The 57671-nt window shown below is 60.3% G+C and carries 49 protein-coding genes and 1 tRNA gene (2 of these 50 only partly in view); 22 read left to right on the forward strand and 28 right to left on the reverse strand.

What is annotated here, in order from left to right:
• From pqqB to rpsU, 12 genes are all read right to left on the reverse strand, one after another.
• On the reverse strand, positions 1 to 491 hold the 5' portion of the coding sequence (pqqB, locus tag ACU680_RS16805; protein WP_448180026.1) for a pyrroloquinoline quinone biosynthesis protein PqqB. It extends 421 nt beyond the left edge of the window; the window shows 491 of its 912 coding nt (coding positions 1-491); it begins with the start codon at positions 489 to 491; the stop codon falls past the left edge of the window.
• Between the two features lie 81 nt (positions 492 to 572).
• On the reverse strand, positions 573 to 647 hold the full coding sequence (gene pqqA / locus ACU680_RS16810; RefSeq protein ID WP_003422658.1) for a pyrroloquinoline quinone precursor peptide PqqA: 75 nt from the start codon (positions 645 to 647) through the stop codon (positions 573 to 575).
• A 158-nt stretch (positions 648 to 805) separates the two neighbouring features.
• The gene (gene pqqF, locus ACU680_RS16815) at positions 806 to 3223 is read right to left on the reverse strand and encodes a pyrroloquinoline quinone biosynthesis protein PqqF (RefSeq protein WP_448180027.1); all 2418 of its coding nucleotides are present in this window, start codon (positions 3221 to 3223) and stop codon (positions 806 to 808) included.
• Positions 3224 to 3271: 48 nt separating this feature from the next.
• Positions 3272 to 4066, reverse strand: coding sequence for a carbon-nitrogen hydrolase family protein (locus ACU680_RS16820; RefSeq protein ID WP_448180028.1), 795 nt, complete (start codon positions 4064 to 4066; stop codon positions 3272 to 3274).
• Positions 4067 to 4078: 12 nt separating this feature from the next.
• Entirely contained in the window at positions 4079 to 5761 is a 1683-nt protein-coding gene (locus ACU680_RS16825) for a flavin monoamine oxidase family protein (RefSeq protein WP_448180029.1), read from the reverse strand.
• Positions 5762 to 5967: 206 nt separating this feature from the next.
• The gene (locus tag ACU680_RS16830; RefSeq protein WP_187680847.1) at positions 5968 to 6429 is read right to left on the reverse strand and encodes an Lrp/AsnC family transcriptional regulator; all 462 of its coding nucleotides are present in this window, start codon (positions 6427 to 6429) and stop codon (positions 5968 to 5970) included.
• 296 nt (positions 6430 to 6725) lie between these two features.
• On the reverse strand, positions 6726 to 7178 hold the full coding sequence (locus ACU680_RS16835; RefSeq protein ID WP_448180030.1) for a PBECR2 nuclease fold domain-containing protein: 453 nt from the start codon (positions 7176 to 7178) through the stop codon (positions 6726 to 6728).
• Between the two features lie 3 nt (positions 7179 to 7181).
• Positions 7182 to 7258: transfer RNA gene (locus ACU680_RS16840), tRNA-Ile, on the reverse strand.
• 15 nt (positions 7259 to 7273) lie between these two features.
• Positions 7274 to 11020 (reverse strand): bifunctional diguanylate cyclase/phosphodiesterase, encoded by a 3747-nt coding sequence (locus ACU680_RS16845; RefSeq protein WP_448180031.1) that lies wholly within the window; start codon positions 11018 to 11020, stop codon positions 7274 to 7276.
• Positions 11021 to 11146: 126 nt separating this feature from the next.
• Positions 11147 to 12994, reverse strand: coding sequence for an RNA polymerase sigma factor RpoD (gene rpoD, locus ACU680_RS16850; protein ID WP_007966497.1), 1848 nt, complete (start codon positions 12992 to 12994; stop codon positions 11147 to 11149).
• Between the two features lie 67 nt (positions 12995 to 13061).
• Positions 13062 to 15026 (reverse strand): DNA primase, encoded by a 1965-nt coding sequence (gene dnaG / locus ACU680_RS16855; protein WP_448180032.1) that lies wholly within the window; start codon positions 15024 to 15026, stop codon positions 13062 to 13064.
• A 481-nt stretch (positions 15027 to 15507) separates the two neighbouring features.
• Positions 15508 to 15723, reverse strand: coding sequence for a 30S ribosomal protein S21 (gene rpsU, locus ACU680_RS16860; RefSeq protein WP_002551877.1), 216 nt, complete (start codon positions 15721 to 15723; stop codon positions 15508 to 15510).
• Positions 15724 to 15922: 199 nt separating this feature from the next.
• Between rpsU and tsaD the strand changes: the two genes are divergently transcribed.
• The gene (tsaD, locus tag ACU680_RS16865; protein ID WP_367085954.1) at positions 15923 to 16948 is read left to right on the forward strand and encodes a tRNA (adenosine(37)-N6)-threonylcarbamoyltransferase complex transferase subunit TsaD; all 1026 of its coding nucleotides are present in this window, start codon (positions 15923 to 15925) and stop codon (positions 16946 to 16948) included.
• 23 nt (positions 16949 to 16971) lie between these two features.
• Here the strand turns inward: tsaD and plsY are convergent, their stop codons facing one another.
• Positions 16972 to 17541, reverse strand: a complete 570-nt coding sequence (gene plsY / locus ACU680_RS16870) for a glycerol-3-phosphate 1-O-acyltransferase PlsY (protein ID WP_367085953.1) — start codon at positions 17539 to 17541, stop codon at positions 16972 to 16974.
• Positions 17542 to 17615: 74 nt separating this feature from the next.
• On the opposite strand from plsY, the gene folB reads away from it, so the two are divergent.
• The gene (gene folB / locus ACU680_RS16875; RefSeq protein WP_003228857.1) at positions 17616 to 17972 is read left to right on the forward strand and encodes a dihydroneopterin aldolase; all 357 of its coding nucleotides are present in this window, start codon (positions 17616 to 17618) and stop codon (positions 17970 to 17972) included.
• A complete protein-coding gene (folK, locus tag ACU680_RS16880) occupies positions 17963 to 18478 on the forward strand; it encodes a 2-amino-4-hydroxy-6-hydroxymethyldihydropteridine diphosphokinase (RefSeq protein WP_367085949.1) in 516 nt (171 codons plus the stop codon). Before folB ends, folK begins: the two co-directional genes overlap by 10 nt.
• 88 nt (positions 18479 to 18566) lie before the next feature.
• Here folK and ACU680_RS16885 read toward each other — a convergent pair whose 3' ends face one another.
• The 11 genes from ACU680_RS16885 to ACU680_RS16935 all read right to left on the reverse strand — a co-directional run bounded on the left by ACU680_RS16885 (position 18567) and on the right by ACU680_RS16935 (position 32664).
• Positions 18567 to 19790: a multifunctional CCA addition/repair protein gene (locus tag ACU680_RS16885; RefSeq protein ID WP_448180033.1), complete on the reverse strand. Its 1224-nt coding sequence runs from the start codon at positions 19788 to 19790 to the stop codon at positions 18567 to 18569.
• Between the two features lie 63 nt (positions 19791 to 19853).
• Positions 19854 to 21416, reverse strand: a complete 1563-nt coding sequence (locus tag ACU680_RS16890) for a SpoVR family protein (RefSeq protein WP_007966482.1) — start codon at positions 21414 to 21416, stop codon at positions 19854 to 19856.
• Positions 21413 to 22684 (reverse strand): YeaH/YhbH family protein, encoded by a 1272-nt coding sequence (locus ACU680_RS16895; protein ID WP_003228849.1) that lies wholly within the window; start codon positions 22682 to 22684, stop codon positions 21413 to 21415. Before ACU680_RS16895 ends, ACU680_RS16890 begins: the two co-directional genes overlap by 4 nt.
• Positions 22685 to 22790: 106 nt before the next feature.
• Positions 22791 to 24713 (reverse strand): PrkA family serine protein kinase, encoded by a 1923-nt coding sequence (locus ACU680_RS16900; RefSeq protein WP_003228848.1) that lies wholly within the window; start codon positions 24711 to 24713, stop codon positions 22791 to 22793.
• A 294-nt stretch (positions 24714 to 25007) separates the two neighbouring features.
• Complete coding sequence (gene glpE, locus ACU680_RS16905; RefSeq protein WP_123589042.1) at positions 25008 to 25337, reverse strand: thiosulfate sulfurtransferase GlpE; 330 nt, start codon at positions 25335 to 25337, stop codon at positions 25008 to 25010.
• Between the two features lie 33 nt (positions 25338 to 25370).
• Positions 25371 to 26252 (reverse strand): symmetrical bis(5'-nucleosyl)-tetraphosphatase, encoded by an 882-nt coding sequence (locus ACU680_RS16910; protein ID WP_367085943.1) that lies wholly within the window; start codon positions 26250 to 26252, stop codon positions 25371 to 25373.
• On the reverse strand, positions 26252 to 26632 hold the full coding sequence (apaG, locus tag ACU680_RS16915; protein WP_007966474.1) for a Co2+/Mg2+ efflux protein ApaG: 381 nt from the start codon (positions 26630 to 26632) through the stop codon (positions 26252 to 26254). Before apaG ends, ACU680_RS16910 begins: the two co-directional genes overlap by 1 nt.
• A gap of 114 nt (positions 26633 to 26746) precedes the next feature.
• Positions 26747 to 27565 carry a 16S rRNA (adenine(1518)-N(6)/adenine(1519)-N(6))-dimethyltransferase RsmA gene (rsmA, locus tag ACU680_RS16920; RefSeq protein ID WP_007966472.1) on the reverse strand — a complete coding sequence of 273 codons (819 nt, stop codon included), beginning with the start codon at positions 27563 to 27565 and terminating at the stop codon, positions 26747 to 26749.
• Complete coding sequence (pdxA, locus tag ACU680_RS16925; RefSeq protein WP_448180034.1) at positions 27562 to 28551, reverse strand: 4-hydroxythreonine-4-phosphate dehydrogenase PdxA; 990 nt, start codon at positions 28549 to 28551, stop codon at positions 27562 to 27564. The genes rsmA and pdxA overlap by 4 nt, the downstream gene beginning before the upstream one ends.
• On the reverse strand, positions 28548 to 29864 hold the full coding sequence (locus ACU680_RS16930) for a peptidylprolyl isomerase (RefSeq protein WP_123589047.1): 1317 nt from the start codon (positions 29862 to 29864) through the stop codon (positions 28548 to 28550). Before ACU680_RS16930 ends, pdxA begins: the two co-directional genes overlap by 4 nt.
• The gene (locus ACU680_RS16935) at positions 29845 to 32664 is read right to left on the reverse strand and encodes an LPS-assembly protein LptD (RefSeq protein ID WP_367085941.1); all 2820 of its coding nucleotides are present in this window, start codon (positions 32662 to 32664) and stop codon (positions 29845 to 29847) included. The genes ACU680_RS16930 and ACU680_RS16935 overlap by 20 nt, the downstream gene beginning before the upstream one ends.
• A gap of 130 nt (positions 32665 to 32794) precedes the next feature.
• Here ACU680_RS16935 and ACU680_RS16940 point away from each other — a divergent pair, with 130 nt between their 5' ends.
• The 3 genes from ACU680_RS16940 to ACU680_RS16950 are packed head-to-tail and all read left to right on the forward strand — an operon-like array spanning position 32795 to position 35251.
• A complete protein-coding gene (locus ACU680_RS16940; RefSeq protein WP_448180035.1) occupies positions 32795 to 33814 on the forward strand; it encodes an aminoglycoside phosphotransferase family protein in 1020 nt (339 codons plus the stop codon).
• A complete protein-coding gene (gene murU, locus ACU680_RS16945) occupies positions 33811 to 34482 on the forward strand; it encodes an N-acetylmuramate alpha-1-phosphate uridylyltransferase MurU (RefSeq protein WP_448180036.1) in 672 nt (223 codons plus the stop codon). Before ACU680_RS16940 ends, murU begins: the two co-directional genes overlap by 4 nt.
• Before the next feature lies 1 nt (position 34483).
• Positions 34484 to 35251 carry a TerB family tellurite resistance protein gene (locus ACU680_RS16950; protein WP_367085937.1) on the forward strand — a complete coding sequence of 256 codons (768 nt, stop codon included), beginning with the start codon at positions 34484 to 34486 and terminating at the stop codon, positions 35249 to 35251.
• A 115-nt stretch (positions 35252 to 35366) separates the two neighbouring features.
• On the opposite strand, the gene ACU680_RS16955 is transcribed toward ACU680_RS16950, so the two are convergent.
• Positions 35367 to 36356: an alpha/beta hydrolase family protein gene (locus ACU680_RS16955; protein WP_448180037.1), complete on the reverse strand. Its 990-nt coding sequence runs from the start codon at positions 36354 to 36356 to the stop codon at positions 35367 to 35369.
• A 74-nt stretch (positions 36357 to 36430) separates the two neighbouring features.
• Between ACU680_RS16955 and ACU680_RS16960 the strand changes: the two genes are divergently transcribed.
• The 10 genes from ACU680_RS16960 (at position 36431) to trpE (ending at position 48902) form a co-directional block, all read left to right on the forward strand.
• Positions 36431 to 38824, forward strand: a complete 2394-nt coding sequence (locus tag ACU680_RS16960; protein WP_448180038.1) for a PAS domain-containing sensor histidine kinase — start codon at positions 36431 to 36433, stop codon at positions 38822 to 38824.
• A gap of 74 nt (positions 38825 to 38898) precedes the next feature.
• On the forward strand, positions 38899 to 39528 hold the full coding sequence (locus tag ACU680_RS16965; protein ID WP_003228820.1) for a response regulator: 630 nt from the start codon (positions 38899 to 38901) through the stop codon (positions 39526 to 39528).
• 346 nt (positions 39529 to 39874) lie between these two features.
• Positions 39875 to 40999 carry an ABC transporter ATP-binding protein gene (locus ACU680_RS16970; RefSeq protein WP_108591995.1) on the forward strand — a complete coding sequence of 375 codons (1125 nt, stop codon included), beginning with the start codon at positions 39875 to 39877 and terminating at the stop codon, positions 40997 to 40999.
• A gap of 48 nt (positions 41000 to 41047) precedes the next feature.
• A complete protein-coding gene (locus tag ACU680_RS16975; RefSeq protein ID WP_041070096.1) occupies positions 41048 to 42091 on the forward strand; it encodes an ABC transporter substrate-binding protein in 1044 nt (347 codons plus the stop codon).
• Positions 42092 to 42269: 178 nt separating this feature from the next.
• The gene (locus ACU680_RS16980; RefSeq protein ID WP_448180039.1) at positions 42270 to 43517 is read left to right on the forward strand and encodes an ABC transporter permease; all 1248 of its coding nucleotides are present in this window, start codon (positions 42270 to 42272) and stop codon (positions 43515 to 43517) included.
• A 12-nt stretch (positions 43518 to 43529) separates the two neighbouring features.
• On the forward strand, positions 43530 to 44354 hold the full coding sequence (locus ACU680_RS16985) for an ABC transporter permease (RefSeq protein ID WP_108591992.1): 825 nt from the start codon (positions 43530 to 43532) through the stop codon (positions 44352 to 44354).
• A 276-nt stretch (positions 44355 to 44630) separates the two neighbouring features.
• Entirely contained in the window at positions 44631 to 45779 is a 1149-nt protein-coding gene (locus ACU680_RS16990; protein ID WP_448180040.1) for an iron-containing alcohol dehydrogenase, read from the forward strand.
• An 80-nt stretch (positions 45780 to 45859) separates the two neighbouring features.
• Complete coding sequence (gene rpe / locus ACU680_RS16995) at positions 45860 to 46534, forward strand: ribulose-phosphate 3-epimerase (protein ID WP_448180041.1); 675 nt, start codon at positions 45860 to 45862, stop codon at positions 46532 to 46534.
• Positions 46531 to 47349, forward strand: coding sequence for a phosphoglycolate phosphatase (locus ACU680_RS17000; RefSeq protein WP_367085933.1), 819 nt, complete (start codon positions 46531 to 46533; stop codon positions 47347 to 47349). The genes rpe and ACU680_RS17000 overlap by 4 nt, the downstream gene beginning before the upstream one ends.
• A 71-nt stretch (positions 47350 to 47420) precedes the next feature.
• Positions 47421 to 48902 (forward strand): anthranilate synthase component I, encoded by a 1482-nt coding sequence (gene trpE, locus ACU680_RS17005; protein ID WP_400764440.1) that lies wholly within the window; start codon positions 47421 to 47423, stop codon positions 48900 to 48902.
• A gap of 217 nt (positions 48903 to 49119) precedes the next feature.
• Here trpE and estP read toward each other — a convergent pair whose 3' ends face one another.
• Entirely contained in the window at positions 49120 to 51030 is a 1911-nt protein-coding gene (gene estP, locus ACU680_RS17010) for an esterase EstP (protein WP_448180042.1), read from the reverse strand.
• Between the two features lie 407 nt (positions 51031 to 51437).
• On the opposite strand from estP, the gene ACU680_RS17015 reads away from it, so the two are divergent.
• The 4 genes from ACU680_RS17015 (at position 51438) to ACU680_RS17030 (ending at position 54755) form a co-directional block, all read left to right on the forward strand.
• Complete coding sequence (locus tag ACU680_RS17015; protein WP_007966434.1) at positions 51438 to 52031, forward strand: aminodeoxychorismate/anthranilate synthase component II; 594 nt, start codon at positions 51438 to 51440, stop codon at positions 52029 to 52031.
• An 8-nt stretch (positions 52032 to 52039) separates the two neighbouring features.
• The gene (gene trpD, locus ACU680_RS17020; protein ID WP_003228800.1) at positions 52040 to 53089 is read left to right on the forward strand and encodes an anthranilate phosphoribosyltransferase; all 1050 of its coding nucleotides are present in this window, start codon (positions 52040 to 52042) and stop codon (positions 53087 to 53089) included.
• Positions 53086 to 53922: an indole-3-glycerol phosphate synthase TrpC gene (trpC, locus tag ACU680_RS17025; RefSeq protein ID WP_367085930.1), complete on the forward strand. Its 837-nt coding sequence runs from the start codon at positions 53086 to 53088 to the stop codon at positions 53920 to 53922. Before trpD ends, trpC begins: the two co-directional genes overlap by 4 nt.
• Positions 53923 to 54056: 134 nt before the next feature.
• The gene (locus ACU680_RS17030) at positions 54057 to 54755 is read left to right on the forward strand and encodes a lipoate--protein ligase family protein (RefSeq protein ID WP_367085929.1); all 699 of its coding nucleotides are present in this window, start codon (positions 54057 to 54059) and stop codon (positions 54753 to 54755) included.
• A 10-nt stretch (positions 54756 to 54765) separates the two neighbouring features.
• Here ACU680_RS17030 and crp read toward each other — a convergent pair whose 3' ends face one another.
• Complete coding sequence (gene crp / locus ACU680_RS17035; RefSeq protein WP_007966430.1) at positions 54766 to 55410, reverse strand: cAMP-activated global transcriptional regulator CRP; 645 nt, start codon at positions 55408 to 55410, stop codon at positions 54766 to 54768.
• Between the two features lie 236 nt (positions 55411 to 55646).
• Between crp and ACU680_RS17040 the strand changes: the two genes are divergently transcribed.
• Entirely contained in the window at positions 55647 to 56069 is a 423-nt protein-coding gene (locus tag ACU680_RS17040) for an OsmC family protein (protein WP_003228794.1), read from the forward strand.
• Positions 56070 to 56306: 237 nt separating this feature from the next.
• Positions 56307 to 57101 carry an adenosylmethionine decarboxylase gene (gene speD / locus ACU680_RS17045; RefSeq protein ID WP_003228791.1) on the forward strand — a complete coding sequence of 265 codons (795 nt, stop codon included), beginning with the start codon at positions 56307 to 56309 and terminating at the stop codon, positions 57099 to 57101.
• Between the two features lie 111 nt (positions 57102 to 57212).
• On the opposite strand, the gene coq7 is transcribed toward speD, so the two are convergent.
• On the reverse strand, positions 57213 to 57671 hold the 3' portion of the coding sequence (gene coq7 / locus ACU680_RS17050) for a 2-polyprenyl-3-methyl-6-methoxy-1,4-benzoquinone monooxygenase (protein WP_007966428.1). Its footprint extends 189 nt past the window's final position; 459 of the gene's 648 nt are visible here — the last part of the coding sequence; its start codon lies off the right edge, out of view; it ends in the stop codon at positions 57213 to 57215.

Raw genomic sequence — 57671 nt, forward strand, 5'->3', positions numbered from 1 at the left:
GCGCTGCGCAACGGCAGCGGGGTGAAGCGCAGGTTCGGGCAGGCAGCGACAGTGAAGCTCTGGTCGAGCTCGATGCGGTTCCAGTTCAGTCCGCCGTTCCAGTGGGTCAGCATCTTGAACAGCGGGAAACCGGTGCTCAAATCTTCGTGAACCATGTCCGTGCACCAGACCTGATGCGGGCAGCCTTCGCGCAGGCTGAGCAGGCCGGTGGTGTGGTCGATCTGGCTGTCCATCAGGATGATCGCGCTGATGCCGGTGTCGCGCAGGGCTCGGCCCGGTTGCATCGGGGCGAAGCTCTGCAGTTGCGCGCGGATGTCCGGCGAAGCGTTGCACAGCACCCAGTTCACACCGTCATCGGAAATCGCGATGGACGATTGGGTGCGGGCCTTGGCATTCAGGCTGCCGTCGCGAAAGCCTGCGCAATTGACGCAGTTGCAGTTCCACTGCGGAAATCCGCCACCGGCGGCCGAACCCAGAATCTGGACGAACATGAACGCTCCCATCTTTCAACGCTGAAAATAAAACGCCCCGGCGAGCCGAGGCGTTGCACTGCAAGTCTGCGTAGGCAGAACTCAGCGGCTGGCGAAGTACATGGTGACTTCGAAGCCGATACGCAGGTCGGTGTAAGCCGGTTTTGTCCAGGACATAAGGTGACTCCTCATTGGGTGGGTGGGATAGCGCTGTCCATAGTTATAGTCCACGGCAGCGCAGGGATGTTCCAAATAGTTAGGCTGCTATGTTACTCAAAATTTCAACGGTATTGCCCGTGAATCTTTGAGAAAGCTCCTTGCAGCCTGGGTAATGATCATTTTGTCGCTTGCCACGGCGCGCCGGGTGACGATTCGCTGGCCAGGCAGCGCCAGCCGCCCTCGGCGTTGAGCAAGCGCTGCGCTGCCGCCAGCAATGTTGAGCGTTCCAATTGGCCGATGGCCGTGTGCAGTTGCGCCAGATAATCCGACGAGTGGCCGGCGATCTTGGCCTGCCACAGCAACTCGGCGGCGTCTTTGCCGGACAGATGACTCTCACCGAACTGATCCGCGAGTGTCTGGCGCTGCTCGTTGAAACGCTCTTCATCGAGGTTTTCGATCAGCGCAGGAATGCTCTCGAGGAACTGCCGGATATGGGCAAGCAGTTCTGCGGGCGCAGTGTCCGGCGACTGCACGCCAAACAGCCATCCACTCTGGCCATGCATCTGCCGCAAGGCGCTGAACACCGCATAACCCAATTGCAATTCGACCCGCAGGCGCTGATAGAACGGGGTCTGGCACAGTTGCGCGAGCAGGCGCCAGGCCGCTTCGTCATCTATTTTGTGGCTGGCGGTCGGGCAGAACAGCAGCAACGCATGCTCGCTGGAGGCGGTGTCGATGTGGCTCCACCGATGTTCCTTGGTGATCGTGGGCGCTGCCGGCAATTGATTGTCCGGGATACCGGAGATGCGGCTCAGGGCCAGGCCCATGGCTGATTGAGTCTGTGCATTGAGGCCCAGGGCCAGTCCGTCCCAGCGTGAAGTTGTCCACAGCCCTTTTGCATCGTCCGACTCGATGGCCGGTGTCAGGCAATGCTCAGGCAATGCCTTGAGCAACTGACGGATCGGAATCAACGGTGCTTTTGGCTCTGTGCGCGGGGAATCGGCGTCAACCTGCGTCAGACATTTCAGCGCATGCTCCAGGACACCGGGCATCGGTTCCTGTAGCCCGGTCAGTCTCAGCAGCCATTGCGTGCCGCTGACATCGAACGACAACTCGACACCGGCCTGCCGCGCATCTTCCCGGGTTTCCCGCAGGCTGCGTTGCAGCTTGCCCTGCAGGTCGGTGCTGGCAACCGCTTCCGTCTGCCAACGCAGGTAAATCGCGCCGTGATCACTGTTATCCGGCAGCGCCTGACTGAATTGAATCGGTGAACGCTCACGTCGCCCCCGCGAGCGATCTTGAGCGAACGTACGCAAACCACGATGGGCACTGGTCTGGCCCCGAATCAGGCCGGCGTTGGCCAGCGGTTCGTTGGAGCGCAGGAAAGGGTTGGTGGCAGGCAGATGCCAATGGTCGCTGAAGTTATCCACAACACCGATGTCGCGCAGGATCTGTTTGAGCGCAACCACGCCGTTTTCCGACAGACCGCTTTCCCGTTGTTCACTGTCGAGCCGCGCCAGTTGCAGGGCGCCGCTGATTTGCTGCTGACGCTCAAGCAGCTTGGTGTATTCCTCGCGCAACGCGGCCCAGTCCTGTTGCGCGGCAAAGAAGCTCAACCAGTCCAGCAGCTGTTCACAAATGGCGCTCAGGGATTCGGCGGGGGCGGTGAATTGCAGATGCAGCAGCGCTTGCCCGGCGAACTGATACAGCGGCACGGCTTTCAAACCGTCCGCGAGGCGTTGTTGCTGCAAATGGGAGAGCAAACCGCCGGGCTTGGTACTGTTCAGCCAATGGCAGAGAAAAACCAGTGCTTCGGCGGACGAGTCGGGCAGCGCTTCGAAAGCGAACAACAGATGGCTGCTGCGCTCGCCGACCTGTTGATAACTTTTTACCGCCAATGGCAGGGGAATTGCCTGCTCGACCTTATCCCCAACCGGCAGCGCGGCGGCAAACTGCTGCGCCAGTGCGCGCAACGCCTCAATGCTTTGGGGCCCGACCAGGCTCAGGGTCATTTGCCCGGTGCGATAAAACTGCCGGTGGAAATCCTTCAGCGCCTGTTGAAACGCTGGTAACTCAACCTTCAGGCTATCGCGATTCCCCGCATGAAACCCGCGTAGTGGATGCGTGGCGGGCAACCCTTCGTACAACGCCAGTTCCTGCTGAGCTGTGGGATCTTCCGACCACGCGACAAACTCTGCGTTCAGCACTTCCCGTTCGCGCAACTGATCGTCCTGATTCATACGCGGCTGGGCGAGCATGTCTGACAGACGCTCAAGCCCGGCACTGAAAGCGGCGGTCGGCAATTCAAAGAAGAAGTCTGTCGTGCGCTCCCGGGTGCTGGCATTCACCTGCCCACCGTGACTCTGCACGTAGGCCATCAGCGCCTGGCTGGCGGGAAAGCGCTCGGTGCCGAGAAACAGCAAATGCTCAAGAAAATGCGCCAGCCCCGGCCACTCGAGTGGCACGTCATGGCTACCGGCAGCCACCCGCAACGCAGCGGCACTGCGCTTCAGGCCGGGCACCTGACGCAGGGTCACGCGCAAGCCGTTTGGCAGGGTTTCAGTGTGGGGGCGGGGGTGAGTCGGCGCAGGCATGGGCACTTCCAGAACAGTGAAGTGCCAATGCTAGCGGATTGCGTGGGGTCAGCGCTTGCTCAACGCGTGGTAAAGCTCGGGACGGCGATCACTGAGGTAGCGATTGGCGGCGCGGGAATCGGCCATCAACTGGCGATCCAGCTCACCGACGATCAACGCTTCATCCAGACCGGCCTGGGCGATACGGCTGCCGTCCGGCGCGGCGATGCTGCTTTGTCCGCAATAGTGAATCTCGCCTTCATGCCCGCAGTAGTTGGCGTACGCCACGTAACACTGGTTTTCGAAGGCGCGGGAACGCACGGTGACGTCAGCGACGAAATCGAACGGAATCATGTTCGCCGTGGGCACCAGAATCAGCTCGGCGCCGGCCAGCGCCAGACGTCGCGTGTTTTCCGGAAACTCCAGGTCGTAGCAGATCAGGAAACCGAGCTTCCAGCCGTTGAGTTCGACGATGGGAAAATCATCATCCCCCGGGCTGAACATCGAGCGATCAAGGTCGCCGAACAGGTGGGTCTTGCGGTAATTGCACAGGCGCTCGCCGTGCGCGTCGATCAACTGCACGGCGTTGTAGATCTGCCCGTCGGCGGTGCGCTCGGGGTATCCATAAGCAATCGCCAGCCCGGCGGCTTTGGCGATTCGACCGATCTGTTGCGCCCATTCACCGTTGTAGACCTCGGCCAGCGTACTGACTGCCTCAGCGCCGATGTTGTAGCCGGTCAGAAACATTTCCGGCAGCACCAGCAGGTCGGCACCCTTGGCCTCCATCGCCAGTTGCTGCAGACGATGCAGGTTGGCGGCGGGTTCCAGGGGCAGCGGTGGACATTGGTAAAGGGCTACACGCATCGGGGATTCCTCTTACTCAGGCAGGGCGACAGGGCCGATGTCTTTGAACACATCACCCGGGCCCGGGTTCTCTTTATGTGTCGATCCGCCGAAGTGCTTCATGATCCCCCACACTGCGTTGAGCGAAGTCTGCACCGCGCCCTCGACCCACGCCGGGGTCCACGATACGTCGTCACCGGCGATGAAAATCCCGCGTTGCTCGGCTGGCATGTCGTCCTGCATGAAGTGCGCGTACATGCGCTGGTTGTAGCGATAGTGGCCCGGCAACGCGCCTTTGAATGCGCCGAGGAAGTACGGGTCGGCTTCCCACGACACGGTGATCGGATCACCGATGATCCGCGCGGCAATATCGACTTTCGGGTAGATCTTCTTCAGCGCGTTCAACGCCAGCTCTACGCGTTTTTCCACCGGGTGCGGCAGCATCTTCAGCGCGTCGCTCATCCACGAGTACGACAGACAGATCACGCCGGGCTTGTCGTCACCGTTGTCGAACAGGTAAGTGCCACGGGTCAGGCGATCGGTGAGGGTCATGCTCATCAGGTCGCGGCCGGTTTCCGGGTCCTTGTCCTTCCAGAACGGGCGGTCGACCATGACGAAGGTCTTCGACGATTGCATGTAGCGGGTGCGGTCCAGCGCCATCCACATCTTCTGCGAGAACAGGGTTTCGTCGCACTCGATCTGCGTGGTCAGCAGCCAGCTCTGGCAAGTGGTCAGCACGGCGGCGTATTCGCGGGTGTCACCGTTGTTGTCGGTGACGGCAAAGCGGCCATCCGGCGCATGGGCGATTTTCTTCACGCCGGAACGCGGTGCGCCACGGTGCAGGGATTTCAGGCTGGTGCCTTGCGGCCAGTGCACGCAGCGTTCCGGTACATGGCGCCAGATGCCTTGCGGCACTTGCTCCACACCGCCAACCACCAGGTGCTGGTGATCGTCGCAGTTGGTCATCACCACGCGGAAGATTTCCAGCATCGAGTTGGGGAAGTCCGAGTCCCAGCCGCCGGTACCGAAACCGACCTGACCGAACACTTCGCGGTGATGGAACGACAGTTTGGCGAAGGCCTTGGACGTGGCAACGAAGTCGTAGAAGGTGCGGTCGTCCCACAGTGGCACGAGTCTGTTCCACAGCTCCTTGAGGCGTGGCACATCGCGGTCGCGGATGGCTTGCTGGATATCGGCGAACTGCGAGCCGGCCTCCAGTGCATCCGCCCAGGCGTCAGCCACTTCCTGAAACAGCGCAGGAAGATCCTTCAGGCTTTGTGCGTAATGGGTTTTGCCTTCCAGATCGATCACGGTGCTGCCGGAGGCCGGTGTCAGCGGGTTCGGGAAAGGCTTGGTCTCAAGGCCAAGTTTGTCCACGTAGTGATAGAACGCCGTGGAGGACACCGGGAAACGCATGCCGCCCAGTTCTGCGACGATGCCGTCGGTGCCGTTGAATGCTTGCGAACGCAGGCGGCCACCCAGTTTCGAGGCCTCGTACACCACCGGTTTCAGGCCGAGCTTCATCAGTTCGTAGGCGGCTACCAGCCCAGCAATACCTGCGCCGACAATCGCCACTTCGGCGCCGTGATTATGTTCAGGAATAGTGCCGAGACCGGCCGGGTGTTCGATCCAGTCGTCAAACGCGAACGGAAAGTCCGGGCCGAAAATGGTGACTGGTTTCTTGCCGTCTGCAGGATGGCGATTGTTCTTGTTCATGGCTGACCTTGCTGGCGACCCGACGCAGGATGCGCGTCTGAGTATAGGAAAAGATGCCAGCCATTCTAGGGAGCGTAGAACACGTTAATAAGACGCAAAGTGTCGTCGTTTTGCCGGTTATCTGATCAATATGACGATTAATGACTGCACTCCGACCAAATGTAGGAGCGAGCCTGCTCGCGAAGAGGCCCTTGCAGCCAACAAATTCAGACCGGCTGCCCCCGATCAATCTTGCTGCTCAAAATGATCGAGGTTGTCGTCTTCTCCACCCCATCCACACTGCCAATCTGGTCCAGCAACTGATCCAGTTGCTCCGGCGAGTCGGTACGCAACCACGCCACATAATCAAACTCACCACTCACTGCACACAACTGCTGCACCTGCGCCATGGCGCTCAACCGACGCAGCACTTCCTTGCCGGAGCGCGGCTGCACCTTGATCCCGACATACGCTTGCAACCCGCCATCGACCACGCGCTGCCCCAGACGCACGCCATAACCGGTGATCACCTTGGCCTTTTCCAGCCGCGCCAGGCGTGAGGTGACGGTGGTACGCGCGATGCCCAGTTGCCGGGCTAGCATGGCCACGCTTTCGCGGGCGTTGATCTGCAGGGCGGCGATCAACTGGCGGTCGATTTCGTCGAGAGCGGGTGGGCGGATGTCTGGCAAGGGTTGGGCTCCGTGACTGTCGAGGGCGGATGAGTTTGCATGTTACAGGCACCATTAGCGACACGCTGCTGGCGATGACTGAGCATGCCACTTATGCGTGGAGGCAATCGTTGCGCCAAAACAAACATCAAATATTTGGTTTGACTTGCCGGGTCTATTTATCAAGAATGCCAACAAGAGCGCGAAATCTGCTGCCTTGCAGGGCTTTAGCGGACGTAGGTACCTCAGCGATGCTGCAACATCGGTGTAAGGTGAGACCTCTTCATCCCATTTCCTGAGGATGCAAATATCAGGATTCAAATATCAAGGGCAGCCAACTGGCTGCCCTTTTCTTTGTCTTCAAGAATGTACCGCTTGTACAAAAGATCGCCTTGGCGGTGCTTGTTCATTGCTCTTGACGGAGCGTGCATGAAATTCCAGAGGACGTGCCCGTTACGCACATCGACTACGACGAGCATGTCGTTTTTTGCTTCATAGGCGTTGATGAATGCCAATCGGAAACCGCCATTATCGTAGAGGACTTTCCATACTTCGAATGGTCCCGTGAGCGTATCGATGGCATGTCGAACATAGCGTTCTCGGGAGTCGGGACGTTTCTCGACGATGTGGGCCAGTTTGTCACGCGTGAGAAAACATAGCTTCGGAACATTCCTGCAGCCTTCGGGGACGTCTTCCGAACATTGCGCTCGCAAAGATTGTCCCCTCAACCGATCGCCCAAGAAAAAGCCGCGCAATTGCGCGGCTTTCAAATGTGGTGGGCCCACACGGACTTGAACCGTGGACCAAAGGATTATGAGTCCTCTGCTCTAACCAACTGAGCTATAGGCCCTCAGTAGGTCGCGGATTATAGCGACGGTTTGGCGGCTGTGCTATCCGAATAATCCGATACGGTTACACGAAGAAACGTTGCGGCGAATTCTTCCGGGGGCAGCGGCAGGCTGACGATGTAGCCCTGAATCTGTTCGCAGCCTTCGGCGGCGAGGAATTGTTGCTGGGCCTGGGTTTCCACACCTTCGGCGATCACTGTGAATTGCATGCTCCGGCCCAGAGCGATGATCGCGCGGACAATCGCCGCGTCGTGCGGGTCATCGGGCAATCCACGGACAAATGACTGGTCGATCTTGAGGATGTCCAGCGGCAGGCGTTTCAGGTAACTGAGCGAGGAATAACCCGTGCCGAAGTCATCGATCGCCAGCTGCACGCCAAGGTGCTTGAGCTGATGCAGCACCGCCAAGGCCTCTTCGGCCTGGCTCATGATGAAGTTTTCGGTAATTTCCAGTTGCAGTAAATCCGGCTGCAGGCGGTTGTCCCTGAGCAGTTGTTCGATGCGCCCGAGCAGATTCGGCTGGCGCAGTTGCGCACCGGCGAGGTTGACCGAGAGCGGTCCGAGGCTGTCGTAGATCTGGCTCCATTCGAACATCTGCCGGCAGGCGGTTTCGAGAACCCAATCGCCGATCTGCAGGATCATGCCGTTCTCTTCGGCCAGCGGGATGAAGTGCTCGGGCGGCACTTCGCCGAAGGTCGGGTGGCGCCAGCGGATCAGCGCTTCGGCCCCGACCAGCCGATGGTCGTCGAGGCTGATTTTCGGTTGGTAGTAGAGGAACAACTCTTCGCGCTCGATGGCCCTGCGCAGTTCGTGCTCCAGCGCTACACGTTCGCTGGCCTGGGCGGTGAGGTCGCGGGTGTAGCTTTCGACGCGGTTGCGGCCTTTGGCCTTGGAGCGGTACATCGCCGCGTCGGCGTTTTTTACCAAGGTGGCGACATCGCAGCCGTCCCGTGGATAGAGGCTGGTGCCGATGCTGGCGCTGATGAAGAATTCGTGCTCACCGGCCTGAAACGGTGCGCCAAAGCAGTTGAGCAGTTTGAATGCGATGTTGTCGGCATCGCTGGCTTGTTGCAGACCCGGCAGCAGAATGATGAATTCATCACCGCCCAGTCGTGCGACGGTGTCGATATCGCGCAGCTGTTCTTTCAAACGCACGGCAATGCCTTTGAGCAGCAGGTCGCCGACCGGGTGGCCGAGGCTGTCGTTGATGTGTTTGAAACGGTCGAGATCGAGGAACAGCACCGCGCCCTGACCGCCGTTTTCCTGCTGACTGTTCAGCGCGGTGAGCAGGCGACTTTCGAACAGGGTGCGATTGGGCAGGCCGGTGAGCGGGTCGTGGTGCGCCTGGTAATCGAGCTTGGCCTGCGCGTGTTTGAGGCTGGAAATGTCGGCAAACACCGCGACGAAGTGGGTGATGAACTTGTCGCGGTTGCGCACGGCGCTGATGGTCAGCCAGCTGGGGTACAACTCGCCGTTCTTGCGCCGGTTGGAAATCTCTCCCTGCCAGTGTCCTTCGGCAGTCAACTGGTGCCACATCGCAGCATAAAAAGCGCTGTCGTGCAGGCCCGAGGCGAGCAGGCGCGGGGTATGGCCGAGGGCTTCGCTTTCGCTGTAGCCGGTGATTTCGCTGAACGCGCGGTTGACCGCGCTGATGTGCTGCTGGGTGTCGGTGATCAGCACGCCTTCGGCGGTGCTCTCGAAAACAGTGGCGGCCTGTTGCAGCTTTTCCTGCATCAGATGACGCTCGGTGATGTCCCGGGCGATGGTCAGCATGCAGTCTTCTTCGCCGATCGGCAGCGGACGGCTGGACACTTCGCACAGACGGATTTGCCCGTCGCTGCGGCGGATATGGCAGGTGAAGTCGCGCACGAAACCATCGCGGTGCAACAGGTCGAGCATCTGCTTGCGTTCGTTGAGGTTGACCCAGATTCCCAGATCCAGCGCTGAGCGATCCACCGACATCGCGCTGTTGAACCCGGTGATGCGGCTGAAACCCTCGTTGACTTCCAGCAGCAGGCCATCGCTCTGACGCGACAGCAGCAAGCCGTCCGGCGAGGCGTGAAAGGCCTTGGCGAACTTCTCTTCGGAGGTTTGCAGTTGCTGCTGGGTTTCCTTGAGTTGAGTGATGTCGCGCACGACCACCACCAGCGCCGGAGTGGTGTCGAGGTCGAAGGGCTCGGCGGAGATCAGACCGGTGAATACCTGGCCGTTGTTGCGGCGAAAGGGCATCTCCAGGTTGCGGATACTGCCGGCCTGCAAGCGCTGTAACAGCCCGGGCCCGACCCCGGGGATGCCCCAGATGTTGAGTTCGGTGGCGGTCTGGCCGACGACGTCCTTGGCCTTGAGGCCGATCTGTTCTTCAAAGGCTTCGTTGACCTCCAGCAGACAGCCGTCAGACAACCGCGCGATCACGAGGATATCCGGGCATTGCTGGAACACCGACGCGAACTTCTGCTCCGACAGCCGCAGCGCCTCCTCAGTGCGCTTGGTTTCGCTGATGTCGATCATCAGCCCGCGCATCACGGGCTCATGGCCATGTTCAATCAGGCTGACAATGTCACGCACCCACAGGCAGCGCCCGTCAGCGGTGATCACTCGATAGTCGAGAGCGTGGTCGCGCCCATCGCGCACCGCTTCATCGCAAATGGCCTGGGCGCGGGTCAGGTCGGCGGGGTGGATGATGTTGCGCCAGAACCCCGGAATCAGCCAGTGCGCCTGTGGATAACCAAGCAGGTCTTCGGCATGGGGCGACACATAGCTGTAGGTGAAGTCGCTCATGCGCGCTTCCCAGGCAATGGCCGAAAGGCTCTCCACCAGTCCGCGGTAGTGGTATTCGCTGCTGCGCAATTCCTGTTCAAGGTCGACGCGGCGGGCGATTTCCGAGCTCAAGCGACGATTGATGCGAATGACCACCGCCAGGATGATCACCAGCAGTAACAGACCCGGCAGACCGTAGATCAGCAGGTCCGACCAGAATGTCCGATGGTCCAGAACATTGCCGACCCAGTGCTCCTGAATGCTGCTGATTTCCTCGGGACTCATGTCCGCCAGGACTTTGTCGAGAATGCCCACCAGCATTTTGTTGTCGCGGGGTACGCCCATGGCCAACTGATAGCGATACGGGGTTTCGCCGCTCACGTATAAACCGTCGAGCTTGAGCTGACGCAGGCTCCAGACGCTGGAGGCGAGATCACCAACCACGGCATCGACCTCATCGGTCGCCAGCGCTTGCAGGGCCGAGCTGACATTGGGCATGGCCACCAGGTTCAGGTCTGGATGCTGAGTGCGCAGCAACTCATGCGGGGCATAGTTCTCCACGACAGCGATCTTCAGGCCATACAGATCGTCCAGCTTGCGCGGTTGCGCGCCGCCGATGTGGGCAAGGATCACGATCGGGAAGTCGAGGTAGGGGCGGGTAAACGACAGATAGTTCTGGCGCTCCGGCGTGGACATGATCCCCGGCAGCAGGTCGATCTTGCCGGTTTTCACCTGGGCCAGCACTTCGGTCCAGCTCGAAGGTTCGATCGGGGTGAGTTTGATCGCCAGGCGCTGGCGAATCACGTCGATGTAATCAGCGGCCAGCCCCTGATAGCGATTCTGTTCATCGCGGAACTCGAACGGCGGCCACGACGCATCGACACCCAGGCGCAAGTCGGGGTGAGCCGCGAGCCAGCTACGTTCTTCATCGGTCAGAGTCAGCGCGTTAGCCGTTGCGGTCCAGATCATCAGTGACAGCAAGAAAAGCACGGGCGCCAGTCTGGGCATAACCGTCTCGTTAGGACACGGGATTCATTGCTTCGAGTGTAGACGGGGTATGCAGGGGAGGGGCTGCGCGAGGAATTTAATCTGCCACATAAACAAAACCCCCGGCCTGGGCCGGGGGTTCTGGTATCACTCGTCGAGGAAGGAGCGCAGATGCTCGCTTCGCGTCGGGTGGCGCAGCTTGCGCAGCGCCTTGGCTTCGATCTGACGGATCCGCTCACGCGTTACGTCAAACTGTTTGCCCACTTCTTCGAGTGTGTGGTCGGTGTTCATGTCGATACCGAAACGCATGCGCAGTACCTTGGCTTCACGGGCAGTGAGGCCGGACAACACTTCGCGAGTCGCTTCTTTCAGGCTCTCAACGGTCGCAACATCGATTGGCGACTGCATGGTCGAGTCTTCGATGAAGTCGCCCAGATGGGAGTCTTCGTCATCACCGATCGGGGTTTCCATGGAGATCGGCTCTTTAGCGATCTTCAATACCTTGCGGATCTTGTCCTCAGGCATTTCCATGCGTTCGCCCAGCTCTTCCGGGGTCGGTTCGCGACCCATTTCCTGCAGCATCTGGCGGGAAATGCGGTTGAGCTTGTTGATCGTCTCGATCATGTGCACCGGAATACGGATGGTGCGGGCCTGGTCGGCGATCGAGCGAGTGATCGCCTGACGGATCCACCAGGTGGCATAAGTCGAGAACTTGTAACCACGACGGTATTCGAACTTGTCCACCGCTTTCATCAGACCGATGTTGCCTTCCTGGATCAGATCGAGGAATTGCAGGCCGCGGTTGGTGTACTTCTTGGCGATCGAGATCACCAGACGCAGGTTGGCTTCAACCATCTCTTTCTTCGCGCGGCGGGCCTTGGCCTCACCGATCGACATGCGACGGTTGATGTCCTTGATTTCAGCGATGGTCAGGCCGGTCTCGGTTTCCAGCGCAATCAGTTTCTGCTGGCAACGGATGATGTCCGGCTGTACGCGACCAATGGCTTCGGCGTATTTGCTCTTGCCTTTGGCCAGGGCGTCGGACCAGCTTTCGTCGACTTCGTTGCCCGGGAACTGACGCAGGAAATCGGCGCGTGGCATACGTGCATCACGTACACACAGTTGCATGATCGCGCGCTCTTGCTGACGCAGACGATCCAGGGCACTGCGAACACGCTCGACCAGGGCTTCGAATTGCTTCGGCACCAGTTTGATCGGCATGAACAGCTCGGCCAGGGCCAGCAACTCGGCAATCGCTGCCTTGTTGTGACGACCGTGCTTTTTCAGGGCCTTGCGGGTGATTTCCATCTGATCGGACACAGCGCCGAAACGCTGGGCAGCGATGACCGGATCCGGACCGCTTTCGGCTTCTTCTTCGTCATCCGAAGCTTCTGCGTCGTCGTCGTCGGTATCGTCGTCAGCCTTGGCGGCTTTCGCGTCGATCGGCGGTGGCACTTCGGCGGCCGGCGGCGCAATGCCGTCGTCCGGATCGATGTAACCGCTCAGAACGTCGGACAGGCGACCACCTTCGGTGGTGACGCGAGTGTACTCGGAGAGAATGTGGTCAACCGTGCCAGGGAAGTGCGCAATAGCGCTCATCACTTCACGGATGCCCTCTTCGATACGTTTGGCGATTTCGATTTCGCCTTCACGAGTCAGAAGCTCGACCGTACCCATTTCACGCATGTACATGCGCACTGGGTCAGTGGTGCGACCGATATCGGTCTCCACCGCTGCCAACGCGGCGGCTGCTTCTTCCGCAGCGGCCTCGTCGGTATCGGCGTCGGCCAACATAAGGGCGTCCGCATCCGGAGCACTCTCGTGTACGGGGATCCCCATGTCGTTAATCATGCGGATGATGTCTTCCACCTGCTCCGGATCTGAAATATCCTCGGGCAGGTGGTCGTTGACCTCGGCGTAAGTCAGATACTTCTGCTCACGACCCAGTTTGATCAACTCAATAATACGAGACTGCTGTTGCGCTTTTCCGGACATAACACCCTATCCACTGAAGGTCTTGGCGGGCAAAAAACAAGCCGAGGATTATACCTGAGCTATGACCTCACGCGCCAGTTGAGGTCGGGTTTGATGCGGAAACATTGCGACTTAAAAGGTCGCGCAGTTGATTTTTCTCTTCGGCGCTCAGTTCGCTTTGACGCGCTTTCCTGAGCAACTGTTCCAGATTTCGCTCGCGTTGGCGGGCTGACAAGCTAGTAATGGTGTCGAAAAACTGTTGTTCAAGGTTTTCTCCGTCAATCAGCCACTCCTTTTCCGCCAGCGCCTTGAGCAGGCGACCCTGTTCAGTGCCGTGCCATCGCGCGATCAACTGAAATGAGTTTAGCTTGGGATTCTTCTGTACGGCTTCGAGCAGTGCCACAAGCAACTGTGCGTTGGTCTGATTTTCATCCGCAATGTGCCCGGCGTCTTCGACGCGCTCGGCCAGTTGCGGGTGATGCAGCAATGTACGCAGGGCAGTCAGGGTCGGCGATTCGACGCCAATCGGCGTGCGCGGGCGTTGTTGATCGCGATCGCCGCCCCGCTTGCCATTCTTGTCCCAGGGTTTCTTGTCCCATTTCTTGCCGCTGGCGCCGGGTTTCTTCGGCGTCCACTCCTGCTGCGGCACATACATGTCCTGTGCCTGCGGCTGATGGTAGTCGCTGTAGTCCGGCATTGCGTCGTAATCGATGCCCGGATCGTACGCGGGCGGCGCTTCCTGCGGCGCGCTTTGAGCCAGCTGGCTGACGGTTTCGCTGCTCAGGCCGGTGATTTCGGTCAGGCGCTGACGCATCAGAATGCGCAGGTTCGCGCCCGGCACTTTGTCGATCAGCGGCGCGGCGAGGGTAGCCATGTGAGCCTTGCCTTCGAGCGAGCGCGGATCGGCTTCTTCGGTCAGTTGCTGGAAAAAATAGTCCGCCAGCGGCTGCGCATGTTGGTTGATTCGGGCCTTGAAGGCGTCAGTGCCTTCGGCGCGAACCAGGGTGTCCGGGTCTTCGCCTTCGGGCAGAAACAGGAAGCGCGCACGGCGCCCGTCCTGCAGGCACGGCAGTGTCGCTTCCAGCGCGCGCCATGCAGCGTTGCGGCCGGCCTGGTCACCGTCGAAGCAGAACAATACGTTTGGCACGACGCGAAACAGGCGCTTGAGGTGTTCTTCGCTGGTCGCTGTGCCCAGGGTCGCGACGGCATTGCGCAAGCCTTGCTGGGCGAGGGCGATGACGTCCATATAACCTTCGACGACGATGATTTCGTCGAGGTTGCGGTTGTTCTTGCGTGCTTCATAGAGGCCGTAGAGTTCCTGGCCTTTATGGAAGACCGGGGTTTCCGGCGAGTTCAGGTATTTCGGCTTGTCGTCACCCAGTACCCGGCCACCGAAAGCGATGATCCGGCCGCGGGTGTCGCGAATCGGGAACATCACGCGATCGCGGAAGCGGTCATAGCGTTTGCCGGTTTCGGCGTTCTCGATCAGCAGTCCGGCGTCGATCATGGCCTTCTGCTGCAAAGTGTCGCTGCTCAAATGCTTGAACAGGTTGTCCCAGCCCGGCGGCGCGAAGCCGAGGCCGAAGTCCCGGGCGATCTCGCCGGTCAGCCCGCGGCCCTTGAGGTAATCCACCGCAGCCTTGCGCGCCGGATGGCTCTTGAGCGCCTGCCGGTAAAAATCGGCGGCGGCGGTGAGCAGCGGATACAGCGGCGAATCGGTCGGCTGCCGCGGTTTGTGCGGGCGGCCGCTTTCTTCACGCGGGATTTCCATGCCGGCGGCTTTGGCCAGATCCTCGACGGCCTGGGGGAAATCCAGGTTGTCGTGGTCCATGAGAAAGCCGAGGGCGTTGCCGCCGGCGCCGCAGCCGAAGCAGTAATAGAACTGCTTGTCCGGGCTGACGCTGAACGATGGGGTTTTCTCTTTATGGAACGGGCAGCAGGCAGTGTAATTCTTGCCGGCCTTTTTCAGTTGCACGCGCGAGCTGACCACATCGACGATGTCGGTGCGGTTCAGGAGGTCGTCAATAAAGCTCTGGGGAATCAGCCCGGCCATGGCGTTCTCGTCTGTGCTGTAATGAGTCCGATGCGAAGGGCGGCCGGACGCAGGTCTTGAGTGAAGCGCACAAAATGGGCGGCTCGACCGGTGTCGTTTGCGTGATCGCTGTCGGGAAGTGTATCTGCCGAAAATCCACTGACGTTAGTACCAATCAGTCTTCGACTATTTGAAAGTGTTGCGCTGAATCCGCTGACGGCCGATAAATGGCCTCGGATAGCTCAATAAAGCGGGCACGCGTGCGGGTGCCTTGGGCTGATCGTCGTGAGAGGAATCAGTGGGTGTGCTCGTCAGTAGCCTTGAAAGGCTCGTCAGAAAAGACGTGCACCGCTGGCAAAAGAGCCAGGTCTGACGCGTGAAGCGGATTTGTCTCAGTCGCGTGTGCGGCTTCGACGGTGAAGCATCAAGCGTTTTACGCAAATGCCATTAGCCCGGCTGAGGGCCGGGCTTAGGCAAGAAGCTTGCTACGATCGTCTGTGTATTAGTACAGACGAACGGCACGGCGCTGTTCGCGCTGAACTTTCTTGGCGTGACGCTTAACAGCGGCTGCTGCTTTGCGCTTACGCTCAGAAGTTGGCTTCTCGTAAAATTCGCGGCTACGAACTTCAGCCAGTACACCGGCTTTTTCGCAGGAGCGCTTGAAACGACGCAGAGCTACGTCGAAGGGTTCGTTCTCTTTAACTTTGACGGCTGGCATCCAGAGCTACCTTCATTCATTACCGGGGTCAACATCCTCGCGGCAAAAGAGCACTTGAAGACGTCGGTTTTTAAGGGTTGCGGATGTTAACCCCTCATCGCTCGGAATGCAAAGCCTCTGATCGAAAACCGCTAGTCGGGGCATCGCGTGGCGACTATTATGCGCGCCTTCGAATTCAGCCTAAACAAGGCGCAAACCCATGCTAGTACTGGGATTAGAAACCTCCTGCGACGAAACCGGCGTCGCATTATACGACAGCGAACGCGGCCTGCTGGCCGACGCGCTGTTCAGCCAGATCGACCTGCACCGCGTCTATGGCGGTGTGGTGCCGGAGCTGGCCTCGCGTGACCACGTCAAACGCATGCTGCCCTTGATTCGTCAGGTGTTGGCCGAGGCTGACTGCGTGCCGACCGAGATCGATGCCATCGCCTACACCGCGGGCCCGGGCCTGGTCGGGGCGCTGCTGGTGGGAGCTTCGTGCGCCCAGGCGCTGGCGTTTGCCTGGGGCATTCCGGCACTTGGTGTGCACCACATGGAGGGCCACTTGCTGGCGCCGATGCTGGAGCCAAAACCGCCGGAATTCCCGTTCGTCGCTTTGTTGGTTTCCGGGGGGCATACGCAGCTGGTTCAGGTCGATGGTATTGGCCAATACGGCCTGCTCGGCGAGACCCTCGACGATGCCGCCGGTGAAGCGTTCGACAAAACCGCAAAAATGATGGGCCTCAATTATCCGGGTGGGCCGGAAATCGCCAAACTGGCGGAGAAGGGCGTTGCAGGACGTTTTACCTTCCCGCGTCCGATGTGCGATCGCCCGGGCCTGGATTTCAGCTTCAGCGGCTTGAAAACCTTCGCCCTCAACACCTGGCAGCAATGCGTCAGCGCCGGGGACGACAGCGAGCAAGCCCGTTGCGACATCGCGCTGGCGTTCCAGCAGGCCGTGGTGGAGACTCTGACCATCAAGTGCAAGCGTGCCCTGAAACAGGCGGGAATGAAGCGTCTGGTGATCGCTGGCGGCGTCAGCGCCAACAAGGCTTTGCGTGTTTCCCTTGAGAAAATGCTCGGTGACATGCAGGGCGACGTGTTCTACGCCCGTCCCGAGTTCTGCACCGACAATGGCGCGATGATCGCGTTTGCCGGTTGTCAGCGTTTGCAGGCCGGTCAACAGGAAAGTCTGGCGATCAGCGTGCAGGCACGCTGGCCGATGGAGCAGTTGTCGGCGCTGTGATTGGCGGTGTGGCTGAGCGGTATTTAAAAATGCCGTTCGCGCCCGGCAAACAGGTCGCGTAGATTGCCGCGGTGGCGCCAGACGATCAGCAGTGTCAGCGCGCTCATCGGCAGCAGCGCTTCCGGTTCTTGCCACGCGAGTAAGGGCAAGGTCAGGGGCGTGGCGATCAGCGCCGCCAGCGAGCTGGTACGGGTCAGGTAGAACGTCAGCAACCAGGCGCATACCGCCAGCAGCGCGGCGGGTGGATACAGGCCCAGCAGCATGCCGGCGGCCGTAGCGACGCCTTTGCCGCCGCGAAAACGGAAATACAGCGGGAACAGGTGACCGATCACGGCGCACACGCCGATCCAGGCCTGATCCTGCAGCGAAAGGCCAGCGGCCGCTGCGATCAGCACCGGCACCAGGCCTTTGCACAGATCACCCAGCAGGGTCAGGATCGCCAGTTTGCGACCGACCAGGCGCAGCATGTTGGTGGCGCCGGCATTACCCGAGCCACTCATTCGCGGATCCGGATTTCCGGTCAGGCGGCTGAGCAAAATGGCGAAGGACAGAGAGCCGAGCAGGTAGGCGAAGATCGCCAGTAACCAAAACATGCTAACCATTCCGGGCGAGGACGCCCTGATTCTAACGGCGCATTGCGCCCTTGTCGTGCAGTGGAGAAAAGTGCTTGGACAGAGTGTTTATCGAGGGCCTGGAAGTCGACACCGTGATCGGTGCCTACGACTGGGAGCGCGGCATCCGACAGTGCCTGCGTCTTGATCTGAGCTTCGCCTGGGACAATCGTCCGGCTGCGGCTGGTGATGACCTGACCCTGGCGCTCGATTACGCCAGCGTTTCCACGCGCATCCAGGCGTTTGCCGAGCAATCCCAATATCAACTGGTCGAGACCTTTGCCGAGCGCCTGGTCGAAGTGCTGATGGCCGAATTCAAGATCACCTGGGTTCGCCTGAAGCTGACCAAGCCGGGCGCCGTGCCGGCCGCCAAGGGTGGCGTGGGTGTGGAGATCGAGCGCGGATGTCGCTGACTCAGGTGTACCTCGGGCTCGGTAGCAATATCGAGCGCGAAACCCATTTGCGCGCCGGGCTCGACGCCTTGGCGACGTTTCTGGTGGATATCCGCTGTTCGGCGGTGTTCGAGAGCCAGCCGGTGGGGATCAAGAGCGGGCCGTTCTTCAATTTCGTGGTCTCGGCGTTTACCGATCTGCCCTTGGTGGAGCTGGATCGGCGCCTGAAATTCATCGAAGCCGACAATGGTCGCTATGCGCCGGATCGCAAGGGTCTACCGCTGGATATCGACGTTTTGTTATACGGCGATCTGACCGGTAATTTCGACGGTTTGATTCTGCCGCGCGCCGAAATCCTGAAAAACGCCTTTGTGCTGTGGCCGCTGTCGCTGATTGCGCCGGATCGGGTGCATCCTGGCGTGGGAAAAAGCTTCGCGACGTTGTGGGCCGAGGCGCAGATTGATCAGGTGTTGGCGCCGGTGGGGTTTGAATGGCGTGGCGAGCAATTGACCCCGCCGAGTCTTTAAAAGCAAAAGATCGCAGCCTGCGGCAGCTCCTGCACGGGGATGCGCGTTTCCATGTAGGAGCTGCCGCAGGCGATCTTTTGATCTTGCTTCAAGCGTTCTCTTTGTACGTCTTCAAAGCCTTCAGTCGTTCTCGCTTCAGCGCTTCACCCAGTTCCGGGCCTTTGAATCCCTTCTCCAGCAGCGGCTGCACCGCCACCCCGCGTGCCACACTGGCCGCCCCACGCAAATAATCCGCCTGTGGATAACTGCGCTGTTCCAGCCCCTTGCGCCCGCGCGCATCCATCTCGCACGCGACGATGAATTCCTCGAAACGCTGCGGTCGGCGATACACGTCAAAACTCTGCAGCAGCTCCAGCAAGGTCGATGCCTTCAGCTCCAGGGCGCGATGGCCGTGGGTGTGGTACTTGCCGACAAGCAAGGCCAACTCCTGACAATCCTTCGGTGCCTTGAAACGTTCGTTGACTGCCTTGATCAGCTTCAACCCGGTGTGCTCATGGGCGATGTGCCGCGGCCACTCCTCTTCCGGGGTCAGGCCTTTGCCCAGGTCGTGCAGCAGGCAGGCCCAGCGCACTGTCAGCGGTTGTTTGTGCCGTGCCGATTGCTCCAGCACGCTGAGGGTGTGCAGCCCGGTATCGATTTCCGGGTGATGCGCCTCCGGCTGCGGCACGCCAAAAAGCGCATCCACTTCCGGCATCAGTACGTTCAGCGCGCCACAGTCGCGAAGTACCTGAATGAACACCTGCGGCTGATCTTCCATCAGCGCGCGGGAGATTTCTTTCCAGCTGCGTTCGGCAGTCAATGCCTGCAGTTCGCCGGATTCGCTGAGTTGCCGCATCAGTGCCAGCGTTTCAGGTGCGACAGTGAACCCCAGTCCGGCATAGCGCGCTGCAAATCGGGCAACTCGCAGTACACGGAGCGGATCTTCTGCAAACGCCGGGGATACGTGGCGCAGAATACGTTCTTCAAGGTCGCGTTGGCCGTGATAGGGATCGGTCAGATTGTGCTGATCATCCTCGGCCATCGCGTTGATCGTCAGATCGCGGCGAATAAGGTCTTCTTCAAGGGTGACGTCGGGGCTGGCGTGAAAAGTGAAGCCGCCATAGCCGCGACCGCTTTTGCGCTCGGTGCGGGCGAGGGCGTATTCCTCGCCGGTCCTGGGATGAAGGAACACCGGAAAATCCGCGCCGACCGGGCGATAGCCCTGGGCGAGCATCTCTTCGGTGGTGGCCCCGACCACCACCCAATCGACATCGGTAACCGGTAGCCCGAGCAAGCGATCACGTACCGCGCCGCCGACCTTGTAAATCTGCATAAAAAACCTCCGTTGGCCCGACAGGATAACCCTTGTGCCAGACTTTCGGAGGTCAGAACCAGATCAAAGATGAATGACGGCCAGATCAAGCCTGCCGTAATCCCCTTCACTGTGTTCACTGCGTGGCGGTACGTGGTGGGTTTTCATGATCTGGTCACCCTGCAGGGTCTCCAGATGAATGTCGAAGCCCCACAAGCGGTGCAGATGTTTCAGTACCTCGTCAGTGGAGTCGCCCAAAGGTTTGCGGTCATGTTGCTGGTGGCGCAGGGTCAGCGAGCGGTCGCCGCGTCGGTCGATGCTGTAGATCTGCACGTTCGGCTCGCGGTTGCCAAGGTTGTACTGCGCGGCCAGGGTTTCACGGATGATCCGGTAGCCGGTTTCGTCATGGATCGCCGGGACCAGCAAATCGTCCTTCTGATCATCATCGAGAATGCTGAACAACTTCAGATCACGGATCACTTTGGGTGACAGGTACTGCAGGATGAAGCTCTCGTCCTTGAAGCTGCTCATCGCGAACTTGATCGTCGACAGCCAGTCCGAGCCAGCGATGTCCGGAAACCAGCGGCGATCCTCCTCGGTAGGTTCTTCACACATGCGGCGGATGTCGCGATACATCGCAAAACCCAGTGCGTAAGGGTTGATCCCGCTGTAATAAGGGCTGTCGAAACCCGGCTGGAACACCACACTGGTGTGCGAGGTGAGGAATTCCATCATGAATCCGTCGGTCACCAGTCCTTCGTCGTACAGATCGTTCATCAGCGTGTAATGCCAGAACGTGGCCCAGCCTTCGTTCATCACCTGGGTCTGGCGCTGTGGATAAAAATACTGGGCGATCTTGCGCACGATCCGCACGATCTCCCGTTGCCACGGCTCCAGCAACGGCGCGTGCTTCTCGATGAAATACAGGATATTTTCCTGCGGCTCGGCCGGGAACCGGGCGTTGTCCTTGTCGCTGTACTTGTCCGCGCCTTTGGGAATGGTGCGCCACAGATCGTTGATCTGCTTTTGCATGTGTTCTTCACGATCCTTCTGCCGACGGCGTTCTTCCTCGGCGGAAATCGGGTACGGACGCTTGTAGCGGTCGACACCGTAGTTCATCAGCGCATGGCAGGAGTCGAGCAGGTCCTCCACCGCATCGATGCCGTGGCGCTCCTCGCATTGCATGATGTACTGCTTGGCAAATACCAGGTAATCGATGATCGAACTGGCATCGGTCCAGGTGCGGAACAGGTAGTTGCCCTTGAAAAAACTGTTGTGGCCGTAGCACGCGTGAGCCACCACCAGTGCCTGCATGCAGATGGTGTTTTCTTCCATCAGATAGGCGATGCACGGATCCGAATTGATCACGATCTCGTAGGCCAGCCCCATCTGGCCGCGGCTGTAGGATTTTTCGGTACTGAGGAAGTGCTTGCCGTAGGACCAGTGGTGATAGCCCAGTGGCATGCCGACCGAGGCATAGGCATCCATCATCTGCTCGGCGGTGATCACTTCGATCTGGTTGGGATAGGTGTCCAGGGCATAGCCGGCCGCGATACGGGCGATCTCGCGGTCGTAGGCCTGAATCAGCTCGAACGTCCATTCGGAGCCGGTGGAAATGGGTTGGCGTTTCTGCTCTTTGGCGGTCATGTCACTAACCTGCGCTGGAAGAGTTCACGGAAGACCGGATAGATATCCCCGGCCGAGACCAGTTGCTGCTGGGCAAACGTGTCGGAAAAGGCTTCGGCGATGCGTTCGTATTCGTACCAGAGGGCCTGGTGTTCGCGCGGGGTGATCTCCACATAAGTGTAGTACTGCACAAACGGCATGATCTGATTGATCAGGATGTCGCGGCAGATCGGCGAGTCATCGTTCCAGTTGTCGCCGTCGGAAGCCTGCGCGGCGTAGATGTTCCATTCGTTGCTCGGGTAGCGCTCGGCCATGATCTCCTGCATCAGCTTCAGGGCGCTGGAGACGATGGTGCCGCCGGTTTCCCGTGAATAGAAAAACTCTTCCTCGTCCACTTCCCGGGCGCTGGTGTGATGGCGGATGAACACGACGTCGATCTTGTCGTAGTTCCGCTTCAAGAACAGATACAACAGGATGAAAAAGCGCTTGGCGATGTCTTTGGTCGCCTGGGTCATGGAGCCAGAAACGTCCATCAGGCAGAACATCACCGCTTTCGAGCTGGGGTTGGGTTGCTTGATCAACAGGTTGTATTTGAGGTCGAACGTATCGAGGAACGGCACGCGGTGGATGCGCGCGCTGAGTTTTTCGATTTCTGCTTCAAGTTCCTGGATATCGCCGAAGTTGTCCGGCTCTTCGCGCTTTAATCGCGCCAGTTCCTCTTTGGCTTCACGTAGTTTGGCGCGGCTGCTGCCGGACAGCGCAATGCGCCGGGCATGGGCCGAGCGCAGGGTGCGGATGATGTTGATCCGCGACGGGTTGCCCTCGTTGCTGATCCCCGCGCGCACGGTCTTGAAGGTGTCGGTGCCGCTCAGGTTGCGTTTGACCAGGTTCGGCAGTTCGAGGTCTTCGAACATGAACTCGAGGAATTCCTCCTGAGTGATCTGGAAGACGAATTCGTCCATGCCCTCGCCAGAGTTGCCGGCCTTGCCCGGCCCGCGCCCGCCGCCACCACCGGGTGGCCTGGCGATATGTTCGCCGGCAGTGAATTCCTTGTTGCCGGGATGAACCACGGTCTGCTTGCCGCCGCGGCCATGGTGAAGCACCGGTTCGTCGATATCGCGACCGGGAATGCTGATCTGTTCGCCGTGCTCCATGTCGGTAATGGAGCGGCGGCTGACCGCCTCTTCGACAGCCTTCTTGATGTGGTCACGGTAACGCCGCAGGAAGCGCTGGCGGTTCACCGTGCTCTTGTTCTTGCCATTGAGACGTCGGTCGATCACATAACTCATACGTGGCCCTCCGGGCAGCTTCAAGTTGTGAGCTGCGAGCCGCAAGTAGAAGCACAGCGTTCACATGCCTTTTCTTGCAGCTCGTAGCTAGAAGCTTGTAGCTGTTTTACTGCGATTTCCGGACCCGTAGGTACCATTCGGACAGAAGTCTTACCTGTTTGTCGGTGTAGCCGCGTTCGACCATTCGAGTAACGAAGTCGTTGTGTTTCTGTTGATCCTCTTTGCTGGCCTTGGCGTTGAAGCTGATGACTGGCAGCAGGTCTTCGGTGTTCGAGAACATTTTCTTCTCGATGACCACCCGCAGTTTCTCGTAGCTGAGCCAGGTCGGGTTCTTGCCGTTGTTGTTGGCCCGGGCACGCAACACGAAGTTGACGATTTCGTTGCGGAAATCCTTCGGATTGCTGATGCCGGCCGGTTTCTCGATTTTCTCCAGCTCTTCGTTCAAAGCGACGCGGTTGAGAATCTCGCCGGTTTCCGGATCGCGGTATTCCTGATCCTGAATCCAGAAGTCCGCATACAGCACGTAGCGGTCGAAGATGTTCTGCCCGTACTCGCTGTAAGACTCGAGATAAGCGGTCTGGATCTCCTTGCCGATGAATTCGATATAACGCGGCGCCAGGTACTCCTTGAGGTAGCGCAGGTAGCGCTCGCGGGTCTCGGCCTGGAACTGTTCCTGCTCGATCTGCTGCTCCAGCACATACAGCAGGTGCACCGGGTTGGCGGCGATTTCATGCGGATCGAAGTTGAACACCTTGGACAGGATCTTGAACGCAAAACGGGTCGACAGACCGTTCATGCCTTCGTCGACGCCGGCCGAGTCGCGATATTCCTGGATCGACTTGGCCTTTGGATCAGTGTCCTTGAGGTTTTCCCCGTCGTAGACACGCATCTTCGAATAGATGTTGGAGTTTTCCGGCTCTTTGAGGCGCGACAGCACGGTGAACTGCGCCAGCATCTTCAGAGTGTCGGGTGCGCAATGGGCCTTGGCCAGCGAACTGTTGAACAGCAATTTGTCGTAGATCTTCACCTCGTCGCTGACCCGCAGGCAGTACGGCACTTTGACGATGTAGATCCGGTCGATGAACGCTTCGTTGTTCTTGTTGTTGCGGAAGGTGTGCCATTCCGATTCGTTGGAGTGCGCGAGCAGGATCCCGGTGAACGGAATCGCCCCCAGACCTTCGGTACTGTTGTAGTTGCCTTCCTGGGTGGCGGTCAGCAATGGATGCAGCACCTTGATCGGTGCCTTGAACATTTCGACGAATTCCATCAGGCCCTGGTTGGCCCGGCACAGCGCACCGGAGTAGCTGTAGGCGTCGGCGTCGTTCTGTGGGTATTCCTCGAGTTTGCGGATGTCGACCTTGCCCACCAGCGCCGAGATGTCCTGGTTGTTCTCGTCGCCCGGTTCGGTCTTGGCCACGGCGATCTGGTTGAGGATCGACGGGTACAGCTTGACCACACGGAACTGACTGATGTCGCCGCCGAACTCGGCCAGGCGTTTGGTCGCCCACGGCGACATAATGGTGTTCAGGTAGCGCCGTGGGATGCCGAAGTCTTCCTCGAGGATCGCGCCATCTTCGGTGGCGTTGAACAGACCCAGAGGCGATTCGAATACCGGCGAGCCCTTGATCGCGTAGAAGGGCACTTTCTCCATTAACTGTTTCAGCTTCTCGGCCAGGGACGATTTACCGCCACCGACGGGGCCGAGCAGATAGAGGATCTGTTTCTTCTCTTCCAGGCCTTGGGCGGCATGGCGGAAATACGAGACGATCTGGTCGATGCATTCTTCCATCCCGTGGAAGTCTTCAAAGGCCGGATAGCGACGTATCACCTTGTTGGAGAATATCCGCGACAGCCGCGAGTTGGTCGACGTGTCGAGCAGCTCGGGTTCGCCAATAGCCATCAATAGACGCTCGGCGGCGGAAACGTAAGCGCTGCGATCCTTTTTGCACAGCTCCAGGTACTCCTGCAGCGAGAGTTCTTCCTGGCGTGTGGACTCGAAGCGTTGTTGGAAGTGGCTAAAGATACTCATGACGTCACCTCGCTCGATACGTGGAGCCGACGCCGGATCACTCAGTCGATGCTGGCAAGCAGCCGCGGTGGCCGCTTGTTTACCCCCCAGAACACTTTCGCGGTCGACAACCTTGAAAGTCACTCCCGATGACCCGTGCGCCGGTGTACCGGCTCTCCCCTGTTTTGGATGGCCTGGGCTTAAGGATAGTTGGGAATTCGAGAGGTAAAGGCGAGATACGTAATTAGTTGTGGCAGACCGTTCGTCTGCCCCGCGCAGGCCCACGGCAGCCGGGGCCTGCACGTGACAAAAAAATTATTCGGCGGTGCCTTGCGCGGTTTCCGACGGATAAGTCGTACGCCACAGTTCGAAGCCGCCGTCCATGCTGTAGACGTCGGAGAAGCCCTGGCTGATCAGGTAGGCGGCCGCGCCCTGGCTGGAATTGCCGTGGTAGCACACGACCACGGTCGGAGCATCGAGGTCGGCACCTTGAATGAAAGCGTGCAGCGAGTGGTTATCCAGATGCTTCGAACCGCTGATATGCAGGGCGGCAAAAGTTGCAGGATCACGGACATCGACGACAACGGCGCCTTGCTCACGCAGGGCCTGGGCCTGTTCCGGGGGGATACGTTTGAATTCGCTCATGGCGGGTTCCTGTAGCTCGGCAGAATGTGCAGTCTAACGCGGTGCGCTGACTGGCGAAGTTTCGGGGATAAGTGGTGCGACTGATGGTGCAAGCCCGCCGTGTTCATCGCATTTGCATGACACGCGCTCGCCGCTGTCGACGTTCATCAGGGTCAGGCTGCCGCCCCAGACACAGCCGGTGTCCAGCGCCGAGATCCCCGGTTCGTGAACATCGCCTTCCAGCGCGGCCCAGTGGCCGAAGATGATCCGCAGACCGCGGGTCTTGCGCTCTTTGTGCTGGAACCATGGCTTGTAGCCAGGCGGTGCGCTGTCGAGGCCTTCCTTGCTCTTGAGATCGAGCTTGCCGTCGGCGGTGCAGAAGCGCATGCGGGTGAAATAGTTGGTGATGACGCGCAGGCGGGTAACGCCTTTGAGATCGTTGTCCCATTTCGCCGGTTCGTTGCCGTACATGCCGTCGAGGAAGGCAGGAAACAGGTTGTCATCGCGCAATGCGGTCTCGACTTCGCCTGCGCACTTCAACGCGCGACGAAGCGACCATTGCGGCGGTATGCCGGCATGGACCATCACGACATCGCGCTGCTCATCGTAGTGCGCAAGCTTTTGCTGACGCAGCCACTCAAGCAGCTCAGGGCCATCGGGTGCTTCAAGGATTTCGCGCAACGTGTCGGATTTTTTCAGGCGCTCGACGTGCCTGCTGACAGCCAGCAAATGCAAGTCGTGGTTGCCCAGCACACAGACCAGTGACTCGCGCATGCCATAAAGGAAACGCAGGGTCTCAAGAGACTGCGGGCCACGGTTGACCAGATCACCGACCAGCCACAGCCGATCGAGCTTCGGGTCGAAAGCCACTTGCTTGAGCAGACATTTGAGCGGTTCGAGGCAACCTTGCAGATCGCCCACGGCGTACGTGGTCATCAGTGCAGGGCTCCGGGCACGGCGAGGCGGAAGGGCTTGATGATCGCGTCGAAATGTTTGCCGTCGGTAGCGACCATTTCGTAGGTGCCCTGCATGGTGCCGACCTTGGTGGTCATCACCGTGCCGCTGCTGTAGGTGTGGCTTTTGCCAACGTCGATCAACGGTTGCTGGCCGACCACGCCGGCGCCGCGAACCTCTTCGACATGCCCGTCACCGTCGGTGATCACCCAATGCCGTGACATCAGCCGGGCGGGCTGCTCGCCATTGTTGTGCACGGTGATGGTGTAGGCGAAGGCGAAGCGGTCATGTTCGGGTTGCGATTGGTCTGCCAGATAGCGAGTGACGACACTGACATCGACCTGATAACGAGGATCGGACATGCAAAAGGGCCTTAAGCAAAGCGGAACGCGAGGCGTAGCTGATGGGGAATCAGTCTAGGCAAGTATCGGGCAGTAAACCAGAGTGGCGTCCTGCCCGATAGCGTTCATCGCCGGTCAGTCGGCGGCTGGGGAGGCCGGGACTTGTATGGCGAGCTGGTCAGCCAGGCGTACGAACGCGGCCAGATCCAGTTGCTCCGGACGCAGGCTGCCATCGACACCGGCGGCTTCTATCTCGGCATTGCTGAGCAGTTGCTTGAGGGTGTTGCGCAGGGTCTTGCGGCGTTGATTGAACGCTTCGCGCACAACACGCTCCAGCAACTTGTGATCCTTGGCCGGGTGCGGAAGCACGGCGTGCGGCACCAGGCGAACGATCGCCGAGTCGACTTTCGGCGGCGGGTTGAACGCGCCCGGGCCAACGTTGAACAGGTGTTCCACGCGGCAATGGTACTGAACCATGATCGACAGACGACCCCAGTCGCCACCACCGGGGCCCGCCGCCAGCCGCTCGACCACTTCCTTTTGCAGCATGAAGTGCATGTCGCGAATGATGCCGGCGTTGTTCAGCAGGTGGAAAATCAGCGGCGTGGAGATGTTGTACGGCAGGTTGCCGACCACGCGCAGGCTGTTCGGCGCGGCGTTGAGGGTGTTGAAGTCGAACTTCAACGCATCGCCCTGATGCAGGTTGAAGTTGCTCTTGCCGGCGAACTGCTGGTTGAGGATCGGGATCAGGTCCTTGTCCAGCTCGACCACGTCGAGTTGCGCACCGGAGTTGAGAATGCCGGCGGTCAGCGCGCCCTGACCCGGTCCGATTTCCAGCATGCGGTCGTCAGGCTTGGCGCTGATGGAGCGCAGGATGCGGTCGATGACGCCGGCATCGTGCAGGAAGTTCTGGCCAAAGCGTTTGCGCGCCTTGTGTTGGTATTGCTCGGTCATAAACGGGTCTCGGCCATCTGGTAGGCGGTTTCCAGGGCGACCTGCAGGCTGCCGGTGTCGATCTTGCCGCTGCCGGCCAGATCCAGGGCAGTGCCGTGGTCAACCGAGGTGCGGATGATCGGCAGGCCGAGGGTCACGTTGACCGCAGCGCCGAAGCCTTTGTACTTCAGCACGGGCAGACCCTGGTCGTGGTACATCGCCAGCACTGCGTCGCAGTGCTCCAGATATTTGGGGGTAAACAGAGTGTCGGCAGGCAGCGGGCCACGAAGGTCCATGCCCTCGCCGCGCAGGCGCTCTAATGTCGGTTCGATGATGTCGATTTCTTCATGGCCCAGGTGTCCGCCTTCGCCGGCGTGCGGGTTGAGTCCGCAGACCAGGATGCGTGGCCGGGCGATGCCGAATTTGTCTTGCAGGTCGGCGTGCAGAATCCGCGTGACCCGTTCCAGCCGCTCCGGCGTAATTGCATCGGCAATCTCGCGCAGGGGCAGGTGAGTGGTGACCAGTGCCACGCGCAGGCCGCGAGTAGCCAGCATCATCACCACTTGGGCGGTATGCGTCAGGTCGGCGAGGAATTCTGTGTGTCCGGAGAAAGCGATGCCCGATTCGTTGATCACACCTTTGTGTACCGGTGCGGTGATCATCCCGGCGAAGTCGCCGTTCAGGCAGCCGTTGCCGGCGCGGGTCAGGGTTTCCAGAACGAAGGCAGCGTTAGCCTTGTCCAGTTGCCCGGCAACCACGGGTGCGCTCAGCGGGGTGTCCCAGACGTACAGGCTGCCGGCGGGTGCCGGCATGTCCGGCCACTGGCCGGGTACCACCTCCAGCAAAGTGACGGCCAGCCCCAGCTGCGCGGCCCGCTCGGTGAGCAGGTCGCGGCTGGTGATGGCAATCAGGGGATGTGGCTGGGCTTGCGAGGCGAGCAGCAGGCACAGGTCGGGACCGATGCCGGCTGGTTCGCCGGGTGTCAGCGCGAAACGCCGGGGTTTCACTGCGCTGCCTGGTCTGCACCAGGGAGTTTGATTTCTACGTAGGCTTCTTCACGAATCTGACGCAGCCAGTTTTGCAGCTCTTCATCGTATTTTTTGTTACGCAGAACGGTCATCGCTTGTTGCTCGCGAGCCTGCTCGGTGCTGTCGGTGGCGCGGCGGCCAAGGACTTCCAGAACGTGCCAGCCGTACTGAGTCTGGAACGGCTTGGACAGTTGACCTTGTGGGGTCTTGGCCATCACTTCGCGGAATTCCGGTACCAGTGCGTTTGGATCGATCCAGTTCAGATCGCCACCGTTGAGCGCCGAACCCGGGTCTTCGGAGTAGTTCTTCGCCAGTTCAGCGAAGTCTTCACCGGCCAGGATGCGCTCGTACAGCGATTGCACCAGGGCCTTGGTCTTGGCTTCGTCACGGATCGGGCTTGGCTTGACCAGGATGTGGCGCACATGCACCTCATCACGCATCTGGGCTTCGCCACCACGTTTGGCCAGCAACTTGAGGATGATGAAACCACCCGGAGTGCGTGCAGGCTGAGTGATGTCACCAACCGCCATGCTGCTCAACTCGCGGTCGAACGGCGGTGGCAGTTGCGCGGCTTTACGCCAGCCCATGTCGCCGCCTTCCAGGGCGTTGTCGCTGCCGGACTTGGCAACGGCCATTTGACCGAAGTCAGCGCCTTGCTTGAGCTTCTGGTAAACGTCCATCGCCTGGCGGTAAGCGCTCTGAATCGCATCAGAGTTGGCGCTTTCCGGCGTCGGGATCAGGATGTTGGCCAGGTGCAGTTCTTCGGACAGCTGCATCTTGCCCATATCGGAGGCGAGGAAGTTCTTCACTTCCTGCTCCGAAACCTGGATGCGCTCTGCCACACGACGCTGACGCACACGGCTGATGATCATCTCGCGCTTGATCTGGTCACGGGCGTCGTCGTAGGACAGGCCATCGTGAGCCAGAGCCGCGCGGAATTGATCCACGGTCATGTTGTTGCGCTGGGCAATAGTGCCAACCGCCTGGTTCAGTTCTTCATCGGTAATGCGGATGCCGGAACGTTCGCCGATCTGCAGTTGCAGGTTTTCGACGATCAAGCGCTCGAGCACTTGCTGATCCAGCACGCCTGGAGGCGGCATGCCGCCGCCACGCTTGGCGATGGTCTGCTGAACTTCGTGGACGCGCTGGTCCAGTTGGCTCTGCATGACCACGTCGTTATCAACGATCGCGACCACTTTATCGATGGACTGTACTGCGGCGTTGGCCGCAGTACCCAGGAACAGCGCGCCCAGCAGCAGCGGGCGCAGAGAATCAGAAAGCTTGGTCTTCACGTTGACGATAACCTTGGATGCCTTTGTCGAGGAAGCTCTCTACCTTGGCGCCAGTCAGGCCGCCGAGTCCCTTCAGAACAATTTGGAGGAAGACGCCGTGGTCGCCTTTTTCGTTTTGCGGAGCTTCCTGACTGAATTCGTCGTAGGAAACCCAGTAACGGTTGATCAGGCGCAGTTTCCAGCAGCAGTTGTCGTATTCGAAACCACCGAAGGCTTCCAGCGTACGGTTGCGGTTGTAGTCGTACTGCCAGCGGCTGATCGCGCTCCATTGTGGAACGATCGGCCAGATGACCGAGAAGTCATGCTGCTGGATCTTGTAGTAGTCCTTCACGTAGCCAGCCTGGCCCGGAGTGCCGTAGTCGCCACCCGTCTGCCATTTACCCGTGGTCTGGTCGTAACGGATCTGGTCGTTACGATAGCGATAACCGACGTTGACCACCTTGTTCGGGTTGTCTTCAGGCTGGTAGTGGAACATCGCGCTGCCGGAACGTGGGCTGCGGCTGTCCGGGTCCCAATTGTAATCGGCCGTGGTACGCCAGTCGCGGTTCCAGCGGTATTCGTATTCCAGCGCGTATGGCGATACGTCGGACTGGGCATCCTTGCGATCCTTGAACGCAATGCCTGGCAGTTGTACCTCGCGGTCCTTGAAGTAGTAAGCCTGACCGACGCTGATGCGTTGACGCTCGAAACCGTCGTCTTCGATCCAGCGGCTGGTCACGCCCAGCGACAGCTTGTTCTCGTCGCCGACACGGTCGGAACCGGAGAAGCGGTTGTCGCGGAACAGCGACGCGTAGTTGAAGGTGTATTCGCTGGTGTCGAATACCGGAATGTCTTCCTGATCAACCTTGGGTACATACAGATAGAACAGGCGCGGTTCCAGGGTCTGGCGATAGTTCTTGCCGAAGTACGACGTGTTGCGGTCGAAGTACAGACCGCTGTCGACGCTGGCGATCGGTACACCGCGGCTCTGGTTGCTGTCGAAGGTGCCGTTGAGTTTGTTCTGCTCAGCGTTTTGCGTGGCAATGTCGCGTTTGCCCTGGCCATCAAGATCCAGCTGGTATTGCGTGTACTGGTACTTTAGCGATGGCTTCAGGAAGCCATAAGTCCAGTTCATTGGCAGGCTGACACCCGGTTTCAGGTTCAGACGGTCGCCGTTAGCGCGCGCCAGGCCGAATACGTTGGTATCGAGACGCGGCGTACCAATGGTGCCGTCGGCATTGACCGGCCCACCGTTTTCGTCAAGGAATCTGCCGGTTTTCAAATCACGATCAAACCGCACAAGCTCGGTCTCGTAATCGAAGTTCAAACCTTCCGGGTGATACGGCAGCTGACCGTTGAAGGTGATCTGTGGCAGGCGACCGTAAGGCGTGATGTTCGAAACGGTCGCGAGCTGGTACTGCTGAGCGTTCAACATGGCGGTATACGAGTCGCCACGATAGGTCACCGAACCCTGCTGGTTCACGAAGTCAGCGCTCTTCACACCGATCTGATCGGTGGTCAGGTCCTGGAAGTAGTACGGGTCGCTGATTTTGGTGTAGTCAACCTGAGTCATCACACGGGAGTCGAGACCGCCCTTGTGCTGCCAGTTGTACATGTAGCGATTTTTTTCGTAATCGGTCTGTTTGCTGCGATCGGTATCTTCGTCGTTCAGATACGCCGCACCGAACTGGCCTTCGCTGGACTTGGTCAGGTAACGGAACTCGCCTTCGACCAGCATGCCGCGCTTGCTCATGTAACGCGGGTACAACGTGGCGTCGTAGTTCGGCGCCAGGTTGAAGTAGTACGGGGTGACCAGCATGAAGCCGGTATCGCTGCCGGTGCCGATGGTCGGCGGCAGGAAACCCGATTGGCGACGGTCGTCGATCGGGAAGTAGATGTACGGCGTGTACAGGACCGGAATGTCCTTGACCCGCAGTGTCACGTTGGTCGCGGTACCGAAGCCGGTGGCAGGGTTCAGGGTGATGTTGTTGCCCTTGAGCTGCCAGGCGTTGCTGTTCGGTTCGCACGTGGTGTATGTGCCGTCCTTCAAGCGAATGATCGCGTTCTCGGCACGCTTGGCGTACAGCGCGTTACCGCGGATGCGCGATTTGTGCATCACGTATTCGGCGTTGTCGACCTTGGCTTCACCGGTGTCGAGCTGCACATCGGCGTGGTCGCCGACGATCAGTGCACCGTTGTCGCGAATGCGCACGTCGCCATTGAGTTCGGCGCGGCTCTCGGCCTGGTACAGGCTGGCCTCGTCGGACTCGACCTGCATGCTGCCCTGACGCAGGACCACGTCGCCGGCCAGCGTACCCACCTGATCTTCGGTGTTGTAGCGCGAGGCCTTGGCGCCGATAAAGGTCGGTGCGTCACTTTTATTCGTCTTGTCATTCATGCCAGGACGAATCGGTTCGATATAGGAACCAGAGCAGTAAGGACCGGTCTCGGCCAATTGGGCGGCGGTGAGCTTCTCGCGCGGAACCCAGTCGAGGTGACTGTAGTCTTCGCTACGGGATTTCAGACCGCGGCCTTTGGCTTCGGTGACCAGCACAGGCTTGGCGCCGGTGTCGGATGTGGAACCGTTCTGGGCCGGGGCTTCGCCGGCGGCGCTGACGGCACTGCCGTCATGCACCGGACGCGGCGGCAATGCAGCGGCCGGCGTCTTGGGCGCACACGCCCAGCCACCCGTTGCCGAGACGGCGCAGTCATACTGCTCGGCGGCAACAACGAATTGACTGGCCAGAGGTTGCATAGCCAGCAGACTGCCGGTTACCAACAACGGAAATTTTTTACGAAACGCGGGGGATTTCAATGCCATCTTATTAGTCCGGGCTTCCTGCGTGCCATCTGCCCGCGGTGTGGGCCGCACGCCTCTCGATGGTCTGAAAAAGATGCTGGATAATAAAGCATGACCCGCTTGACGGCTAGCGCCGTCGGAGACCCTTGCAATGCCTGACCAAGATGTACGCTTGCAACACCTGAAAGTTTGGCTCGAAGAGCAGTTGGCAATCCTGTTTGCAGATCAGGGCTGGGGCGCCGTGCCCCCGGCCACGTTGACCGCGGCCAGCAGCGACGCGAGTTTCCGGCGGTATTTCCGTTGGGAAGGCGCGGGTCGCAGTTTCGTCGTGATGGACGCGCCGCCACCCCAGGAAAACTGCAAACCGTTCGTGGATATCGCCTTTTTGCTGGCGAAATCCGGAATTAACGTGCCGAAAATTTATGCAGAAGACCTCGAACGCGGATTTCTTTTGCTCAATGACCTGGGCAACAAGACCTATCTCGACGTTATTGACAGCGAAAATGCCGACGCTTTGTTCAACGATGCCTTGCAGGCACTGTTGGCGTTTCAGCAATTGCCGATGGTTGCACCGCTGCCGAGTTACGACGTGACGCTGCTGCGCCGTGAGCTGGAGCTGTTCCCCGAGTGGTACGTGAAGCGCGAACTCGGTATCGAGTTCGACGCGGCCCAGCAGCAACAATGGCAAGCCGTCAGCGAGTTATTGATCGACAGCGCCCTGGCCCAGCCGAAAGTGCTGGTGCACCGCGACTACATGCCGCGCAACCTGATGCTCAGCGAGCCGAACCCCGGCGTGCTCGACTTTCAGGATGCGGTCTATGGCCCGGTCACCTACGACGTAACCTGCCTGTTCAAGGACGCCTTCCTCAGTTGGCCTGAAGAGCGCGTGCGTGGCTGGCTGGAAAGTTACTGGCAGCAGGCCTCGGCGCTGGACATCCCGGTGCAGGCCGACTTCGAAGACTTCCTGCGCGCCAGCGACTTGATGGGCGTACAACGCCACCTGAAAGTCATCGGCATTTTTGCCCGGATCTGCCATCGCGATGGCAAACCGCGCTACCTGGCCGACGTGCCGCGTTTCTTCGCCTATATAGAGGCGGTGATTGCGCGTCGTCCTGAACTGGCTGACCTGCAGGCATTGCTCGCCAGTCTGCGTGGCGGAGTGAGCGCATGAAGGCGATGATTCTGGCGGCAGGCAAGGGCGAGCGCATGCGCCCGCTGACCCTGACCACCCCCAAACCGCTGGTGCGTGCCGGCGGCGTGCCGTTGATCGAATATCACCTGCGCGCGCTGGCGGCGGCTGGTTTCAGCGAGATCGTGATCAACCATGCCTGGCTCGGTCAGCAGATCGAGGATCATCTGGGCGATGGCTCGCAGTTTGGCGTGAGCATCCGGTACTCGCCGGAAGGTGAGCCGCTGGAAACCGGCGGCGGGATTTTCCGCGCCTTGCCGTTGCTCGGTGACGATGCGTTTCTGGTGGTCAACGGCGATATCTGGACCGATTACGACTTCAGCGTGCTGCATCAACCGATCAACGGTCTGGCGCATCTCGTCCTGGCGGACAACCCGGCCCATCATCCGACGGGCGATTTCACCTTGACTGAAGGCCGGGTGCACGATGGCCAGCCGGACGCGCCAACCCTGACCTACAGCGGCATCGCCGTGCTCCATCCGCAGTTGTTCGATGGCTGCGCGGACGGCGCATTCAAGCTCGCACCGTTGCTGCGCAAAGCCATGGCAGACGGACAGGTCAGCGGTGAGCGTCTGAAAGGGCACTGGGTGGATGTCGGTACGCATGAGCGTCTGGCCGAAGCTGAAGCATTGATAGAAGCGAGTCGTTGATATGTTGTGGCCAGGGACTCTGATTGGAGCCGGAGCGGGTTTTGCGATCGCCAGCATTCCGGGGGCCATGCTTGGGGCATTGTTGGGACAGGCGCTGGATCGGCGCCTGCACCTGCAAAGCTGGGGGCACTTGCGGGAAAAGCTCGGCGGGCGGCCGATGTTGCGCAACGACGAATTGCTGTTCGTGTTGCTCGGGCGTCTGGCCAAAAGTGACGGACGAGTGACGGACGGTCATATCCAGCAGGCGCGCCATGAAATGAACGCCCTGGAAATGAGCGAGCCGGCGCGGCGGCGGGCGATTGCTGCGTTCAATCGCGGCAAGTCCGGCGGCGACCGCCTGCGCGGTTATCTGCGCCGCCTGAGTGCTCAGCCACACGCCGCCGAGGGCGTGTTGCGCGCCTGCTGGCGGATGGTCTGGGCCGACGGTCGTGCGGGCGTCAGTGAGCGTGAATTGTTGGCGCAGTGGGGCAAGTGGCTGGGTTGGACAACCCAGCAGATTCAGGCGCTGGCCAATGATTACGAGCCGAACAAGCGGCCGATTGTCAGCGCAGCGGTGAGCTATCAGGAAGCGATGCGCCTGCTCGGCGTGTCGGCGACCAGCGAACCGGCGCAGATCAAGCGCGCCTATCGGCGCCTGCTCAGCCGTCATCACCCGGACAAGATCGCCGGCAGCGGCGCAACGCCGGAGCAGGTGCGTGACGCAACCGAGAAAACCCGTGAGCTGCACAACGCGTTTACTCTGATTCGGGCGCGGCGGGATTTTCGCTAGCGATTAAAAGATCAAAAGATCGCAGCCTTCGACAGCTCCTACAGGAAACGCATTCCAAGGTAGGAGCTGCCGCAGGCTCGGGCCGCGATCGGACGATCTTTTGCTTTTGTTTTTATCAGTCAGTCTTCTGCGGATTCAACCAGCCACGCACCCGCCGGAACAGCTGTTCCTGCTCAGCCTTCTTATCCGGTAACGCCTTGAGCGCCACCTGGCTGAAGGTCGACGTCTTCAAGCGCTTGCTGGCCTGCATGCGCTCCAGCGCTGCGTTGCGGTCCAGCGCTTTGTCCATGTAGAAAATATCGGCGGTCGGCAGCTTCAGGGTCGGCGTCAGTTCGGCCAGTTGCGGCTTGGCTTTGGTCGGTGATTGCGCATCGACCATCACCAGTTTCTCGACCTGTGCGCTCTGCCGCTCGCTGAGGAAACGCGCCGCCCAATAAGCGCCGGTGCCGTGACCGAGGACCACGACCCGGCGAGCGCTTTGTTGCTCGGCATAGGCGATTGCCGCGTCGATCCGCGCAAAGATCCGTTCGGCATCAGCCTTGGATTGTTCTTCAGTCGTTTCGGCGACCACCTGATCCGCCACTTCCGCTTCACCGCCCGCCGCCTGTTCGATCGGTTGCGCGGTGGTGGAATCCTTGCTGCCACTTTCCGGTGCTTTCGGCGCGGCGGCGGGCGCAATTACCCGCGGTGCGATGGCATCGCTTTGCAGATCCGGCAAGGTGATACTCAGGCTGCTCCACTCGACATCGGGCAATTTGCTGCGCAGCGGGCCGATCACTTGCGGCCAGTCAGCGGTTTCGCCGGCGCCAGGGACGATAATCACCGCACCTTTGGGTTCGGCGGTGTTGGCCGGTTTCCACAGAGCGAGGAAAGTGTCGGTGCCGGCCTGCAACTGCTGCTGTTCTTGCGCCGGGACTTTACGTTCGAGTGCTGCGGCTTCTTCCTGACTACGCTCAAGCAGTGGCTGGCGTTCGGCCGGTTTTTCGGCGGCCGGTTGCTCGGCAGTGGAGGCGGGCGCCGGATCGGCGGCTTCGACGGAAAACGCACAAGGCAGGATCAGCGACAGGCACAATGCTGGCATTGCCAGGCGGTAGACAGAGGGCATCGGTTATTCCAGGCCAGAAAAGTATCCCGGCAGCCTAATGGGTTGGTCAGAATTTGTCAGTGCAAGAGACTTCAATGATGCGTTTTTGCTGCCTGTGGGTTATCGGCTGGTTGTGTTTTCCCTTGATGGGCTGGGCGGCGTCTGCGCCGGCGGCACATGCAGCGCTGTTGACGCCCGGCGAGCAGCAATGGCTGGCGCAACACCGTGAGCTGCGCGTCGGTCTGGTATTGCAGGCGCCATACGCACAATACGACCGGCGCTTGCAGCGACTGTCCGGGGCCAACGTCGAATTGATGAAGGCGTTGGCCAAGACGCTGAACGTCGAGCTGAGCTGGCGCAATTTTCAGGACCTGGCGCAACTGGAGGAGGCCGCCCGCGAAGGAGAGATCGACATTGCCCCGGGCCTGACCCAGACCCCGGGTGCGCTGCGCCTGTGGCTGTTTTCCGATCCTTACATGCGTGTGCCGCAATTGGTGGTCAGCGACCAGAAGAGCGGCGGCGTGGTCGAGCTGGAAAAACTCGACAGCCTGTCTCGCGTTGCCGTACGCATGCCCAGCGTCACGGCCGACTATTTGCGCAGCACCTATCCCCATCTGAATCTGCAAGGCGTGCCGCTGGAGCGTCAGGCACTGCAACTGTTGTTGACTCAACAAGCGTCCTACGCCGTAGTGGATGAGGCGCAACTCGGGCGCTTGTCCGCCGAGCCGGAGTTCGCCGGGTTGGTGGTGGTCGGCGATATCGGCTTGCCGCAGCTGTTGCGGGTTGCCACGCGGCGTGACTGGCCGCAATTGGCCGGGATCATCGAAAGCGCCTTGCGGGCAATCCCGGCCAAGGATCTGGAGCGCCTGCACAACCAGTGGCTGCAACCCAAGTACCCACGGCTGACGGAATCGCCGGGGTTCTGGCAGAACCTCAGCCTGTTATTTGCGGTGTTGCTGCTCAGTTGTGCGGCCATCATCCTCTGGCAACGACGCCAGCAACACAGCCTCGAACGGCGTCTGCTGGCCGCCCGGGAAGACATTGCCCTGCGCGCGGCCAGCGAGGAAGCCTTGCGCCTGACCCAGTTTTCCATCGACCAAAGTACCGTTGGCATTCTCTGGGTCAACTGGGACAGCCATGTGCGCTATGCCAACCGCGCGGCGGAACACATGCTCGGTTATCCACAGGGCGCGCTGATCGAGCGGCCGCTGATCGACTTCGAACCCGGTCTGCACATGGACCGCTGGCTCAACCTGTGGAAACGTGCGCGGGCCAGTGAAGAGGGGCCACTGAGCTTTGAAACCAGTTGCGTGCGCGCCGATGGCAGCGTCCTGCCGACAGATGTCTCGCTGAGTTTTCTGCGCTTTCGCGACAGCGAGTATCTGGTGGTTTATCTCACCGACGTCACCGAGCGTCGTCGCGCCCTGGCCGCGTTGCAGGAAAGTGAAGCGCGCCTGCAGGGCATTGCCGCTAACGTGCCGGGGCTGGTGTTTCGCCTGGAACGCGCGCCGGTGACCGGGCAAATCGACTTCGCCTACATCAGTGAGGGCAGCGAGAGTCTGGTCGGCTACGCGCCGGCCGCCATCGCCCATCGCGACATGGGCTTGCGCAGTCTGGTGCACCCGGACGACAGGGCCAGTTATCACCAGACCCAGGATCAGGCGCTGGACACCGACAGTGACTGGTCGTGGCAAGGACGGATTCTCACTCGTCAGGGCGAGCAGCGCTGGGCCGAGATCAAGGCAATCACCCGACAGCTGGAGGATGGCGCCTATGTCTGGGACGGCATCGTCTGGGACATCAGCGAAAGCAAGCGCATCGAGCTGGAGCTCGCCGCCTCCCGTGAGCAACTGCGCGAATTGTCGGCGCACCTGGAAAGCGTGCGCGAAGAAGAAAAGGCGCGGATCGCCCGCGAAGTGCACGATGAACTGGGGCAGATGCTCACGGTGCTGAAACTGGAAACCTCGATGTGCGAGCTGGCCTATGCGCAGCTCGACCCGGGGCTGCACGAGCGGTTGAACAGCATGAAGCGATTGATCGCCCAGTTGTTCCAGTTGGTACGCGATGTGGCGACAGCGCTGCGACCGCCGATTCTCGATGCCGGGATTGCTTCAGCGATCGAGTGGCAGGCGCGGCGATTCGAGGCGCGCACGCAGATTCCGTGTCTGGTGCAGGTGCCGGACAATCTGCCGGCGCTGAGCGATGCCAAAGCGATCGGGTTGTTCCGGATTTTGCAGGAAGCGCTGACCAATGTGATGCGCCATGCTCAGGCGCATACTGTGGAGCTGACGCTGGCGCTGGAAGGCGACGAATTGTGCCTGACGGTCAGCGACGATGGCACAGGCTTTGTCACTGCGGCGGACCGGCCGATGTCCTTTGGTTTGGTCGGCATGCGCGAGCGGGTGCTGATCATGGGCGGGCGCTTGCAACTTGAGAGTGAACCGGGGGAGGGCACCAGTCTGCATGTGCGGGTGCCAGTGGATCGCTAAAGATCGCATATCCCTGTAGGAGCTGCCGAAGGCTGCGATCTTTTAGCGTCAATGCAAATATCGAGGAGAGGCAAGTGATCCGTGTATTGGTAGCCGAAGACCACACCATCGTCCGTGAAGGCATCAAGCAATTGATCGGCCTGGCCAAGGATCTGCAAGTGGTGGGGGAAGCCAGCAATGGCGAACAGTTGCTGGAAACCCTGCGCAGCGTGCCGTGCGAGGTGGTCCTGCTCGACATCTCGATGCCCGGGGTCAACGGTCTTGAGGCGATCCCGCGGATCCGCGCGCTGAACAATCCGCCGGCGATTCTGGTGCTGTCGATGCACGACGAAGCGCAAATGGCCGCCCGTGCGCTGAAGGTCGGCGCCGCCGGTTATGCGACCAAGGACAGCGATCCGGCGCTATTGCTGACGGCGATTCGCAAGGTGGCGGCCGGCGGGCGCTACATCGACCCGGAACTGGCTGACCGCATGGTCTTCGAGGTCGGCCTGACCGATACGCGTCCGCTGCATTCGCTGCTGTCCGAGCGCGAGTTCTCGGTTTTCGAGCGCCTGGCCCAGGGCGCCAACGTCAACGACATCGCCCAGCAGCTGGCGCTGAGCAGCAAGACCATCAGCACGCACAAGGCGCGGCTGATGCAGAAGCTCAACATCACCTCGCTGGCCGAACTGGTCAAATACGCGATGGAGCACAAACTCCTCTGACCTCGGCACAAAAAACTGTGGGAGCTGGCTTGCCAGCGATGAGGGAGTGTCAGCACATCCATGCAAGCTGAACCACCGCTATCGCTGGCAAGCCAGCTCCCACAGGTTTCTCTGTGTAGCCTGAGAATGTGGGCATATCCGTTAGCGACACGCGCTTTTGCTTGTTCTTGCGGCTTGCCGCTTGATGCTCGTAGCGCGTTTGCCAAAACGCGCCATCCTTGTAGGGCAATCCCTACCCCCAACCTTCCATCCGGCTGAGGCGATTCTCTCCTGCGCCCCGATTTGCGCGGCTGGCGCCAGCCACTAGGCTTAATCCACAGCAGTTACCAATAACAAAGGTGTGGGTATGAGCCAGGTCGATTCAAACGCAGGGGCCAGTGATGTGCTGGTCAGCTTTCGTGGAGTGCAGAAAAGCTACGACGGCGAGAACCTGATCGTCAAAGACCTCAACCTGGACATTCGCAAAGGCGAGTTCCTGACTCTGCTCGGGCCGTCCGGTTCGGGCAAGACCACCAGCCTGATGATGCTCGCCGGGTTCGAAACCCCGACCGCCGGCGAAATCCTCCTGGCCGGCCGCGCCATCAACAACGTGCCGCCGCACAAGCGTGACATCGGTATGGTGTTCCAGAACTACGCGTTGTTCCCGCACATGACCGTTGCCGAGAACCTGGCTTTCCCGTTGACCGTGCGCGGCCTGAACAAGAGCGATGTCAGCGACAAGGTCAAGAAAGTCCTGAGCATGGTCCAGCTCGACGCCTTCGCTTCGCGCTATCCGGCGCAACTCTCCGGCGGTCAGCAGCAGCGCGTGGCACTGGCGCGGGCGCTGGTGTTCGAACCGCAACTGGTGCTGATGGACGAACCGCTGGGCGCACTCGACAAGCAATTGCGCGAACACATGCAGATGGAGATCAAGCACCTGCACCAACGCCTCGGCGTGACCGTGGTCTACGTGACCCACGATCAGGGTGAAGCGCTGACCATGTCCGATCGCGTCGCTGTGTTCCATCAGGGCGAAATCCAGCAGATCGCCCCGCCGCGCACGCTTTACGAAGAACCGAAAAACACCTTCGTCGCCAATTTCATCGGCGAGAACAACCGCCTCAACGGGCGGCTGCTCAGCCAGAGTGGCGAGCGTTGCGTGGTTGAACTGGGGCGGGGCGAGAAGGTCGAGGCGCTGGCGGTCAACGTCGGCCAGACCGGCGAACCAGTCACCCTGTCGATTCGCCCGGAACGCGTCAGCCTCAACGGCTCGAGCGACCAATGCGTCAACCGCTTCTCAGGGAGGGTGGCGGAATTCATCTATCTGGGCGACCACGTCCGGGTGCGCCTGGAAGTCTGCGGCAAGACCGACTTCTTCGTGAAACAGCCGATTGCCGAGCTCGATCCAGCGCTCGCGGTCGGGGACGTGGTTCCGCTTGGCTGGCAGGTCGAGCACGTTCGTGCACTTGACCCGCTGTTAGAGGCGAACTGATCGCCCCCGCAACACCAACACCAACCCTGCACGTGGAGAGAACAATAAATGTTGAGATCCCTGAAGTTCACCGCCCTGACCCTGGGCCTGATGGGTGCGGCCAGCGCAATGGCCGCCGGTCCCGATCTGACTGTGGTGTCGTTTGGCGGGGCGAACAAGGCGGCGCAAGTCAAAGCCTTCTACGCACCGTGGGAAGCGGCGGGCAACGGCAAGATCGTTGCCGGTGAGTACAACGGCGAAATGGCCAAGGTCAAAGCCATGGTCGACACCAAGAGCGTGTCGTGGGATCTGGTGGAAGTTGAATCGCCAGAGCTGTCCCGTGGTTGCGATGAAGACATGTTCGAACAACTCGACCCGGCGCTGTTCGGCAAAACCGAAGATTACGTCAAAGGCGCGATTCAGCCGTGCGGCGTGGGCTTCTTCGTCTGGTCGACCGTGCTCGCGTACAACGCCGACAAGCTGAAAACCGCGCCAACCAGTTGGGCCGATTTCTGGGACACCAAGAAATTTCCGGGCAAGCGGGGCCTGCGCAAGGGCGCCAAGTACACCCTGGAATTCGCGCTGATGGCCGACGGTGTTGCACCGAAGGACGTCTACAAAGAGCTGGCGAGCAAGGGTGGCCAGGATCGCGCGTTCAAGAAGCTCGATGAGCTGAAACCGAACATCCAGTGGTGGGAGGCCGGCGCACAACCGCCGCAATACCTCGCCTCCGGTGACGTGGTCATGAGTTCGGCCTACAACGGCCGTATCGCCGCCGTGCAAAAAGAATCCAACCTGAAAGTGGTATGGAATGGCGGCATCTACGACTTCGACGCCTGGGCCATCCCGAAAGGTCTGGACAAGACCCGCGCCGATGCAGCGAAGAAATTCATCGCCTACTCGGTCCAGCCGCAGCAGCAGAAGACCTACTCGGAAAACATCGCCTACGGCCCGGCCAACACCCAAGCCGTACCGCTGCTGAGCAAGGACGTGCTGAAAGACATGCCGACCACCCCGGAAAACATCGCCAACCAAGTGCAGATCGACGTCAGCTTCTGGGCTGACAACGGCGAGCAACTGGAACAGCGCTTCAATTCCTGGGCTGCGAAGTAACCAAAACTCCAACTTCGGGAGCGAACTGTTGTGGCGAGGGAGCTTGCTCCCGCTGGGTTGCGAAGCAGCCCCAAAATACTTGTGAGTGCTGCGCACTCAAGCGGGAGCAAGCTCCCTCGCCACACGGCCAATTTCCACAAGTTGCATGAATTAGAAAGATCGATTTGCGGAGTACGTCATGGCCATCGCCGTTCCCCTGAACGAGGGCGCCAGCCCCACCTTGAAGCAGAAGCTCAAGCGCGCCGAGCGGGTCAACCGCTGGAAGGCCCAGGCGTTGATTGCGCCGCTGGTGCTGTTTCTGTTGCTGGTGTTCCTGGTGCCGATCTTGGCGCTGCTCTACAAAAGCGTCGGCAACCCGGAAGTGGTCGGCGGCATGCCGCGCACCGTGGCGGCCATCGCCAGTTGGGACGGCCGCGGTCTGCCCGCTGAACCGGTGTACAAAGCGGCCGGCGAAGACCTCGCCGAAGCCCGCAAAAACCAGACGCTGGGCGATCTGTCCAAGCGCTTGAACATGGAGTTGGCCGGCTATCGCAGCCTGCTGACCAAAACCGCCCGGGCACTGCCGTTCGCCAGCGAACCGGCCTCCTACAAAGAAGCCCTCGAAGGCCTCGATGAGCGCTGGGGCGATCCGGCCTATTGGCAAGCGGTCAAACGCAACACCAGCAGCATCACCCCGTTCTACCTGCTGGCAGCGGTGGATCACCGTATCGACGATCTCGGCGAACTGGCCCCGGCCACCCCGGATCAGGCGATCTACCTCGACATCTTCGCCCGCACGTTCTGGATGGGCCTGATCATCACCGTGATCTGCCTGTTTCTCGCCTATCCACTGGCTTACCTGCTGGCGAACCTGCCATCGCGGCAGAGCAACCTGCTGATGATTCTGGTGCTGCTGCCGTTCTGGACCTCGATTCTGGTGCGGGTCGCGGCGTGGATCGTGTTGCTGCAGTCGGGCGGGCTGATCAACAGCGCGCTGATGGCCATGGGCATCATCGATAAGCCGCTGGAACTGGTGTTCAACCGTACCGGGGTCTACATCTCGATGGTGCACATTCTGCTGCCGTTCATGATCCTGCCGATCTACAGCGTGATGAAAGGCATCTCGCCGACCTACATGCGTGCCGCCATCTCGTTGGGCTGCCATCCGTTCGCCAGTTTCTGGCGGGTGTACTTCCCGCAGACCTACGCCGGTGTCGGCGCCGGTTGCCTGTTGGTGTTCATCCTCGCCATCGGCTACTACATCACCCCGGCGCTGCTCGGCAGCCCGAACGATCAGATGGTCAGTTACTTCGTCGCGTTCTACACCAACACCAGCATCAACTGGGGCATGGCCACTGCGCTGGGCGGCTTGCTGCTGCTGGCGACCGTGGTGCTGTATCTGATCTACAGCTGGCTGGTGGGCGCCAGTCGCCTGCGCCTGAGCTAAGGAGAATTTGAAATGCTGAGTCCTTACATGTCGCCCATCGAACGGGTGTGGTTCTACAGCTTGCGGATTCTCTGCGGCCTGATCCTGCTGTTCCTGATTCTGCCAGTGCTGGTGATCGTGCCGCTGTCGTTCAACTCGGGCAGTTTCCTGGTGTATCCGCTGCAGGGTTTCTCGCTGCACTGGTATCAGGACTTCTTCGCCTCGGCCGAATGGATGCGCTCGCTGAAGAACAGCATCATCGTCGCCCCCGCGGCGACCGTGCTGGCGATGGTCTTCGGAACCCTGGCCGCCATCGGCCTGACCCGTGGCGACTTTCCCGGCAAATCGCTGGTGATGGCGCTGGTGATTTCGCCAATGGTGGTGCCGGTGGTGATCATCGGTGTGGCGAGTTATCTGTTCTTCGCACCGCTGGGACTGGGCAACAGCTTCTTCTCGTTGATCGTGGTGCACGCGGTGCTCGGTGTGCCGTTCGTGATCATCACCGTGTCGGCGACGTTGCAGGGGTTCAACCAGAATCTGGTGCGGGCGGCGGCCAGCCTTGGCGCTTCGCCATTGACCACGTTCCGCCGGGTGACTCTGCCGTTGATTGCGCCGGGGGTGATTTCCGGGGCGCTGTTTGCCTTTGCGACGTCGTTCGATGAAGTGGTGGTAACGCTGTTCCTCGCCGGCCCCGAGCAAGCGACCTTGCCACGGCAGATGTTCAGCGGCATTCGCGAGAACCTCAGCCCGACGATTGCGGCGGCGGCCACCTTGCTGATCGCCTTCTCCGTCATCCTGTTGCTGACCCTTGAATGGTTGCGTGGTCGTAGCGAGAAACTGCGTACTGCGCAGGTCTGACGCCCAGATCAAAAGCCGCCCCCTCACCCCAGCCCTCTCCCCCAAGGGGGCGAAGGGGAAAGGGAGCAGATCTTCATGCTGTTCAGAATCTGAGTTCGACTCGGTATTGCACGTCGATGTACTCCGAGAGAACGGCTCAGTCAGTCCCCTCTCCCTCCGGGAGAGGGTTAGGGTGAGGGGCTTTGCTCTTGATTATTCACCAACTGAATACCAGCCAACCGCAAACCCTCAGCTACGCTTGTGCTCAGCTCCCACATCTATAAGAGGCTGCGCACGATGAGTCTGTCCCAGTTCAAAATCGCTCACAAACTGATCACCGGCGCGGGGGCCATCGAGCAGCTGGCGGCGGAACTCACGCGGCTGGATATCGACAACCCGTTGATTGTCACCGACGCCGCGCTGGTCAAGTCCGGCACCGTGGAACTGGCGCTGTGCCAATTGGGTGGGCGCGAGTACGAGATTTTTGACCGGGTGCTGCCGGACCCGGAAATCGCCATCGTCGAAGATTGCATGCGTGTCTATCGCGAGGGCGGGCATGACGGCTTGATCGGTCTGGGCGGCGGCAGTGCCATCGACATCGCCAAAAGTGTCGCCGCATATGCCGGATACCACGGCGCGCTGGAAGACCTGTTCGGCGTCGATCAGGTGCCGCGCAAAGGCCCGCCGCTGATCGCTATCCCGACCACCGCCGGCACCGGTTCGGAAGTGACCAACGTCGCCATCCTCTCGGACAAGGTCGCGCAACTGAAGAAAGGCATCGTCAGCGATTATTTGTTGCCGGACGTGGCGCTGGTCAGTCCGCAAATGACCCTGACCTGCCCGCGCAGCGTCACCGCTGCCAGTGGCGTCGATGCGCTGGTGCATGCCATCGAATCCTATCTGTCGGTCAACGCCTCGCCGATCACCGATTCGCTGGCCATCGGCGCCATCAAGTTGATTGCCAGGGCGCTGCCCAAGGCCTACGCCAATGGCGGCAATCTGCAGGCCCGTGAGGACATGGCCACCGCCAGCCTGATGGCCGGCATGGCGTTCGGCAATGCCGGGGTCGGCGCGGTGCATGCGTTGGCCTATCCGCTGGGCGGGCGTTTCAACATCGCCCATGGCGTCAGTAACGCGTTGTTGCTGCCGTATGTCATGACCTGGAACAAGATGGCCTGCGTCGAGCGCATGCAGGATATCGCCGAAGCCATGGGGGTGAAGACCGCTCATCTGAGTGCCAACGAGGCGGCGGACAAAGCCGTGCAGGCCATGACCGAACTGTGTGCGGCGGTGGAAATTCCTGCCGGGCTGCGCAGTTTCGGCGTGCCCGAGGAGGCAATTCCGGCCATGGCTGTGGAGGCCGCGGGGATCGAGCGTTTGATGCGCAACAACCCGCGCAGGCTCAGCGCGGCGGATATCGAGAAGATCTACCGAGCGGCGTACTGATCATCGCGGTCACGGTGCGCGCACGGAAACTTGAGGTATACAATGCGCGCCATCGTGATTTAGCTCAGAAAAGGTGCGTCATGCAGCCCTTCGTAATTGCTCCGTCGATTCTCTCCGCCGACTTCGCCCGCCTCGGCGAAGAAGTGGACAACGTTCTGTCCGCCGGTGCCGACTTCGTCCACTTCGATGTCATGGACAACCACTACGTGCCGAACCTGACCATCGGTCCGATGGTTTGCGCGGCCCTGCGCAAGTACGGCATCACTGCGCCGATCGACGCACACCTTATGGTCAGCCCGGTGGATCGCATCGTCGGCGACTTCATCGAGGCCGGCGCCACTTACATCACCTTCCACCCGGAAGCCACGCTGCACGTCGATCGTTCGCTGCAACTGATCCGTGAAGGCGGCTGCAAATCCGGCCTGGTGTTCAACCCGGCAACCCCGCTGGACGTGCTCAAGTACGTGATCGACAAGGTCGACATGGTCTTGCTGATGAGCGTCAACCCGGGCTTCGGTGGGCAGAAGTTCATCCCCGGCACCCTCGATAAACTGCGCGAAGCGCGGGCGATCATTGATGCTTCGGGCCGCGACATCCGTCTGGAAATCGACGGTGGCGTCAACGTCAACAACATCCGCGAAATCGCCGCAGCCGGTGCTGATACCTTCGTCGCCGGGTCGGCGATTTTCAATGCACCGAACTATCAGGAAGTCATCGACAAGATGCGTTCCGAACTGGCGCTGGCGCGCCCATGAGCGGTTTTGAGCAGCTGTTCCCGGGGCAACTGCCACGGTTGGTGATGTTCGATCTGGATGGCACGCTGATCGACTCGGTTCCCGACCTGGCGGCGGCGGTGGACACCATGCTGCTCTCCCTCGGCCGCAAGCCTGCCGGCATCGAGTCGGTACGCGAGTGGGTCGGCAATGGCGCACCGGTGCTGGTGCGCCGGGCGCTGGCCGGTGGCATCGATCATTCGGAGGTGGATGACGTCGAGGCCGAGCACGCGCTGGAAGTATTCATGGAAGCCTATGGCGCGAGCCACGAGCTGACCGTGGTCTATCCCGGCGTGCGCGATACCCTCAAATGGCTGCACAAACAGGGCGTGGCCATGGCGCTGATCACCAACAAGCCCGAGCGTTTCGTCGCGCCGCTGCTGGATCAGATGAAGATCGGCCGTTACTTCAAGTGGATCATCGGTGGCGACACCCTGCCGCAGAAGAAGCCTGATCCGGCCGCGCTGTTCTTCGTGATGAAGATGGCCAACATTCCTGCCTCGCAATCGCTGTTCGTCGGTGATTCGCGCAGCGATGTGCTGGCGGCGAAAGCGGCGGGGGTCAAGTGCGTGGCGCTGAGCTACGGCTACAACCACGGCCGACCGATTGCCGAGGAATCCCCGGCACTGGTGATCGACGATCTGCGCAAGCTAATTCCCGGTTGCCTCGGTACAGCCGCTGAGATAACGTTGCCCGACGCTTCTCAATCCCATTCTGGAAACGCCATCGTGGTGGTCACCCGCAAACTCTGGATGAAAGTCATCAAGGCCCTGGCCCGCTGGCGTTGGCGCGCCTGACTGGTTCCTGGCCGGCTTGCCGGCGCGTTTGCACACCTGACTGATTTGCCCCTCACACCACGAGGCACCCCATGATCCGCGAAGAATTCCTGCGCCTGGCCGCTGACGGCTACAACCGCATTCCGTTGGCCTGCGAAACCCTGGCCGACTTCGACACGCCGCTGTCGATCTACCTGAAACTGGCCGACCAGCCCAACTCCTACCTGCTCGAATCGGTGCAGGGCGGCGAGAAGTGGGGCCGTTACTCGATCATCGGCCTGCCGTGCCGCACCGTACTGCGGGTGCACGACCATCACGTAAGCATTACCGTCGATGGCGTCGAGACCGAAAGCCATGACGTCGAAGACCCGCTGGCTTTCGTCGAAACCTTCAAGGCCCGCTACAACGTGCCGACCATCGCCGGTCTGCCGCGTTTCAATGGGGGGCTGGTCGGTTACTTCGGTTACGACTGTGTGCGCTATGTCGAGAAACGTCTGGGCAAATGCCCGAACCCGGATCCACTGGGCGTGCCGGACATTCTGCTGATGGTCTCCGATGCGGTGGTGGTGTTCGACAACCTCGCCGGCAAGATGCACGCGATTGTGCTGGCCGACCCGGCGCAAGCCGACGCCTACGAGCAGGGCCAGGCGCAATTGCAGGAGTTGCTGGAAAAACTGCGCCAGCCGATCACCCCGCGCCGTGGTCTGGATTTCAGCAAGCAACAAGCGGCTGATCCGCTGTTCCGCTCCAGTTTCACCCAGAGCGACTACGAAAAAGCCGTCGACACCATCAAGGAATACATCCTCGCCGGTGACTGCATGCAGGTCGTGCCGTCGCAGCGCATGTCGATCGACTTCAAGGCGGCGCCGATCGATCTGTATCGAGCGCTGCGTTGCTTCAACCCGACGCCGTACATGTACTTCTTCAACTTCGGCGACTTCCACGTCGTTGGCAGTTCGCCGGAAGTGCTGGTGCGGGTCGAAGACAACCTGATCACCGTGCGCCCGATTGCCGGCACGCGGCCGCGTGGCGCCACCGAAGAAGCGGATCTGGCGCTGGAAGAAGACCTGCTGTCGGACGACAAGGAGATCGCCGAACACTTGATGCTGATCGACCTCGGTCGTAACGACACTGGCCGGGTTTCGGAAATCGGTTCGGTGAAGCTCACCGAGAAAATGGTCATCGAGCGTTATTCCAACGTGATGCACATCGTCTCCAACGTCACTGGCCAGTTGAAGGCCGGGCTGACCGCGATGGACGCGCTGCGGGCGATTCTGCCGGCGGGCACGTTGTCTGGCGCGCCGAAGATTCGTGCGATGGAAATCATCGATGAGCTGGAGCCGGTCAAGCGTGGCGTGTATGGCGGTGCGGTCGGTTACTTCGCCTGGAACGGCAACATGGACACCGCGATTGCGATTCGCACCGCGGTGATCAAGAACGGTGAACTGCACGTGCAGGCCGGTGGCGGCATCGTCGCCGACTCGGTGCCGGCGCTGGAATGGGAAGAAACCCTGAACAAGCGCCGCGCGATGTTCCGCGCCGTGGCCCTGGCCGAGCAGACCCCGGACACCTGATCCACGCAAAACCCTTGTAGGAGTGAGCCTGCTCGCGATTTCGGTCTGACATTCACCTTTAATGTTGTCTGTTCCACCGCCATCGCGAGCAGGCTCACTCCTACATTGGATTGTGTTCAACCAAAAAAACGCGGCGCCTGTAAGGGCGCCGCGTTTTTTTATGCCTGCGCTAACCCTGTAGGAGCTGGCGCAGCCTGCGATCTTTTGCCTTTCAACCTCAGAAATCCAGGCTGACCCCGACGTTCACCCCCTGCTGGGTAAAGTCATCATCCTTGCGCACGTTGTAGCTGGCGCGCAACGCCAGATCCTGCGTGAGTTTGTGGCTCACGCCCAGGTTCAGGCGATTGAGGTTGGTCTGCGGCTCGTAGCCTTCGAGGGTGAAACGGTTGCCCGGCAGGCTGTTGAGGTTGATGGTCAGGTCTTGCCGGTCATCGTTGTACTCACGCTCGTGAGCGAACTCGCCAAACACTTCGGTTTGCGCGGTGATCTGGTACTTGCCCTGGATACCCAGGCCCAGACGCCGCGAGTTGCGCGACTGGTCGTCAAAAGTCAGCGCCGTGGAGTCCGCGCCTTTTTCCGAGTAACCATCCACTTCGGTCTTGCCAAAATCGGCGCTGACGAACGGCGACAGGTGCCACGGGCTGCTGGCCTGCTGTGCGATGTCGTAACCGATCCGGCCGCTGATCGCCAGCACGTAGCCGTCGGTATCGCCTTTCTCCCCGCGCTCGTTGACCCCGAGCTGGAATTTACGCTTGAGGCTGTCGTAGTCGAGTTTGCCGGCGGTCATCGCCAGATCGCCCCACCAGCGGTTTTGCTGGTACTGGGCGAACACGGTGCCCATGTAGGAGTTAAGTTTGTATTCGGAGTCGGCGTCGCCGGCTTCGAGTTTCTGGTGGTAGAGACCGGCGGCCAGACCCACACGCCAGGCCTCGTTGACGCGATAACTGCCGCCGATGTTCAGGTTATAGCCGTTGCCATCGGCACTGGCCGCACTGTGCTGGCTGTCGAAGTCCTGATGTTGACCGCCACCGGCAACGATGGCGCGCCATTGGCCCACGGCCTGCCAGTTTTCCCAGTCGGCCAGCCATTGATTGCGCAGTTCATCCTGATGCGCGCGCAACGAACCCTGGGCCATTTCCGGCAGCAAGGTCAGCTCCCAAGGGGCAGCCAGCAGCGAGTAGGCGTAGTCGGCAATCAGACGCTGGCCGGCTTCGGTGGGGTGAACCGAATCGTTGTAGATCAGCTTGGTCGGATCCGGTGTGGCGCTGTTGATGCCGTACCGGGCGTTCTCGGTGCAGCTGTTGCCGCTGAAACAGGTGGCCGTCAGGTTCTGGTCGGTCGCGAGGCCGAACTGCGCCGGGTTGGCGAAAGCCTCTTTGAGCAGCACCGGAATGTTCAGTGGAATGATTTCGGCGTTGATGCCCTGCAATTGGCTGACCAGTTCGGTGTTGAACTGGGCGCTGAGCTGCGAGGTGAAGCCCTGCAGCGGCGAGCCGTTGATGGCCGGCGTCAGGCCGATGTCCGGCAGCAGCCAGACCATGATGTATTTGGCGCCGGCGCCTTGCAGCGTACGGGCGCTGTCGGCCAGGCGATCAGCCGCGGCGCTGGCCTGATCGAGACTGAGCACGCGGCCCTGAAGGAAATCGTTGCCGCCCCCGGACAGGTAATACAGCGCGTTCGGATCGGCACGGAAGCCGTTCGACGGCAGATAACCGCTGCGGGTGCGTTCGCCGGTGGCGGACTGCGTGGTGATCGAGTCGAGAATCTGGTCAGTCCGGTAACCGCCCACCGCCCAGTTGTTGCCATCGGCCAGGCCTTCGCCGGCACGCACGGCCGAGGATGAGGAGGCGGTCTGATCGGGGCTGAAACCCAGTTTGCCGCCGATGATCTGGGTGGCGTTGAGGTCGCGGTTTTCCCCGGTGCCGTCCTTGTACAGCGGGCCGGTGCGGTTGGTGTAGCGCTGCGTGGCACCGGCCGGGCCGCCGGTATCCCTGAAGGTCCCGGCGTCGTTCAGGCTGTCGCCGAACACAATGAAATTCGAATAGGGAGCGGGTGCTGCGTAGGCCTGGGCGCAAGCCATGGCGAGCAGGCAACCGGCAAGCGGTACAAACAACGTCTGTTTGATCATGAGCAAGTCCGTTTATTTATTGTTGTAGGTGAACGAAACGACAGTACCAAAAACTCCCGGCGTTTTGCCATCGGTCGCGAAGCCTCCCTTAGTTTTGTCCCCCGTCAGCCCCGCCATATTGCACGCTCCGCCCAGCTAAGTTACTGTGCCGGAACGTATGAACGAGACCTTCCCCGTGTTGATCGTCAGCAAACTTCTGGATCAAGTCATCAAGGCACACGCCCGTTGGCGTTGGCGCGCCTGAATCTTTTCTGCCGGCCCCGCCGGATCTGTATCGCTTTGCCTTCCTTGCCCGTTTGATATGCCGCTGTGCCGACGCCCTCTGCGCGTCCGACATCGTGCAGCGCCCTGCGGGCAAGTCACCTGAAGGCTGTCTTCAAGTCAGAATTCAAGAGGTTCGAAACGCCATGTTGCTGATGATCGACAACTACGACTCCTTTACTTACAACGTTGTGCAGTACCTCGGCGAGCTGGGTGCCGAGGTCAAGGTGGTGCGCAACGACGAACTGACCGTCGCCGAAATCGAAGCGCTCAACCCCGAGCGCATCGTGGTTTCGCCAGGCCCGTGCACGCCGACTGAAGCCGGCATTTCCATCGAGGCCATCAAGCATTTCGCCGGCAAACTGCCGATCCTCGGCGTCTGCCTCGGCCATCAGTCCATCGGTCAGGCCTTCGGCGGCGATGTGGTGCGTGCCCGCCAAGTGATGCACGGTAAGACTAGCCCGGTATTCCATGAGGACAAGGGCGTTTTTGCCGGTCTGAATCATCCGCTGACGGTCACCCGCTACCACTCGCTGATCGTCAAGCACGATACTTTGCCCGATTGCCTGGAGCTGACCGCGTGGACGCAGCACGACGACGGCAGCGTCGATGAAATCATGGGCCTGCGGCACAAGACCCTGAACATCGAGGGCGTACAGTTCCACCCCGAGTCGATCCTGACCGAACAGGGCCATGAACTGTTTGCCAACTTCCTCAAACAAACCGGCGGCACGCGCTAAGGACTCCCATGAACATCAAGACAGCCCTGAGCCGTATCGTCGAACACCTCGACCTCAGCACCGAAGAAATGCGCGACGTGATGCGCGAAATCATGACCGGCCAATGCACCGAAGCGCAGATCGGCGCATTCATGATGGCGATGCGCATGAAGAGCGAGAGCATCGACGAAATCGTCGGCGCGGTTTCGGTGATGCGTGAGCTGGCCGACCAGGTCGAACTCAAGACCCTCGACGGTGTGGTCGACGTGGTCGGTACCGGCGGTGACGGTGCGAACATTTTCAACGTGTCGACCGCATCCGCGTTTGTCGTCGCGGCAGCCGGTTGCACCGTGGCCAAGCACGGCAACCGTGCGGTGTCGGGAAAGAGCGGTAGCGCCGACTTGCTGGAGGCGGCCGGTATCTACCTGAACCTGACGCCGGTGCAGGTTGCCCGTTGCATCGACAACGTCGGCATCGGTTTCATGTTTGCCCAGACTCACCACAAAGCCATGAAGTACGCCGCCGGCCCGCGCCGCGATCTCGGCTTGCGTACACTGTTCAACATGCTCGGCCCGCTTACGAATCCGGCCGGTGTCAAACATCAGGTGGTGGGCGTGTTTACCCCTGCGCTGTGCCGGCCATTGGCCGAAGTCTTGCAGCGCCTGGGCAGCAAACATGTGCTGGTGGTGCATTCGAAGGACGGTCTGGACGAATTCAGCCTGGCCGCGCCGACCTTCGTCGCTGAACTGAAGAACAACGAGATCACTGAGTATTGGGTCGAGCCGGAAGATCTGGGCATGAAGAGCCAGAGCCTGCACGGCCTCTCGGTCGAAGGTCCGGAAGCATCGTTGGCGCTGATTCGCGATGCGCTGGGAAAGCGCAAGACCGAAAACGGCCAGAAAGCCGCCGAAATGATTGTGCTCAATGCCGGTGCAGCGCTGTACGCCGCCGACCTGGCCACGAGTTTGAAAGAAGGCGTGGCGCTTGCGCATGACGCTCTGCATACCGGCCTTGCTCGGGAAAAACTCGAGGAGCTGGGTGCCTTTACCGCGGTATTCAAAGTGGAGAATGAGGGATGAGTGTACCGACGGTTCTGGAAAACATTCTGGCGCGCAAAGTCCAGGAAGTCGCCGAGCGCAGTGCTCGCGTCAGCCTGAGCGAGCTGGAAAGTCTGGCCAAGGCGGCCGATGCACCCCGTGGTTTTGCCCAGGCATTGCTGGCGCAAGCGAAGAAGAAGCAGCCGGCGGTCATCGCTGAAATCAAGAAGGCTTCGCCGAGCAAGGGCGTGATCCGCGAGAATTTCGTGCCTGCCGACATCGCCAGGAGCTACGAGAAGGGCGGGGCGACCTGTCTTTCCGTGCTGACCGACATCGACTACTTCCAGGGCGCCGATGCCTACCTGCAACAGGCCCGCGCCGCGTGCAAACTGCCGGTGATCCGCAAGGACTTCATGATCGAGCCGTACCAGATCGTCGAAGCTCGCGCGCTGGGCGCCGACTGCGTGCTGTTGATCGTCTCCGCACTGGACGACGTGAAAATGGCCGAGCTGGCCTCGGTCGCCAAAGGCGTCGGTCTCGACGTGCTGGTTGAAGTGCACGACGGCGATGAGCTGGAACGCGCACTGAAAACCCTCGACACGCCGCTGGTCGGGATCAACAACCGCAACCTGCACACCTTCGACGTCAGCCTGGAAACCACCCTCGACCTGCTGCCGCGAATCCCGCGTGATCGCTTGGTGATCACCGAGAGCGGCATTCTCAACCGTGCCGATGTCGAGCTGATGGAAATCAGCGACGTTTACGCGTTCCTGGTCGGCGAAGCGTTCATGCGCGCCGAAAGCCCGGGCACCGAACTGCAGCGCCTGTTCTTCCCGGAGCGTGGTGTGCCGGTCAGTGGTTCGACCCTCGACTGACTCAGTCAGACCTGTTAGACGCCATCGCGAGCAGGCTCACTCCTACACTTGGAATGCGTTCCCCCTGTAGGAGTGAGCCTGCTCGCGATGACGACATAAGATTCACCTCAGACTGAACGTCCTACGGAAACCTTATGATCCCTGCCTCCCTCACCATCGAAACCGGCCTGCAAGCCGAACAAGACTTGCTCGCCTCCATCTGCGCCGGCAACGCCGAATTCGGCCTGCTGTTCTGGCAACCCAGCGATCGCGCGCTAGTCATGCCACGCCGCCTCAATCGTCTGCCCGGTTTTGATCACGCCTGTGAAGTCTCCGCTGCTGCCGGTTGGCCAGTCTTGCTGCGGGAAACCGGTGGCGAACCGGTCCCGCAATCCGCTTCAACCATCAACATCGCGTTGGTCTACGCCCCGCCCCGCAGCGAGGGTGATCTGAATCGCATTGAAACCGGTTACCGGCGCCTGTGTGATCCGATCTGTGAATTGCTGGATGAGTTGGGTGGTGTGTCGTCGCTGGGCGAAATCGACGGTGCGTTCTGCGACGGCCGCTTCAACGTCAATCTCGACGGTCGCAAGATGGTCGGCACCGCTCAGCGCTGGCGTCAGAGCCAGGGTGGTCAGCGTCCGGTGGGGTTGGTGCACGGGGCGATGTTGATCGATAACGAGCGAGAGTCGATGGTCGCGGCGGTCAATCGCTTCAACGAGGCCTGCGGTCTGGAGCAGCGAGTGCGGGCTGAAAGCCACATCGCCCTGCATGAGAAGTTTGCCGCGCCAACGGCATTGGCGCGTCTTGATGAGCTGTTTCGGCTGATGCTGGCGCAGGTCTACAGCGCCTGATTTTGCGTGCTTAGCGCGTGCCGAAGACCACCATGGTCTTGCCTTTCACATCCACCAGGTTGCGTTCCTCAAGATCCTTGAGCACGCGACCGACCATCTCCCGCGAACAACCGACAATCCGCCCGATTTCCTGACGGGTCACCTTGATCTGCATGCCGTCCGGGTGGGTCATCGCGTCAGGCTGTTTGCACAGCTCCAGCAGGCAACGGGCCACACGGCCGGTGACGTCAAAGAACGCCAGGTCGCCGACCTTGCGTGTGGTATTGCGCAGGCGTTGGGCGATTTGTCCGCTGAGGACGTAAAGAATGTCGGGATCCTGCTGCGACAATTCGCGGAACTTCACGTAGCTGATTTCGGCGATTTCACATTCGACCTTGGCCCGCACCCAGGCGCTGCGTTGCTGTTCCTGGCCCGCCTGCTCGAACAAACCCAGCTCGCCGAAGAAATCCCCGGCGTTGAGGTAGGCGATGATCATTTCGCGACCGTCGTCATCCTCGATCAGGATGGTGACCGAGCCCTTGATGATGAAGTACAGCGTGTCCGAGCGATCGCCGGCGCAGATGATGTTGCTCTTGGCCGCATGGCGGCGGCGCTGGCAATGCATCAACAGCTTGTCGAGGTTCTTGATTTTGGGTGTGGGGGTAATAGCAACCATGGTTGTATCCCGAAAAGACTGCACGGTGATGTTTGGTTTTTTTATGAGGCGCTGAAGGCGGTCGCTACAGGCTGACAATTGGCGCCAGCGAATTGGCGCCAGCTTACCAGACACTTCGTCGAAAATTCGAGAAATTACCTACGCAGCAGAGACATCCGTCCTATGAACGCCGGGCGCTGTCAGAGCAGGGGCCTGTGCTAAGCTGGCGACCCTTTTTTTACAGTGGAGTCTTGGCGATGAAGGCACGCATCCAATGGGCTGGCGAAGCCATGTTCCTCGGCGAGTCCGGCAGCGGTCATGTTGTGGTCATGGACGGTCCGCCGGACGCCGGTGGTCGTAATCTGGGTGTTCGCCCGATGGAAATGCTCCTGCTGGGCGTTGGCGGTTGCAGCAACTTCGACGTGGTCAGCATCCTGAAGAAGTCGCGTCAGGCGGTTGAAAGCTGCGAAGCGTTCCTCGAAGCTGAGCGCGCGACCGAAGATCCGAAGGTGTTCACCAAGATCCACATGCACTTCGTGGTCAAGGGCCGGGGCCTGAAAGAAGCCCAGGTCAAGCGCGCCATCGAACTGTCTGCCGAGAAGTATTGCTCGGCCTCGATCATGCTCGGCGCGGCCGGCGTGGCGATCACTCACGATTATGAAATCGTCGAACTCGGTTGAACCGACATTCAACTATCATAAAAGCAGTGCAGACTCTGGCGATCCCTCGCTGACGTCTGCATAATGCGCCACTTTTTTCAGGGCAGTGATCGGTCAGCCGACGGGTCATCCGCCTGAACAGATAACCAAAATCGCCATCGCGAAGAGGTGTTAACCGTCCTACGCAGGTGCGTTGTTCGCACTTGACGGGCATGCTTGATCACGCGGCTGCGCCGCATACATAGAGAGTTTTTAACGGTGAAAAGCAAACTCAAGCTCCACGGGTTCAATAACCTGACAAAGACCTTGAGCTTCAACATCTATGACATCTGCTACGCGGAAACCCCGCAAGACCAGCAGGCTTACGTCGAGTACATCAATCAAGAGTACAACGCCGAACGCCTGACGCAGATCCTCACGGAAGTTGTCGAAATCATTGGTGCCAACATTCTGAACATTGCCAGTCAGAACTATGAGCCTCAGGGTGCCAGCGTCACGATTCTGATCTCGGAAGAGCCGGTGACCCCGACTGACAGCCAGATCGAAGAGTCCCCGGGTCCATTGCCCGAAATCATCCTTGCCCACCTCGACAAGAGCCACATCACGGTGCATACCTATCCGGAAATCCATCCGGACGCCGGTATTGCGACGTTCCGTGTGGACATCGACGTGTCGACCTGTGGTGTCATTTCACCGCTGAAAGCGCTCAACTTCCTCATTCACCAGTTCGATTCGGACATCGTGACTGTGGATTACCGTGTGCGCGGCTTCACCCGTGACGTTGAAGGCAACAAGCATTTCATCGACCACGAGATCAATTCGATCCAGAACTACCTTTCCGAAGACACTCGCGACGCGTATCAGATGACCGACGTGAACGTGTACCAGGAAAACCTGTTCCACACCAAAATGCTGCTGAAGAACTTCGAACTGGACAACTACCTGTTCGGCGACGCCACCAGCAATCTGTCCTCCGAGCAGCGTGCTCAGGTGACCGAGCGGGTGAAACACGAAATGCTGGAAATCTTCTACGCACGCAACATGCCGACGTAAGATTCCCGGGCACAAAAAAAGGCGACTTCGGTCGCCTTTTTTAATGCCTGCCGCATGACCTCTGTAGGAGCGAGCCTGCTCGCGAAGGGGCCTTCAGCAGCAATACCGATCTCAGATCCGATAAGTACTCTTGGTCATCACCTTCGCCAACAGACTCATCCCGAACTTCACCGGCGCCGGAAAACGGAAACCACCCGCATCCAGTGCACTTTCCGCATGATGTTCTTCATCAATGCGCATCTGTTCCAGAATTGCCCGGGACTTTTCGTCCTCGGCCGGCAATTGCTCAAGGTGTTCGTTCAAGTGCTTGCACACCTGATGCTCGGTGGCCGCGACGAAACCGAGGCTGACCTTGTCGCTGATCAGACCGGCCACAGCGCCGATGCCGAACGACATTCCATAAAACAGCGGATTGAGCACGCTGGTGTGACTGCCCAGCTGATGGATGCGCTGCTCGCACCACACCAGATGATCGATTTCTTCTTCGGCGGCATGCTCCATGGCAGCACGAACCTGCGGCAACTTGGCGGTCAGCGCCTGGCCCTGATACAGCGCCTGGGCGCAGACCTC

The organism is Pseudomonas sp. LF020, from assembly GCF_053456425.1.

What these genes read in the sequence shown, in the direction of transcription:
- ACU680_RS16820 (WP_448180028.1), bottom strand. Translation starts at nt 4,066, where the DNA reads ATGCGTGTAGCCCTTTACCAATGTCCACCGCTGCCCCTGGAACCCGCC.
- ACU680_RS16900 (WP_003228848.1), bottom strand. Translation starts at nt 24,713, where the DNA reads ATGAGTATCTTTAGCCACTTCCAACAACGCTTCGAGTCCACACGCCAG.
- ACU680_RS17040 (WP_003228794.1), top strand. Translation starts at nt 55,647, where the DNA reads ATGAAGGCACGCATCCAATGGGCTGGCGAAGCCATGTTCCTCGGCGAG.
- ACU680_RS16825 (WP_448180029.1), bottom strand. Translation starts at nt 5,761, where the DNA reads ATGAACAAGAACAATCGCCATCCTGCAGACGGCAAGAAACCAGTCACC.
- crp (WP_007966430.1), bottom strand. Translation starts at nt 55,410, where the DNA reads ATGGTTGCTATTACCCCCACACCCAAAATCAAGAACCTCGACAAGCTG.
- rpe (WP_448180041.1), top strand. Translation starts at nt 45,860, where the DNA reads ATGCAGCCCTTCGTAATTGCTCCGTCGATTCTCTCCGCCGACTTCGCC.
- ACU680_RS16970 (WP_108591995.1), top strand. Translation starts at nt 39,875, where the DNA reads ATGAGCCAGGTCGATTCAAACGCAGGGGCCAGTGATGTGCTGGTCAGC.
- ACU680_RS16935 (WP_367085941.1), bottom strand. Translation starts at nt 32,664, where the DNA reads ATGGCATTGAAATCCCCCGCGTTTCGTAAAAAATTTCCGTTGTTGGTA.
- trpC (WP_367085930.1), top strand. Translation starts at nt 53,086, where the DNA reads ATGAGTGTACCGACGGTTCTGGAAAACATTCTGGCGCGCAAAGTCCAG.
- dnaG (WP_448180032.1), bottom strand. Translation starts at nt 15,026, where the DNA reads ATGGCCGGGCTGATTCCCCAGAGCTTTATTGACGACCTCCTGAACCGC.
- ACU680_RS16845 (WP_448180031.1), bottom strand. Translation starts at nt 11,020, where the DNA reads ATGCCCAGACTGGCGCCCGTGCTTTTCTTGCTGTCACTGATGATCTGG.
- tsaD (WP_367085954.1), top strand. Translation starts at nt 15,923, where the DNA reads ATGCTAGTACTGGGATTAGAAACCTCCTGCGACGAAACCGGCGTCGCA.
- ACU680_RS17030 (WP_367085929.1), top strand. Translation starts at nt 54,057, where the DNA reads ATGATCCCTGCCTCCCTCACCATCGAAACCGGCCTGCAAGCCGAACAA.
- rpoD (WP_007966497.1), bottom strand. Translation starts at nt 12,994, where the DNA reads ATGTCCGGAAAAGCGCAACAGCAGTCTCGTATTATTGAGTTGATCAAA.
- estP (WP_448180042.1), bottom strand. Translation starts at nt 51,030, where the DNA reads ATGATCAAACAGACGTTGTTTGTACCGCTTGCCGGTTGCCTGCTCGCC.
- ACU680_RS16885 (WP_448180033.1), bottom strand. Translation starts at nt 19,790, where the DNA reads ATGCAGATTTACAAGGTCGGCGGCGCGGTACGTGATCGCTTGCTCGGG.
- ACU680_RS16950 (WP_367085937.1), top strand. Translation starts at nt 34,484, where the DNA reads ATGTTGTGGCCAGGGACTCTGATTGGAGCCGGAGCGGGTTTTGCGATC.
- ACU680_RS16980 (WP_448180039.1), top strand. Translation starts at nt 42,270, where the DNA reads ATGGCCATCGCCGTTCCCCTGAACGAGGGCGCCAGCCCCACCTTGAAG.
- ACU680_RS16975 (WP_041070096.1), top strand. Translation starts at nt 41,048, where the DNA reads ATGTTGAGATCCCTGAAGTTCACCGCCCTGACCCTGGGCCTGATGGGT.
- trpE (WP_400764440.1), top strand. Translation starts at nt 47,421, where the DNA reads ATGATCCGCGAAGAATTCCTGCGCCTGGCCGCTGACGGCTACAACCGC.
- apaG (WP_007966474.1), bottom strand. Translation starts at nt 26,632, where the DNA reads ATGTCCGATCCTCGTTATCAGGTCGATGTCAGTGTCGTCACTCGCTAT.
- plsY (WP_367085953.1), bottom strand. Translation starts at nt 17,541, where the DNA reads ATGTTTTGGTTACTGGCGATCTTCGCCTACCTGCTCGGCTCTCTGTCC.
- rsmA (WP_007966472.1), bottom strand. Translation starts at nt 27,565, where the DNA reads ATGACCGAGCAATACCAACACAAGGCGCGCAAACGCTTTGGCCAGAAC.
- rpsU (WP_002551877.1), bottom strand. Translation starts at nt 15,723, where the DNA reads ATGCCAGCCGTCAAAGTTAAAGAGAACGAACCCTTCGACGTAGCTCTG.
- ACU680_RS17015 (WP_007966434.1), top strand. Translation starts at nt 51,438, where the DNA reads ATGTTGCTGATGATCGACAACTACGACTCCTTTACTTACAACGTTGTG.
- glpE (WP_123589042.1), bottom strand. Translation starts at nt 25,337, where the DNA reads ATGAGCGAATTCAAACGTATCCCCCCGGAACAGGCCCAGGCCCTGCGT.
- ACU680_RS16955 (WP_448180037.1), bottom strand. Translation starts at nt 36,356, where the DNA reads ATGCCCTCTGTCTACCGCCTGGCAATGCCAGCATTGTGCCTGTCGCTG.
- ACU680_RS16960 (WP_448180038.1), top strand. Translation starts at nt 36,431, where the DNA reads ATGATGCGTTTTTGCTGCCTGTGGGTTATCGGCTGGTTGTGTTTTCCC.
- pqqF (WP_448180027.1), bottom strand. Translation starts at nt 3,223, where the DNA reads ATGCCTGCGCCGACTCACCCCCGCCCCCACACTGAAACCCTGCCAAAC.
- ACU680_RS17000 (WP_367085933.1), top strand. Translation starts at nt 46,531, where the DNA reads ATGAGCGGTTTTGAGCAGCTGTTCCCGGGGCAACTGCCACGGTTGGTG.
- ACU680_RS16990 (WP_448180040.1), top strand. Translation starts at nt 44,631, where the DNA reads ATGAGTCTGTCCCAGTTCAAAATCGCTCACAAACTGATCACCGGCGCG.
- folK (WP_367085949.1), top strand. Translation starts at nt 17,963, where the DNA reads ATGTCGCTGACTCAGGTGTACCTCGGGCTCGGTAGCAATATCGAGCGC.
- ACU680_RS16940 (WP_448180035.1), top strand. Translation starts at nt 32,795, where the DNA reads ATGCCTGACCAAGATGTACGCTTGCAACACCTGAAAGTTTGGCTCGAA.
- ACU680_RS16895 (WP_003228849.1), bottom strand. Translation starts at nt 22,684, where the DNA reads ATGAGTTATGTGATCGACCGACGTCTCAATGGCAAGAACAAGAGCACG.
- murU (WP_448180036.1), top strand. Translation starts at nt 33,811, where the DNA reads ATGAAGGCGATGATTCTGGCGGCAGGCAAGGGCGAGCGCATGCGCCCG.
- ACU680_RS16910 (WP_367085943.1), bottom strand. Translation starts at nt 26,252, where the DNA reads ATGACCACGTACGCCGTGGGCGATCTGCAAGGTTGCCTCGAACCGCTC.
- ACU680_RS16890 (WP_007966482.1), bottom strand. Translation starts at nt 21,416, where the DNA reads ATGACCGCCAAAGAGCAGAAACGCCAACCCATTTCCACCGGCTCCGAA.
- trpD (WP_003228800.1), top strand. Translation starts at nt 52,040, where the DNA reads ATGAACATCAAGACAGCCCTGAGCCGTATCGTCGAACACCTCGACCTC.
- ACU680_RS16985 (WP_108591992.1), top strand. Translation starts at nt 43,530, where the DNA reads ATGCTGAGTCCTTACATGTCGCCCATCGAACGGGTGTGGTTCTACAGC.